The sequence below is a fragment of the Pseudomonas sp. App30 genome (assembly GCF_047947025.1).
Taxonomy (GTDB): domain Bacteria; phylum Pseudomonadota; class Gammaproteobacteria; order Pseudomonadales; family Pseudomonadaceae; genus Aquipseudomonas.
In genome coordinates this window covers 4790349-4844261 of the sequence record NZ_CP133165.1, presented here as the reverse complement: position 1 = coordinate 4844261, position 53913 = coordinate 4790349, and the positions used below count along the sequence as shown (strand labels likewise).

At 65.0% G+C, this 53913-nt stretch carries 60 protein-coding genes (2 of these 60 running past the window's edge); 35 read left to right on the top strand and 25 right to left on the bottom strand.

All coding sequences use genetic code 11. The features are described 5' to 3' along the window. The 14 genes from algK to RAM80_RS22360 all read left to right on the top strand — a co-directional run. Positions 1–801, top strand: the 3' portion of a protein-coding gene (gene algK, locus RAM80_RS22425; RefSeq protein ID WP_416422612.1) for an alginate biosynthesis TPR repeat lipoprotein AlgK. It extends 618 nt beyond the left edge of the window; only the last 801 of its 1419 coding nucleotides appear in the window; its start codon lies off the left edge, out of view; the stop codon is at positions 799–801. Beyond that, on the top strand, positions 798–2276 hold the full coding sequence (locus RAM80_RS22420; protein WP_416422611.1) for an alginate export family protein: 1479 nt from the start codon (positions 798–800) through the stop codon (positions 2274–2276). Before algK ends, RAM80_RS22420 begins: the two co-directional genes overlap by 4 nt. 26 nt (positions 2277–2302) lie before the next feature. Continuing rightward, on the top strand, positions 2303–3895 hold the full coding sequence (gene algG, locus RAM80_RS22415; RefSeq protein ID WP_416422610.1) for a mannuronan 5-epimerase AlgG: 1593 nt from the start codon (positions 2303–2305) through the stop codon (positions 3893–3895). 11 nt (positions 3896–3906) lie between these two features. Beyond that, positions 3907–5358 (top strand): alginate O-acetyltransferase, encoded by a 1452-nt coding sequence (locus tag RAM80_RS22410; RefSeq protein ID WP_416422609.1) that lies wholly within the window; start codon positions 3907–3909, stop codon positions 5356–5358. 8 nt (positions 5359–5366) lie between these two features. Further along, complete coding sequence (locus RAM80_RS22405) at positions 5367–6494, top strand: mannuronate-specific alginate lyase (protein ID WP_416422608.1); 1128 nt, start codon at positions 5367–5369, stop codon at positions 6492–6494. 198 nt (positions 6495–6692) lie between these two features. Continuing rightward, positions 6693–8243: an MBOAT family O-acyltransferase gene (locus tag RAM80_RS22400; protein ID WP_416422607.1), complete on the top strand. Its 1551-nt coding sequence runs from the start codon at positions 6693–6695 to the stop codon at positions 8241–8243. A gap of 11 nt (positions 8244–8254) precedes the next feature. Continuing rightward, a complete protein-coding gene (locus RAM80_RS22395) occupies positions 8255–9403 on the top strand; it encodes an alginate O-acetyltransferase (RefSeq protein WP_416422606.1) in 1149 nt (382 codons plus the stop codon). A gap of 43 nt (positions 9404–9446) precedes the next feature. Next, positions 9447–10097 (top strand): alginate O-acetyltransferase AlgF, encoded by a 651-nt coding sequence (locus tag RAM80_RS22390; protein ID WP_027979062.1) that lies wholly within the window; start codon positions 9447–9449, stop codon positions 10095–10097. Positions 10098–10203: 106 nt separating this feature from the next. Next, on the top strand, positions 10204–11655 hold the full coding sequence (locus tag RAM80_RS22385) for a mannose-1-phosphate guanylyltransferase/mannose-6-phosphate isomerase (protein ID WP_416422605.1): 1452 nt from the start codon (positions 10204–10206) through the stop codon (positions 11653–11655). A gap of 116 nt (positions 11656–11771) precedes the next feature. After that, complete coding sequence (locus RAM80_RS22380; protein ID WP_416422604.1) at positions 11772–12236, top strand: multidrug transporter; 465 nt, start codon at positions 11772–11774, stop codon at positions 12234–12236. An 87-nt stretch (positions 12237–12323) separates the two neighbouring features. After that, positions 12324–12821, top strand: coding sequence for a TlpA family protein disulfide reductase (locus RAM80_RS22375; RefSeq protein ID WP_416422603.1), 498 nt, complete (start codon positions 12324–12326; stop codon positions 12819–12821). Further along, entirely contained in the window at positions 12707–13519 is an 813-nt protein-coding gene (locus RAM80_RS22370; protein ID WP_416422602.1) for an SDR family oxidoreductase, read from the top strand. The genes RAM80_RS22375 and RAM80_RS22370 overlap by 115 nt, the downstream gene beginning before the upstream one ends. A gap of 96 nt (positions 13520–13615) precedes the next feature. Continuing rightward, positions 13616–13870, top strand: coding sequence for a type II toxin-antitoxin system HicA family toxin (locus RAM80_RS22365; RefSeq protein WP_416422601.1), 255 nt, complete (start codon positions 13616–13618; stop codon positions 13868–13870). After that, positions 13867–14208: a type II toxin-antitoxin system HicB family antitoxin gene (locus tag RAM80_RS22360; protein WP_416422600.1), complete on the top strand. Its 342-nt coding sequence runs from the start codon at positions 13867–13869 to the stop codon at positions 14206–14208. The genes RAM80_RS22365 and RAM80_RS22360 overlap by 4 nt, the downstream gene beginning before the upstream one ends. Before the next feature lie 262 nt (positions 14209–14470). Here RAM80_RS22360 and RAM80_RS22355 read toward each other — a convergent pair whose 3' ends face one another. From RAM80_RS22355 to RAM80_RS22335, 5 genes are all read right to left on the bottom strand, one after another. Then, positions 14471–14719: a hypothetical protein gene (locus RAM80_RS22355; protein WP_416422599.1), complete on the bottom strand. Its 249-nt coding sequence runs from the start codon at positions 14717–14719 to the stop codon at positions 14471–14473. A 320-nt stretch (positions 14720–15039) separates the two neighbouring features. After that, positions 15040–15909 carry an efflux RND transporter periplasmic adaptor subunit gene (locus tag RAM80_RS22350; protein ID WP_416422598.1) on the bottom strand — a complete coding sequence of 290 codons (870 nt, stop codon included), beginning with the start codon at positions 15907–15909 and terminating at the stop codon, positions 15040–15042. Positions 15910–15919: 10 nt separating this feature from the next. Next, positions 15920–16120 carry a DUF1656 domain-containing protein gene (locus RAM80_RS22345; protein ID WP_416422597.1) on the bottom strand — a complete coding sequence of 67 codons (201 nt, stop codon included), beginning with the start codon at positions 16118–16120 and terminating at the stop codon, positions 15920–15922. Positions 16121–16123: 3 nt separating this feature from the next. Further along, positions 16124–18304 (bottom strand): FUSC family protein, encoded by a 2181-nt coding sequence (locus RAM80_RS22340; protein ID WP_416422596.1) that lies wholly within the window; start codon positions 18302–18304, stop codon positions 16124–16126. A 10-nt stretch (positions 18305–18314) separates the two neighbouring features. After that, positions 18315–19826: an efflux transporter outer membrane subunit gene (locus tag RAM80_RS22335; protein WP_416422595.1), complete on the bottom strand. Its 1512-nt coding sequence runs from the start codon at positions 19824–19826 to the stop codon at positions 18315–18317. Positions 19827–20013: 187 nt separating this feature from the next. On the opposite strand from RAM80_RS22335, the gene RAM80_RS22330 reads away from it, so the two are divergent. From RAM80_RS22330 to RAM80_RS22320, 3 genes are all read left to right on the top strand, one after another. Further along, on the top strand, positions 20014–20961 hold the full coding sequence (locus RAM80_RS22330; RefSeq protein WP_416422594.1) for a LysR family transcriptional regulator: 948 nt from the start codon (positions 20014–20016) through the stop codon (positions 20959–20961). A 145-nt stretch (positions 20962–21106) separates the two neighbouring features. After that, complete coding sequence (locus RAM80_RS22325) at positions 21107–22081, top strand: 2-hydroxyacid dehydrogenase (protein WP_416422593.1); 975 nt, start codon at positions 21107–21109, stop codon at positions 22079–22081. Between the two features lie 101 nt (positions 22082–22182). Continuing rightward, positions 22183–22692, top strand: a complete 510-nt coding sequence (locus RAM80_RS22320; RefSeq protein WP_416422592.1) for a DUF2165 family protein — start codon at positions 22183–22185, stop codon at positions 22690–22692. Here RAM80_RS22320 and RAM80_RS22315 read toward each other — a convergent pair. Next, entirely contained in the window at positions 22670–23587 is a 918-nt protein-coding gene (locus tag RAM80_RS22315; protein WP_416422591.1) for a DMT family transporter, read from the bottom strand. The two genes, RAM80_RS22320 and RAM80_RS22315, sit on opposite strands and share 23 nt — an antisense overlap. A 131-nt stretch (positions 23588–23718) precedes the next feature. Between RAM80_RS22315 and RAM80_RS22310 the strand changes: the two genes are divergently transcribed. Continuing rightward, a complete protein-coding gene (locus RAM80_RS22310) occupies positions 23719–24594 on the top strand; it encodes a helix-turn-helix transcriptional regulator (RefSeq protein ID WP_416422590.1) in 876 nt (291 codons plus the stop codon). Here the strand turns inward: RAM80_RS22310 and RAM80_RS22305 are convergent. The 3 genes from RAM80_RS22305 to RAM80_RS22295 are packed head-to-tail and all read right to left on the bottom strand — an operon-like array spanning position 24591 to position 26772. Then, complete coding sequence (locus RAM80_RS22305; protein WP_416427538.1) at positions 24591–24917, bottom strand: DUF3325 domain-containing protein; 327 nt, start codon at positions 24915–24917, stop codon at positions 24591–24593. The genes RAM80_RS22310 and RAM80_RS22305 overlap by 4 nt on opposite strands. Beyond that, positions 24917–26470 (bottom strand): PepSY-associated TM helix domain-containing protein, encoded by a 1554-nt coding sequence (locus RAM80_RS22300; protein ID WP_416422589.1) that lies wholly within the window; start codon positions 26468–26470, stop codon positions 24917–24919. Before RAM80_RS22300 ends, RAM80_RS22305 begins: the two co-directional genes overlap by 1 nt. Further along, the gene (locus RAM80_RS22295; RefSeq protein WP_416422588.1) at positions 26467–26772 is read right to left on the bottom strand and encodes a DUF3649 domain-containing protein; all 306 of its coding nucleotides are present in this window, start codon (positions 26770–26772) and stop codon (positions 26467–26469) included. Before RAM80_RS22295 ends, RAM80_RS22300 begins: the two co-directional genes overlap by 4 nt. A 253-nt stretch (positions 26773–27025) precedes the next feature. Between RAM80_RS22295 and RAM80_RS22290 the strand changes: the two genes are divergently transcribed. From RAM80_RS22290 to RAM80_RS22270, 5 genes are all read left to right on the top strand, one after another. Next, entirely contained in the window at positions 27026–27430 is a 405-nt protein-coding gene (locus tag RAM80_RS22290; protein WP_416422587.1) for an HPF/RaiA family ribosome-associated protein, read from the top strand. 242 nt (positions 27431–27672) lie between these two features. Further along, positions 27673–28005, top strand: coding sequence for a DUF3509 domain-containing protein (locus RAM80_RS22285; protein WP_416422586.1), 333 nt, complete (start codon positions 27673–27675; stop codon positions 28003–28005). Between the two features lie 105 nt (positions 28006–28110). Next, positions 28111–28440, top strand: a complete 330-nt coding sequence (locus tag RAM80_RS22280) for a YXWGXW repeat-containing protein (RefSeq protein WP_416422585.1) — start codon at positions 28111–28113, stop codon at positions 28438–28440. Positions 28441–28527: 87 nt separating this feature from the next. Continuing rightward, positions 28528–29994, top strand: coding sequence for a polymorphic toxin type 46 domain-containing protein (locus RAM80_RS22275; protein ID WP_416422584.1), 1467 nt, complete (start codon positions 28528–28530; stop codon positions 29992–29994). Beyond that, positions 29991–30275 (top strand): immunity protein Tsi6 family protein, encoded by a 285-nt coding sequence (locus tag RAM80_RS22270; RefSeq protein ID WP_416422583.1) that lies wholly within the window; start codon positions 29991–29993, stop codon positions 30273–30275. The genes RAM80_RS22275 and RAM80_RS22270 overlap by 4 nt, the downstream gene beginning before the upstream one ends. Here RAM80_RS22270 and RAM80_RS22265 read toward each other — a convergent pair. After that, positions 30272–30760: a phosphate-starvation-inducible protein PsiE gene (locus RAM80_RS22265; protein WP_416422582.1), complete on the bottom strand. Its 489-nt coding sequence runs from the start codon at positions 30758–30760 to the stop codon at positions 30272–30274. The genes RAM80_RS22270 and RAM80_RS22265 overlap by 4 nt on opposite strands. A 205-nt stretch (positions 30761–30965) precedes the next feature. On the opposite strand from RAM80_RS22265, the gene RAM80_RS22260 reads away from it, so the two are divergent. Continuing rightward, complete coding sequence (locus tag RAM80_RS22260) at positions 30966–31229, top strand: YebG family protein (RefSeq protein WP_027979086.1); 264 nt, start codon at positions 30966–30968, stop codon at positions 31227–31229. 98 nt (positions 31230–31327) lie between these two features. On the opposite strand, the gene RAM80_RS22255 is transcribed toward RAM80_RS22260, so the two are convergent. The 4 genes from RAM80_RS22255 to RAM80_RS22240 form a co-directional block, all read right to left on the bottom strand. After that, entirely contained in the window at positions 31328–32431 is a 1104-nt protein-coding gene (locus RAM80_RS22255) for a dihydrolipoamide acetyltransferase family protein (protein WP_416422581.1), read from the bottom strand. Between the two features lie 10 nt (positions 32432–32441). Next, the gene (locus RAM80_RS22250) at positions 32442–33428 is read right to left on the bottom strand and encodes an alpha-ketoacid dehydrogenase subunit beta (protein ID WP_416422580.1); all 987 of its coding nucleotides are present in this window, start codon (positions 33426–33428) and stop codon (positions 32442–32444) included. Next, the gene (gene pdhA, locus RAM80_RS22245; RefSeq protein ID WP_416422579.1) at positions 33421–34518 is read right to left on the bottom strand and encodes a pyruvate dehydrogenase (acetyl-transferring) E1 component subunit alpha; all 1098 of its coding nucleotides are present in this window, start codon (positions 34516–34518) and stop codon (positions 33421–33423) included. Before pdhA ends, RAM80_RS22250 begins: the two co-directional genes overlap by 8 nt. Positions 34519–34624: 106 nt before the next feature. Then, entirely contained in the window at positions 34625–35644 is a 1020-nt protein-coding gene (locus RAM80_RS22240) for a Leu/Phe/Val dehydrogenase (protein ID WP_416422578.1), read from the bottom strand. 202 nt (positions 35645–35846) lie between these two features. Between RAM80_RS22240 and RAM80_RS22235 the strand changes: the two genes are divergently transcribed. After that, positions 35847–36668: a SirB1 family protein gene (locus tag RAM80_RS22235; protein WP_416422577.1), complete on the top strand. Its 822-nt coding sequence runs from the start codon at positions 35847–35849 to the stop codon at positions 36666–36668. On the opposite strand, the gene maiA is transcribed toward RAM80_RS22235, so the two are convergent. The 3 genes from maiA to hmgA are packed head-to-tail and all read right to left on the bottom strand — an operon-like array spanning position 36657 to position 39893. Next, a complete protein-coding gene (maiA, locus tag RAM80_RS22230) occupies positions 36657–37292 on the bottom strand; it encodes a maleylacetoacetate isomerase (RefSeq protein ID WP_416422576.1) in 636 nt (211 codons plus the stop codon). The genes RAM80_RS22235 and maiA overlap by 12 nt on opposite strands. 10 nt (positions 37293–37302) lie before the next feature. Further along, the gene (gene fahA / locus RAM80_RS22225) at positions 37303–38586 is read right to left on the bottom strand and encodes a fumarylacetoacetase (RefSeq protein WP_416422575.1); all 1284 of its coding nucleotides are present in this window, start codon (positions 38584–38586) and stop codon (positions 37303–37305) included. Then, positions 38583–39893, bottom strand: coding sequence for a homogentisate 1,2-dioxygenase (gene hmgA / locus RAM80_RS22220; RefSeq protein WP_416422574.1), 1311 nt, complete (start codon positions 39891–39893; stop codon positions 38583–38585). Before hmgA ends, fahA begins: the two co-directional genes overlap by 4 nt. 115 nt (positions 39894–40008) lie before the next feature. Here hmgA and RAM80_RS22215 point away from each other — a divergent pair, with 115 nt between their 5' ends. Then, entirely contained in the window at positions 40009–40788 is a 780-nt protein-coding gene (locus RAM80_RS22215) for an IclR family transcriptional regulator (RefSeq protein WP_416422573.1), read from the top strand. Positions 40789–40875: 87 nt separating this feature from the next. Here RAM80_RS22215 and RAM80_RS22210 read toward each other — a convergent pair whose 3' ends face one another. From RAM80_RS22210 to RAM80_RS22190, 5 genes are all read right to left on the bottom strand, one after another. Beyond that, positions 40876–41097 (bottom strand): hypothetical protein, encoded by a 222-nt coding sequence (locus RAM80_RS22210; RefSeq protein WP_416422572.1) that lies wholly within the window; start codon positions 41095–41097, stop codon positions 40876–40878. Positions 41098–41262: 165 nt separating this feature from the next. Beyond that, positions 41263–42942, bottom strand: coding sequence for a DUF1302 domain-containing protein (locus RAM80_RS22205; RefSeq protein WP_416422571.1), 1680 nt, complete (start codon positions 42940–42942; stop codon positions 41263–41265). A 369-nt stretch (positions 42943–43311) separates the two neighbouring features. Beyond that, positions 43312–44217 carry an SDR family oxidoreductase gene (locus tag RAM80_RS22200; RefSeq protein WP_416422570.1) on the bottom strand — a complete coding sequence of 302 codons (906 nt, stop codon included), beginning with the start codon at positions 44215–44217 and terminating at the stop codon, positions 43312–43314. A 129-nt stretch (positions 44218–44346) separates the two neighbouring features. Then, positions 44347–45255 carry an alpha/beta fold hydrolase gene (locus RAM80_RS22195; protein WP_416427537.1) on the bottom strand — a complete coding sequence of 303 codons (909 nt, stop codon included), beginning with the start codon at positions 45253–45255 and terminating at the stop codon, positions 44347–44349. Between the two features lie 284 nt (positions 45256–45539). Continuing rightward, complete coding sequence (locus RAM80_RS22190) at positions 45540–45998, bottom strand: flavodoxin (RefSeq protein WP_416422569.1); 459 nt, start codon at positions 45996–45998, stop codon at positions 45540–45542. Positions 45999–46140: 142 nt separating this feature from the next. On the opposite strand from RAM80_RS22190, the gene RAM80_RS22185 reads away from it, so the two are divergent. Together RAM80_RS22185 and RAM80_RS22180 are read left to right on the top strand one after the other, a co-directional pair. Beyond that, a complete protein-coding gene (locus RAM80_RS22185; RefSeq protein ID WP_416422568.1) occupies positions 46141–46599 on the top strand; it encodes a PAS domain-containing protein in 459 nt (152 codons plus the stop codon). 62 nt (positions 46600–46661) lie between these two features. Continuing rightward, positions 46662–47267: a PilZ domain-containing protein gene (locus RAM80_RS22180; protein WP_416422567.1), complete on the top strand. Its 606-nt coding sequence runs from the start codon at positions 46662–46664 to the stop codon at positions 47265–47267. Positions 47268–47273: 6 nt separating this feature from the next. On the opposite strand, the gene RAM80_RS22175 is transcribed toward RAM80_RS22180, so the two are convergent. Then, positions 47274–48227 carry a MerR family transcriptional regulator gene (locus tag RAM80_RS22175; RefSeq protein ID WP_416422566.1) on the bottom strand — a complete coding sequence of 318 codons (954 nt, stop codon included), beginning with the start codon at positions 48225–48227 and terminating at the stop codon, positions 47274–47276. 215 nt (positions 48228–48442) lie between these two features. Between RAM80_RS22175 and RAM80_RS22170 the strand changes: the two genes are divergently transcribed. The 6 genes from RAM80_RS22170 to RAM80_RS22145 all read left to right on the top strand — a co-directional run bounded on the left by RAM80_RS22170 (position 48443) and on the right by RAM80_RS22145 (position 51455). Continuing rightward, positions 48443–49003, top strand: a complete 561-nt coding sequence (locus tag RAM80_RS22170; RefSeq protein ID WP_416422565.1) for an antibiotic biosynthesis monooxygenase — start codon at positions 48443–48445, stop codon at positions 49001–49003. Positions 49004–49144: 141 nt separating this feature from the next. After that, positions 49145–49852, top strand: coding sequence for a dihydromonapterin reductase (folM, locus tag RAM80_RS22165; RefSeq protein WP_416422564.1), 708 nt, complete (start codon positions 49145–49147; stop codon positions 49850–49852). 26 nt (positions 49853–49878) lie between these two features. Next, positions 49879–50439: a GTP cyclohydrolase I FolE gene (gene folE, locus RAM80_RS22160; RefSeq protein ID WP_416422563.1), complete on the top strand. Its 561-nt coding sequence runs from the start codon at positions 49879–49881 to the stop codon at positions 50437–50439. Continuing rightward, positions 50439–50810: a dihydroneopterin triphosphate 2'-epimerase gene (folX, locus tag RAM80_RS22155; RefSeq protein ID WP_038336348.1), complete on the top strand. Its 372-nt coding sequence runs from the start codon at positions 50439–50441 to the stop codon at positions 50808–50810. Before folE ends, folX begins: the two co-directional genes overlap by 1 nt. Before the next feature lie 14 nt (positions 50811–50824). Beyond that, on the top strand, positions 50825–51121 hold the full coding sequence (locus tag RAM80_RS22150) for a DUF1244 domain-containing protein (protein ID WP_416422562.1): 297 nt from the start codon (positions 50825–50827) through the stop codon (positions 51119–51121). Then, entirely contained in the window at positions 51114–51455 is a 342-nt protein-coding gene (locus tag RAM80_RS22145; protein WP_416422561.1) for a HopJ type III effector protein, read from the top strand. Before RAM80_RS22150 ends, RAM80_RS22145 begins: the two co-directional genes overlap by 8 nt. 165 nt (positions 51456–51620) lie before the next feature. Here RAM80_RS22145 and trxB read toward each other — a convergent pair whose 3' ends face one another. Together trxB and RAM80_RS22135 are read right to left on the bottom strand one after the other, a co-directional pair. Beyond that, positions 51621–52583 (bottom strand): thioredoxin-disulfide reductase, encoded by a 963-nt coding sequence (gene trxB / locus RAM80_RS22140; protein ID WP_416422560.1) that lies wholly within the window; start codon positions 52581–52583, stop codon positions 51621–51623. Between the two features lie 122 nt (positions 52584–52705). Then, positions 52706–53305 (bottom strand): peroxiredoxin, encoded by a 600-nt coding sequence (locus tag RAM80_RS22135; protein WP_416422559.1) that lies wholly within the window; start codon positions 53303–53305, stop codon positions 52706–52708. Between the two features lie 225 nt (positions 53306–53530). Between RAM80_RS22135 and cysZ the strand changes: the two genes are divergently transcribed. Then, a protein-coding gene (gene cysZ / locus RAM80_RS22130; protein ID WP_416422558.1) for a sulfate transporter CysZ crosses the window boundary here: on the top strand, positions 53531–53913 show its 5' portion. 346 nt of this gene lie beyond the right edge of the window; 383 of the gene's 729 nt are visible here — the first part of the coding sequence; its start codon is at positions 53531–53533; its stop codon lies beyond the right edge, outside the window.

Sequence of the window (53913 nt, the reverse complement as noted above, 5' to 3'; positions counted from 1 at the left end):
GCCACCGTGTACCAGAAACGCCAGCAGACCGACCGTCAGCAGGCGTTGCTGGCCCAGCTGCAGGCCGCCTACGCCCGCGGCGCCGTGCCGGCCATGCGCGTGGACGCCGTGGCCCGCGTGCTGGGTGACGCCACCCTGGGCCAGACCGACGAGAAGACCGCCCAGGCCATGCTGGAAAAGATCGCCCCGGTGTACCCCGCCTCGTGGGTCAGCCTGGCGCAACTGCTCTACGACTTCCCGGAACTGGGCGACGTCGACAAGATGATGGAGTACCTGGACAAGGGCCGCAACGCCGACCAGCCGCGCGCCGAACTGCTGCTGGGCAAGGTGTACTACGAAGGCAAGCTGGTGATCCCGGACGCGAAGAAGGCCGAGCAGCACCTCAAGGCCGCCGCCCCTACCCAGATCAGCGCCCACTACTACCTGGGCCAGATCTACCGCCGTGGCTACCTGGGCGAGCCCGAGCCGCAGAAGGCCGTGGACAACCTGCTGATGGCCGCCCGCGGTGGCCAGGCCAGCGCCGACTTCGCCTTGGCACAGCTGTATTCGGGCGGCCGCGGCACCCAGCCCAACCCGGTGTACGCCTATATGTTCGTGCAACTGGCCAAGGCCCAGCCCGAACCGGCGCAGCCGGTGCTGGACCTGGCCACCCAGCTGGAAACCACCCTGACACCCGACCAACGCGCCCAGGCCCAGCAACTGCTGCAACAGGAGCAGCACGTGCGCGGTGCCATGAACCAGAACAGCAGCATTGCCCTGCAGACGCTGGAAGACGAAGACGCTGAGGACAAATCGCTATGAAACTGAACCAATGGATGAAAGCCGGCATTGGCCTGGGTTTCGCCGCGCTCTGGTCCTGCCCGACACTGGCGGCGCTGACCGCTGACCAGAACTTCGGCATCGAAGTCAAAGGCACGCTGCAGTCCGAGGACGACCGCGATCTGGGCACCCGCTCCGGCGGCGACGTCAACGGCCTGGGCCTGGACCTGCGTCCCTGGGCGTACGGCCAATGGGGCGACTGGAGCGCCTACGCCATGGGCCAGTTGGTGACCGCCACCGACACCATCCAGACCGACACCCTGCAAGAGTCCAACGTCAGCAGCGACAGCACTGCCAGCGGCCGCGAGCAGAAAAAGAACTACCTGGCCATGCGTGAATTCTGGGTCGGCTACAGCGGCTTCACGCCCTACCCCGGCGAGATCCTCAAGTTCGGCCGCCAGCGCCTGCGCAACGACGACGGCGAATGGAAAGACACCAACATCGAGGCCCTGAACTGGGACTTCGACACCACCCTGCTGCGCGCCCACGCCGGCGTCGCCGAGCGGTTCAGCGAATACCGCACCGACCTCACCGAACTGGCCGCCACCGACAAGGACGTGCTGCACGCCTACGGCGACGTCTCGTACCAGTGGACCCCGGGCCAGTGGGTTGGCGTGCGCGCCCACCACACCCATGACAGCGGCAGCCTGCCGAGCACCGGCCAGGCTATCGACGATTCGGACAAGAGCAGCACCGGCGACCTGACCTGGCTGGGCCTTGAGGCCGACAGCGACGCCTACAACCACGACAACCTGAACAACATCAACTACTGGGGCAGCCTGACGTTCATGTCCGGCAACCGCGACAGCATCGGCAGCAACGTGGTCGACGGCCAGACCGTGGCCGGCGACAAGACCAGTGGCCACGTCAACGGCTGGGCCACCGACCTGGGCCTGCGCGTGCACCTGACGCCCGAGTGGCAAGTGGGCGGCGCCTATTCGCGTGCCAGCCGCGACTACGAACAGAACGGCCTGCAGAGCAACCGCTCGACCTGGACCGGCACCCGTGCCCGCGTGGCGCGCTTCGGCGAGGCCTACCAGGCCGAGATGGCCAACGTGCAAAGCGCCTCGCTGTTCGCCAGCTGGCAGCTGCGCGACGAATACGACGCCAGCCTGATCTACCACAAGTTCTGGCGCGTGGACGGCAACCAGGGCATCGGCACCAGCACTCTGGACGCGGTGAACACCACCACCGACCCGGAAAACCCGACCGACATCACCTCCATCAGCTCGCTGCCGCTGGCTGACGGTGACAAGGACCTGGGCCAAGAGATGGACCTGGTGGTCAGCAAGTACTTCAAGCAAGGCCTGCTGCCTGCCGCCCTGAGCCAGTCCATCGACGAGCCCTCGGCGCTGGTGCGCCTGCGAGCGGGTGTGTTCAAGCCCGGCTCGGCCTATGGCAATCAAGTGGACAGCTACATGCACCGCGCCTTTATCGACGTGATCTGGCGCTTCTGATGCGACCGCGAAGGGAGTGCGAGGAAATGATGAATTCAGACAGATTGCCATGGCCCAGGGCCTTGCTGGCCACCGCCCTGCTGCTGGCCAGCGGCGCGGCCCTGGCTGCCGCGCCGGCGGCCCACCCGGCGCCGCCCCTGGGCGATGACGAGGCCAAGACCCTGCAGCAGGCCAAGACCTACACCATCACCACCGCGGCCCCCGAGTCGCTGGAGCTGGCCGCGCCGAAACTGCCCGACCTCAGCGGCTACACCGCCAAGGCCGTGGCCGCCAAGATCGACCGCCGCAAGGCCGGCAAGATCGTGGTCAAGCGCATGCTGCAGGAAGACGTGCTCAAGGAATTCATCGGCGGCGACAACAAGATGGCCGAGTGGGTGAACCGCCAGCACGGCATTCCCCAGGCCATCTTCGTCGAGGACGGCTACGTCAACCTCACCGAGCTGGTGCGCAAGCTGCCCAAGCAGTACATCCGCGAGACCGCCCCGGGCGTGTACCTGGCGCGCCTGCCGATCGTGGTCGGGCACAACGCGACCTTCGAGATCGACAAGCAGACCAAGGAACTGCGCCTGTCCCAGGAGGGCGGTGCGTTCATCGTCAACGACGGCAAGCTGTTCATCCGTGACACCCGGGTGCTGGGCTGGCGCGAGGCCGACAACGGCCCGTCGACCTTCCGCGACCCCAAGGATTTCCGCCCGTTCCTGCTGTCCTGGGGCGGCACCGAGACCTACATGGTCAACACCGTGATGGCGAGCATGGGCTACAACCAGTCCAAGTCGTACGGGGTGAGCATCTCGCAGTACACGCCGAACATGAGCGAACAGATGGGCCGTGCCCAGCCCACGGGCTGGATCATCGGCAGCACCTTCTCGGACATGTGGTACGGCTTCTACTGCTATGAGACCACCGACTTCGTGGTGAAGAGCAATACCTACCGCGACAACGTCATCTACGGCATCGACCCGCACGACCGCTCCCACGGCCTGATCATCGCCGACAACACCGTGTACGGGACCAAGAAGAAGCACGGCATCATCGTCTCCCGCGAGGTGAACGACAGCTTCATCATCAACAACCGCAGCTACGACAACCACCTGTCCGGCGTGGTGATCGACCGTAACAGCGTGGGCAACCTGGTGGCCTACAACAAGATCTACAAGAACCACACCGACGGCATCACCCTGTACGAAAGCGCCGACAACCTGCTGTGGGGCAACATGCTGCTGGGCAACAAGCGCCACGGCATCCGCGTGCGCAACAGCACCAACATCCGCCTCTACGAGAACAAGGCCCTGGGCAACGGCCTGACCGGCGTGTACGGGCACATCAAGGACCTGAGCAACACCGACCGCAACATCAAGCTCGACCCGTTCGACGCCCAGGTCTCGCTGATCCTGGTGGGTGGTGAACTGGCCGGCAACGGCACCGGGCCGCTGTCCATCGACTCGCCGCTGTCGCTTGAAATGTACCGCGTGTCGATGCTTGCCCCGACCAAATCCAGCGGCATCAGCTTCACCGGCATCCTGGGCGACCGCCAGGCCGAAATCATGGACCTGATGGTTCGCCAACAAAAAGCCGTGCTGATCGACCCTGTCGAACGCCAGACCGAAATGCAGGACTGAGGATGAATTTCATGCACCCCACCTTGATCAAGCTGCTCAGCCTGTCCGGCCTGGCCGCCGCCATGATGGCCGCGTCCAACGGCGCCAGCGCCCAGGACTTCGCCGCGCCCAAGTACCAGGCAGCGCCGTGCTGCAGCCTGTGCCCGGCCGCCCATGACGCGAAGAACTACGTCACCCGCTACCAGCAGAACTTCACCACCCTGGTACAGGCCCAGGGCGACTGGCTGTTCCGTACCCAGGAAGACCTGCGCACCGAATTCGACACCACGCCCGAAGGCTACCGCCGCCTGCAACAGCTGCACGACGCCTTCAAGAGCAAGGGCGTGGAGCTGGTGGTGGTGTACCAGCCCACCCGTGGCCTGGTGGACCGCAACAAGCTGTTCCCGGCCGACCGCGACAAGTTCCAGTACGACAAGGCGCTGCAGAACTACCAGGCCATGCTCAAGCGCTTCGCCAGCATGGGCTTCAACGTGCCGGACCTGTCGCCGCTGACCAACGAGCAGCAGGCCCACGACTTCTACTTCCGCGGTGACCAGCACTGGACCCCGTACGGCGCCCAGCGCACCGCCAAGATCGTCGCCGAGACCGTGAAGAAAATGCCGGCCTTCGCCGACATTCCCAAGCGCGAGTTCGAGACCCACCTGTCCGGCCGCATGGGCAAGACCGGTACCCTGCACAACATGGCCGGCCAGCTGTGCGGCACCAGCTACGCCATCCAGTACATGGACCAGTTCACCACCGAGCCCAAGGGCGAGGCCGCCGACGGCGACCTGTTCGGCGACGCCGGCACCCCGCAGATCACCCTGGTGGGCACCAGCCACAGCGGCAAGAACTACAACTTCTCGGGCTTCCTGGAGCAGGACATCGGTGCCGACATCCTCAACGTCGCCTTCCCCGGCGGCGGCCTGGAAGGCTCGATGCTGCAGTACCTGGGCAGCGACGACTTCCAGAAGCACCCGCCGAAAATCCTCATCTGGGAGTTCTCGCCGCTGTACCGCCTGGACCAGGAGACCATCTACCGGCAGATGATGTCGCTGCTGGACAACGGTTGCGACGGCAAGACCGCGGAGCTGTCGGCCAGCACCACGCTCAAGACCGGCAAGAACGAATTGCTGATCAACGGCCGCAACGGCATCAAGGACCTGCACAACGGCAACCACCAGATCGACATCAAGTTCGCCGACACCTCGGTCAAGACCCTGCACGCCACCCTGTGGTACCTGAACGGGCGGCATGAGGACCTGAAGATCGAAAAACCGACCACATCGGAAACCGACGGGCGCTTTGCCTTCGAGCTGCGCAACGACGAGGACTGGGCTTCGCAGAACCTGCTGGCCCTGGAAGTGGAAGGCCCCGAGGCTGGCCAACCTGCCCAGAAAGTCGAAGCCACCGTGTGCAAGCGCAACGTCTTCCCTGGCGTTCAGCAATCGCCGAAACAACAGAACGCCCAAGCCGGACTGTGAGGTTACCCATGAACCGCACCAACGCACTACGCCACCTGCTCGCCCCCACCCTGCTGGGCCTGGCCATCTTCGCCGGCCACGCCCAGGCCGCCGCGCCACTGCACCCGCCACAGGGTTACTTGGCGGCCGTGGACAAGTTCAAGACCAGCCCCAACGACCAGGGCTGCCCGGCCATGCCGCAGCCCTACACCCAGAGCCTGCAGTTCCGCAGCAAGTACGAAGGTTCGGACAAGACCCGTTCGACCTTCAACGCCACTTCTGACAAAGCCTTCCGCGATGCCACCAAGGACATCACCAGCATGGAGCGCGGCATCAGCAAGCAGGTGATGGTGTACATGCGCGACGGCAACCCGGCGCAACTGGATTGCGCGCTGAACTGGATGGTGACGTGGGCCCAGGCCGACGCGTTGATGTCCAAGGACTTCAACCACACCGGCAAGTCCATGCGCAAATGGGCACTGGGCAGCATGGCCTCGGCGTATGTGCGGCTGAAGTTCTCCGACTCGCACCCACTGGCCACCCACCAGCAGCAGACCCAGGTGATCGAAGCCTGGTTCGGGCGCCTGGCCGACCAGGTCGTGAGCGACTGGAACAACCTGCCGCTGGACCACACCAACAACCATTCGTACTGGGCGGCCTGGTCGGTGATGGCCGCATCCGTGGCCCTGGACCGTCGTGACCTGTTTGACTGGTCGGTGAAGGAATACAAGATCGGCGCCAGCCAGGTCGACGCCGATGGCTTCCTGCCCAACGAGCTCAAGCGCCAGCAGCGTGCCCTGGCCTACCACAACTACGCCCTGCCGCCGCTGGCCATGATCGCCAGCTTCGCCCAGGCCAACGGCGTGGACCTGCGCCAGGAAAACAACGGTGCCCTGAAACGCCTGGGCGACAAGGTGCTGGCCGGGGTGAAGGACCCGGACATCTTCGAAGCCAAGAACGGCAAGGACCAGGACATGACCGACCTCAAGGTGGACAGCAAATTCGCCTGGCTGGAGCCCTGGTGCAGCCTCTACAGCTGCCCGCCCGACGCGCTTGAACGCAAGCACGAAGGCCAGCCGTTCAAGACCTTCCGCCTGGGCGGCGACCTGACCAAGGTCTACGACCCCGAGCACGAAAAAGGCAACAAGGGTTCGTGAACGATTAAACGTTGGAACTGCTGAACCTGTGGGAGCTGGCTTGCCAGCGAGCTGTTGATGCCCTGAAAAGCTCGCTGGCAAGCCAGCTCCCACATTGATCAACGATCAGGCCAGCAGAATGTATTTACCCCCTGGAATAAATGGGGGGTTTGGGGGGGCTTTGGCCCTTGTGTATGGATCAAACAAGGAGAGATCGGGATGGTTTTCTCATCTAACGTGTTCCTGTTCCTGTTCTTGCCGGTCTTTCTCGGCTTGTACTACCTGTGCGGCAATCGTTACCGCAATCTGCTGTTGTTGGTCGCCAGCTACGTGTTCTACGCCTGGTGGCGGGTGGACTTCCTGGCGCTGTTCGCCGCGGTCACCCTGTGGAACTACTGGATCGGCCTGCGCGTAGGCGCCGCCGGCGTGCGCACCAAACCCGCACAGCGCTGGCTGCTGCTGGGCGTGGCCGTGGACCTGTGCGTGCTGGGCTACTTCAAGTACGCCAACTTCGGCGTGGAAAGCATCAACGCCATTATCAGCTCGTTCGGCATGCAGCCGTTCATCCTCACGCACGTGCTGTTGCCTATCGGCATCTCGTTCTACATCTTCGAATCGATCAGCTACATCATCGACGTGTACCGCGGCGACACCCCGGCCACGCGCAACCTGATCGACTTCGCCGCCTTCGTGGCCATCTTCCCGCACCTGATCGCCGGGCCGGTGCTGCGTTTCGCCGACCTGGTGGACCAGTTCAACAACCGCACCCACACCCTCGACAAGTTCAGCGAGGGCGCCACGCGGTTCATGCAGGGCTTCATCAAGAAGGTGTTCATCGCCGACACCCTGGCCACCGTCTCCGACCACTGCTTCGCCCTGGCCGCACCGACCACCGGCGACGCCTGGCTGGGCGCCCTGGCCTATACCGCGCAGCTGTACTTCGACTTCTCCGGCTACAGCGACATGGCCATCGGCCTGGGCCTGATGATGGGCTTCCGCTTCATGGAAAACTTCAAGCAGCCCTACATCAGCCAGTCGATCACCGAGTTCTGGCGCCGCTGGCACATCAGCCTGTCGACCTGGCTGCGCGACTATCTGTACATCACCCTGGGCGGCAACCGCAAAGGCACCCTGGCCACCTACCGCAACCTGTTCCTGACCATGCTGCTGGGCGGCCTGTGGCACGGCGCCAACTTCACCTACATCATCTGGGGCGCCTGGCACGGCGCGTGGCTGGCCATCGAGCGCCTGCTGGGCATCAACACCACGCCACGGGCGCTGAACCCGATTCGCTGGGCGCTGACCTTCCTGCTGGTGATCATGGGCTGGGTGATCTTCCGCGCCGAGAACCTGCACGTGGCCTACCGCATGTACGGCGCCATGTTCAGCTTCGGCGACTGGCACCTGTCCGAGCTCAACGCCGCCAGCCTCACCGGCCTGCAAGTGGCGACCCTGGTGATCGCCTACATCACCCTGGCGTTCTTCGGCCTGCGTGACCTGTACACCAACCAGCCCAAGCCAAAAGCCAAGGCCCCGGTGGCCGAAGCCAACGGCCCGGCCACCGCGCAACCTGGCCTGTACCGCGCCACCCCGGGCGATAACCCGGCCGCGCTGGCGGCCCACGCCCATGGTCATCAGGTGCAAGCCTCGTACTGGACCGTGGACTGGTCGCGCTACCTGATGCGCACCCTGGTGCTGGTGCTGTTCCTGGCCTCGATCCTGAAGCTGTCGGCGCAAAGTTTCTCGCCGTTCCTCTACTTCCAGTTCTGAGCGAGCCGACCATGACCCGATCATTACGCATCCTCTACATCCTGCTGTTCCTGGCCGTGCTGCTGGGCCTGGGCCTCTGGTCGCTGTGGAGCTTCGCCAGCTTCAACCGCACCCAACAGATGACCGTGCTCAACGGCAAGTTCACCAAGGCGGTGGAAACCCACTACGACGACCAGTTCCCGATCAAGCGCCTGGGCACCAACCTGTGGGCGGCGGTGGACTTCAAGCTGTTCCACGAAGGCCGCCCCGGCGTGGTGCTGGGCCGCGACCAGTGGCTGTACAGCGACGAGGAATTCGACCCCGTCGCCAACGGCGCCCAGGTGGAAGCCGACAATTTTGCCCTGATCAAGGGCGTGCAGGCCCAGCTCAAGCAGCACGGTGTGCAGCTAGTGCTGGCCATCGTCCCGGCCAAGGCCCGCCTGTACCCCGAGCACATCGGCGCCACCGCCCCGGCCGAGTTGCACAAGGACCTGTACCAGCAGTTCCACGCCCAGGCTGCGGCCGCCGGCATTTTCGCCCCCGACCTGCTGGCCCCGCTGCAGCAGGCCAAGGCCCAGGGCCAGGTGTTCCTGCGCACCGACACCCACTGGACGCCCATGGGCGCCGACGTGGTCGCCCACAACCTGGGCACCGCCATCAGCGCGCACATGCCGCTCAGCGGCCAGCCGCAGACCTTCGTCACTGCCAGCGACAGCAGCAAGCCCTACAAGGGCGACCTGACCAACTTCCTGCCCCTGGACCCGCTGTTCAGCAACCTGCTGCCCAAACCGGATGAGCTGGCCCAGCGCACCACCACCCAGGCAGGCGAGCAGGCCGACAGCGGCGACGCGCTGTTTGGCGGCAGCGAGATCCCGGTGGCCCTGGTGGGCACCAGCTACAGCGCCAACCCGCACTGGAACTTCCTGGGCGCGCTGAAGCAGTCGCTCAACAGCGACGTCGTCAACTACGCCGAAGACGGCCACGGCCCGATCCTGCCGATGCTCAAGTACCTGCAAACCGACGCCTTCAAGAACAGCCCGCCACAGGTGCTGATCTGGGAGTTCCCGGAACGTTATCTGCCAATGAAGAACGACCTCGGCGACTTCGACCCGAACTGGATCGCCGAACTGAAAAAAGACCCGAATACCAACCAGAACCTGGCTGTGGGCCAATCCAACTGAGCCGTTGAAAAGCTCGAACCTTACAAGCAAAGAGGAAATGCACATGACCGCACATACCACCAAGAACCGTCTGGCCGCTGCCCTGATTGCCGCCACCGGCCTGCTCTCCGCACACGCCTTCGCCGGTGGCGATGCCGCCCTCTACGGCCCTACCGCGCCAAAAGGCTCGGCGTTCGTGCGGGTCTACAACGCCGGCAACCAGGAAGTCAGCGCCAGCGTCGGCAACACCAACCTCAACGAGATCGCGCCGCTGGCCAGCAGCGACTTCAGCTTCATGCCCCAGGGCGACTACAGCGCCAAGGTCGGCAGCAAGACCCTGCCGGTGAAGCTGGCCTCGGACCACTACTACACCGTGGTCAACAACACCAACGGCAACCCGCAGCTGGTGGAAGAGCCACCGTTCAAGAACAAGCAGAAGTCGCTGGTACGCGTGCAGAACCTCAGTGACAAGCCGCTGACCCTGAAGACCGCCGACGGCAAGACCGACGTGGTCAAGGACGTGGCCGCCAAGGGCACCGGCGAGCGCGAGATCAACCCGGTGAAAGTCAGCCTGGCGCTGTACGAAGGCGACAAGAAGGTCAGCGACCTCAAGCCCGTGGCCCTGGAGCGTGGCGAGGCCGCCGTGCTCTACGTGACCGGCGAAGGCAGCAGCCTGTCGCCAGTCTGGGTACAGCGCCCGGTGTCCACCCGCTGAGAAGCATCGAGCCGGCCGCCCGCAGCAACGGGCGGCCAGCAGGGAACAACAACAAGACAGAAACGGCAACGCGTCTAACTAACCATTCGTTTTATGGAGAAACATTATGATTCCGGTGATCTTGTCAGGTGGTAGTGGCTCTCGTCTGTGGCCGCTTTCGCGCAAGCAATTCCCCAAGCAATTCCTGGCCCTGACCGGCGAGCACACGCTGTTCCAGCAAACCCTGGAGCGCCTGGTGTTCGAAGGCATGGACACCCCCATCGTGGTCTGCAACAAGGATCACCGCTTCATCGTCAACGAACAGTTGGCCAACCTGAAGCTGGAAACCCAGGGCATCCTGATGGAGCCCTTCGGCCGCAATACCGCGCCAGCCGTGGCCCTGACCGCCATGAAGCTGGTGAATGAAGGCCGCGACGAGCTGATGCTGGTGCTGCCCGCCGACCACGTGATCGACGACCAGAAAGCCCTGCAACGCGCCCTGGCCCTGGCCACCGTGGCCGCCGAGCGCGGCGAGATGGTGCTGTTCGGCGTGCCGGCCACCAAGCCGGAAACCGGTTATGGCTACATCAAGTCCACCAACGATGCGCTGCTGCCAGAAGGCGTGAGCCGCGTGGCCCAGTTCGTCGAGAAACCGGATGAAAAACGCGCCAGCGAATTCGTCGAGGCCGGTGGCTACTTCTGGAACAGCGGCATGTTCCTGTTCCGCGCCAGCCGCTTCCTGGAAGAGCTGAAAAAGCACGACCCGGACATCTACGACACCTGCATGCTCACCCTTGAGCGCAGCGTGAAGGACGGCGACAACATCGAGATCGACGAAGCCACCTTCGCCTGCTGCCCGGACAATTCCATCGACTACGCGGTGATGGAAAAGACCCAGCGCGCCTGCGTGGTGCCGCTGACCGCCGGCTGGAGCGATGTGGGCTGCTGGTCGTCGCTGTGGGACGTGCACGAGAAGGACGCCAACGGCAACGTCACCAAGGGCGACGTGGTGGTGCAGGACAGCCGCAACTGCATGATCCATGGCAACGGCAAGCTGGTGTCGGTGATCGGCCTGGAAAACATCGTGGTGGTGGAAACCAAGGACGCGATGATGATTGCCCACAAGGACAAGGTCCAGGGCGTGAAGCAGATGGTCGCCACCCTCAACGAGCAGGGCCGCAGCGAAACCCAGAACCACTGCGAAGTGTACCGCCCCTGGGGCTCGTACGACTCGGTGGACATGGGCGGCCGCTTCCAGGTCAAGCACATCTCGGTGAAACCGGGCGCCTGCCTGAGCCTGCAGATGCACCACCACCGCGCCGAGCACTGGATCGTGGTGTCGGGCACCGCCGAGGTGACCTGCGACGAGAACGTGTTCCTGCTGTGCGAGAACCAGTCCACCTACATCCCGATCGCCTCGGTGCACCGCCTGCGCAACCCGGGCAAGATCCCGCTGGAAATCATCGAAGTGCAGTCGGGCAGCTACCTGGGTGAAGACGACATCGAGCGCTTCGAGGATATCTACGGCCGTTCCACCCCGATCGAGCGCGGCGTGTCGGTGAAAACCATCGCCCAGTAAGCTCGCCCCGAAAGCCCCTGCCTCATCCGCTGCGTCCCCTATCCGCAGCCGGTGAGGCAGGGGCTTTTTTATTGGGTTACGATGGCAGGCCTGTCCCACAACACGCGATCAAAGCCATGCTCATCGGCACTCTCCTCATCATCTCCTGGCTGTTCCTGCTCATTCGCTACCCGAAGAAAGCCCTGCCGATTTCCCTGGTGGCGGTAGTTGGCCTGGCCATGGTCGGCCTCAGCGTGCTGTGGCAGGACAACCGCGAACTGGCACAACTGGCGCGCATGGGCCTGCACTTCAAGTACGAGGCCGAGCAGTGCCCCGCCGACAAGCCGCTGCAAGTGAGCATGAAGAACGGCAACAGCGTGCCCATGGTGGAGCTGCAATGGCGCCTGGCCGCCTTCGCGCCGGGTGACACCGTGAACCTGGTGCAGGACGACTACGACGCCCCGCGCTACCGCGGCCCGGGCCAGTTGCAGCCCGGCGCCAGCTGGAGCGACTGCCTGCCGCTGCCGCCGCTGCGCCCCGGCTACCGCGCGCAGACCCTGGAATGGCGGGCCGAGCGGGTGCAAGGGCGCTTCGCCAACTGACGGGGTACCTGTCAGTTCTTACAGTTTCGCGCTGTGCCCCATAGGCGTTGAATACGTGATCACGTTATTCATCATGGGGACAGCGACATGAATGCCATCAAACCGCTCGAAAACGCTGCCGCCTTCGTCGAACATTTCGGCGAAGGCAAGCAGACCGGCGCCAATGAATATGCCTTTGCCCCGGCACGCCGGGGGCGGCTTTTGTTATTGCACTCGGCTGGGTGCCCTAGCTGCAGCATGCGCCTGCAGCACCTCACGGCCATCGCCAGCCAGCACCCGGGCGTCGACATCTTCAGCATGCCCACCGAAGGCAACGGCGCCCTGTGGCAGCCCCTGGGCGTGACCGGGGTGCCGGCGCAGTTCGTGGTGCACGCTGATGGCCATGGATTATTGATCACGGGGGGCAAGGATGAGCAGCTAGACTGCGCCTTGATCGACCTCATACCCGACTCGCCGAACAAGGACCCCGTATGCCCGTCACCCTCATCACCGGCTGCTCGAGCGGCATCGGCCTCGCCCTCGCGCGCAGCTTCCAGCAGGCAGGCCACAGCGTCTGGGCAACGGCACGACGACCCGCGGACGTAGAGCGCCTGGCGGCCGAAGGCTTCCAGGCGCGCCAGCTCGATGTCAACGACGAGGCCGCGCTGGCGGCCCTGGCCGCCGAGCTGCCGCAGCTGGATATCCTCATCAACAACGCCGGCTACGGCGCCATGGGCCCGCTGCTGGACGGCGGCGTGGCCGGCATGCGCCAGCAGTTCGAGACCAACGTCTTCGCCATCGTCGGCGTCACCCGCGCGCTGTTCCCGTTGCTGCGTGCCAGCCGCGGGCTGGTGGTGAACATCGGCAGCGTCTCCGGCGTGCTGGTAACGCCGTTCGCCGGCGCCTACTGCGCCTCCAAGGCCGCCGTGCATGGCTTGAGCGATGCGTTGCGCATGGAACTGGCGCCGTTCGGCATTCGCGTGATGGAAGTACAGCCGGGCGCCATCGACACCCAGTTCGCCAACAACGCCAGCCGCGAAGCCGAACAGGTGCTGGCCGAGGGTTCGCCGTGGTGGCCGTTGCAGGCGCAGATCCGCGCGCGGGCCCGGGCGTCGCAGGACCGGCCCACCCCAGCCGACGCGTTCGCCAGCCGCCTGCTGGCCGCCGTGCAGAAGCCGGTGCCGCCGCGCCTGGTGCGCATCGGCAACGGCAGCCGGGCGTTGCCGTGGCTGGAGAGGTGGGTGCCGAAGGGCATCGTCGAAGGGATTTTAAAGCGCAAGTTCGGGTTGCATAAAAACCTGTAGGCGCTGCGGCCTACAACCTACGTTTCAGAGGTTTCCCACAACATGCAGAGGATGGCTCCGATAGACCATCCCTGCTCGGTATCATAATTTGATACCATGAATACTCGACAGCTCCACACTCTGAAAGTCGTCTTCAGCAAACCAGTACCCGTGACGCTCGAATGGCACCGTATCGAGGCCCTCTTCATCGCCTGCGGGGCCCGGGTAGTGGAAGGCAATGGCTCACGGGTCCGGTTCGAACTCAACGGCGCGGTGGGCACCTTCCATCGACCTCACCCCGACAAAGAGGCCAAGGCCTACCAAGTCAAGGATGCCCGGGTGTTTCTCGAACAAGCAGGAGTTACACCATGAACGTGATGAGTTACATGGGCTATACCGCCCGCATCGAATACAGCGACGAAGATGGCCTGCTGATTGGCCACCTGGCTGGCATCAAGGATGTGGTCGGGTTTCATGGCGAATCGGTGTCCGAATTGCGCGCCGCCTTCGAGGAGGCCGTAGTGGACTATCTCGATACGTGCCGGAAACTGGGAAAGGAGCCGCAAAAAGCCTATTCCGGCAAATTGAGCCTGCGCCTGGAACCCAGCCTTCACGCAACCGTTGCGGTGAAAGCCGAGCTGGCGCACAAAAGCATCAACCAGTGGGTAACCGAAGTCCTGGCGAAAGAGGCACGGTTTTCACTGGGCTAGATGCTTTGAAACGGCGTCGTCTGCATCGCGACTAAAGTCGGCTCCTACGCCGTGCGTGGTAGGAGCCGTCCTTGGCCGCGCGCCGAGGTACACGGCCCCCCCGTAGCAGCGGCCGTAGGCCGCGTCCGCAGGCGCCGCGCATGGCGGGCAGACCGCGCAGAGGCCTGACGCAGCCTGGCGGCAGCTGCTACGCGGGTTCGGTTTAGCCGCTGCTGCCAGGCTGTGCTGGGCCGGCCGATGGACCGCGTCGGCGGCTACATCTTCACGCGAAGGCGCCGCGCGCCTCGATCACGTCCAGCACCGCACAGCCTTCCTCCAGCAACAGATTTGCCGTGTTGACCACCGCTTTCAGGTCCTGATCATCACTGTTGCTCAGCGTCAGGCTGCTCAGTGATTGCATCAATTCACGGGCGGTACCAATGCGGTGCATGGCCAGGGCGTAGAGGGTTGCTACGGGAGCCTGAGTGTCGAGGAAGATTGCGGGGGAATGGGGAAGCGGAATTAAAGACATAGGTCACTCCATTGAGAAAACAGAGCTGCCTGCATCGTCGCCAAACGATGGGTGGCAGCTGTACGCAGGTTGGCGAACCGGTGTTTTCTCAATCCCGGCAGACCCGGAGGTCTCCCGCGCACAGCTGCCATAACGCAACATCGCGGGTACGAGAATACCCACGATGATCGTGCTGCGCTGGTGCGCTGAAAAAACAAGCGGGTCGCCAAACCCGGTCGCAGGGTGCTGCGACGGGGGGCAGGTTAGCGTTGCGGTTAGGATGGTGCAAGACGATCCGAGAATTTCGGAAAGGTCTTACAGGTGCTGCTCCCCAGCAAAAATCATTCAGCCCCCGCCGAGCCTTCCTTCACAACTACCGTACACGTAGTACCCGCCGCCAGCAAAAACCCCTCCGGCACTTCATCAATATGAATCCGCACCGGCACCCGCTGGGCCAACCGCACCCAGTTGAACGTCGGGTTCACATCGGCCACCAGCTCGCGGCTCTCGGGGTTGTCGCGGTCGTAGATGCCGCGCGAGATGCTCTCGACGTGGCCCTTGAGCACTTCGCCGCTCATCATCTGCAGGTCAGCCTTGTCGCCCACCTTCACGTGGGGCAGCTTGGTTTCCTCGAAGAAGCCGTACACCCAGAACGAATTCTTGTCGACCACGGCCATTTTCGCCTCGCCGGTGCGGGCGTAGTCGCCCACGTGCACGTTGAGGTTGGTGACGTAGCCGTCCACCGTGGCCAGCACCTTGGTGCGGGCCAGGTTCAGCTGGGCGGCGTCCAGCGCGGCCACGGCCTGCTGGTAGTCGGCCTCGGCGGAGCTGGCGACGTTGCCGGCGTCTTCGCGGCTTTCCTTGGACACCACCAGGTTGTCCATGTCGGCGCGGCGCTTGGCGTTCACCTGGCGCATTTCCCACGTGGCCTTGCGCGAGGCAACCAGCGCCTGGGCCTGCTTGACGGCGATCTGGTAGTGCTCGGGGTCGATCTGCAGCAGCACGTCGCCCTTCTTCACCAGTTGGTTGTCACGCACCGGCACCGCCACCACGTAGCCGGACACGTCCGGGGCGACGTTGATGATGTCGGCGCGCACGCGGCCGTCGCGGGTCCAGGGGGTTTCCATGTAGTGCACCCACAGCTCGCGGCCGATGAACACGGCCAGGGCCAGTATCAGCAGGGTGGCAATCAGGCTGAAAAACTTTTTCATCAGGTCGGTCTCAACGGTAAACGGTTAGCGCCATGGCGCCGAACAGGCAGACGAACAGGCTCAGGCGCAGCAGCGCCGGGTGCCAGAAGAAGCGGTACAGGTCCAGGCCGCTGATCAGGCGGTCCAGCACCCAACCCACGCCCAGGGCAATCAGGAACATCAGGGTCATGGTCGGCATGTACACGCCATGAAAGGCTATTTCGCGAGGCATGGGTCAGTCCTTGGGCGGGCGCGGCGGCGCCAGCTCGGCAAGCGGTGATTGCGGGTCCAGCAGGGAGCTGCGGATGAAGTGCAGGTAGCTCTGCACCCGGCGCAGCGCCGAGGTGTCGAAGTGCCGGGCGAACGGCTCGTCGGTGTCGCGCACGCAGTAGATGGCCTGGTCCACTGCCGCCAGGCTGCGCTCCAGGTTGGCGCGGCTGGGCTGGATGAACAGGCGGATCAACGAACGGCCCATGGCGCGGATGGCCTGGCGCCACGGCTGCGACTCGGCGTAGGCCGGGTGCACCGGCAGCACCGCCTGCTCGCGGCGCAGCTCGATGATGGCGTGGCCGATCTCCAGCACCACGAACATCCAGCGCAGCAGGTTGCGCTGCACCTCGGGCTTGCCGGCGGCCAGGCCGTAAGCCTGGTTGAGCACGTCGCGGGTACGGCTTTCGAACGCCGAGCCCAGGCCGCGCAGCTTGCCGCTGATGGCGAACACCACCTGCTCGCGCAGGTTGTGCTCCAGGCGCTGCCACAGCCAGCGGCTGTTGGGCGGCAGGATGATGGCGCCGGCGGCGGCACAGGCGAGCATGCCCAGGATCATGCCGATGTAGTCGTTGATGAAGCCGTAGGCGTTGTACACCGTGAGGTTGTCGGGCACCGAGCCGATCGAGAAGAAAATCAGCAGGCCCAGCCCGTACCCCGCCCACTGCGGGCGCGAAGCCAGGAAGGCGCCGAACACCAGCACCGGCGCCAGCACCATGCACAGCAGCGGGAAGCCGTCGATCCAGGGGAACACGAAGAAGGTTTCGGCAAAGCCCACCACCGCGCCCAGCATGGTCCCGCAGGCCATCTGGAACGACATGCGCTTGGGGTTCGGCGCCGCTGCCGACAGGCCCACGGTGGCCGCGGCCACCAGGGTCATGGTGGCGCCGCTGGGCCAGGCCGTGGCCACCCAGTAGCTGCCCAGCAGGCCCAGCACCGACATGGCTCGCACTGCCGCGGCGGCCGAAACCCACCAGCTGGTCTGGGGCATGAACGGCTCGTCCCAGCTTTCGCGCGCATGGCTGTGGTCAGCCAGCGAGGCGTGGGTCTGGGCGTAGCTGTGCAGCTCATCGACGAAGCGGTACAGCAGCTCGTAGGCGGTGTGGAAGTCCAGCAAATCATGCTCGCTGGGCGCGCTTTCAACGAAGATGGCCCGCAGGCGGCGCACGTGGGACGGCAGCTCGGCCTTGTAGATGGACAGCTGTTCAGTGAGGCGCTTGGCGTCGTCCACGGTCAGCGCGCGGCCGGCGAAACCGTCCAGCAGTTGCGCCAGGGCCTGCAGGCCGGGCTCTATGGCCGTGACTACCTCGGCATGGCCGCGTCCACGAATGCGTTCCAGCAACTGGTGCAGGGCGTTGAAGCGCGTGGTGATGGCCATGAACTCGCTGTTCAGGCGGCTGACCCGGCCACTGCGACGGCGCATGTGTGGGTCTTCGAAGGCCACCACGCCGCGCAGGCTCTCCAGGCCCACGGCCTCGGAGATGAAGCGCACGTTGGTGCTCTCGAAAGTGGCGCGCTGGCTGGCACCGCGCAGGCCCTCGGCGACGAAGCCGGCGAACACGCCAAAGCGCTGGTACATGGCGTTGCGCATGGAGGCGCTGGCCGACTGCGGCAGAATCGCCGCGCTGACCGCCGTGGAGACAATCAGCCCCAGGGAGATTTCCAGCACCCGCCACATGGCCGCCATGAACGCCCCTTCCGGGTGCGCCAGGGCCGGCAGGCCGATGAACGCCGCGGTGTAGCCGGCCAGCACGAAGCCGTAGCCCTTGAAGTTGCGGTGGCGCACGGCGCCCGCCGAACAGATGCCGAACCAGATCACCAGGCTGGGCAGGAACAGTTCGGTGTTCTGCGCGAACAGCGCAATCAGCAGCACCGTAACCACCGACCCGGCGATGGTGCCGAGGAAACGGTAGAAGCTCTTGGCGAACACGTGGCCGCTTTGCAGCTGCATGACGATGAACACAGTGATCATCGCCGTGCGCGGCTGCGGCAGTTCCAGGCGCATGGCCAGCCACAGGGTCAGGAACGCCGCCAGCAGGGTCTTGAAGATATACACCCAGGTGACGCCGTCGCTGCGCGCCCACTCGAAGAAGCCACGGCGCCACTGCAGCGACCCGAGCCGGCGCAGCGGTGCAGACAGAGAAGTCATGATCGGTCCGTCAGTGGTTAAGGATGGCCAGGGCCGCCGGGGTTTTCGGCGCCGCGGTCTTGTCGTCGCCCGGCACGTCGTTGCCGGCCTGCAGGCCACCGCCCAACGCCGTCACCAGCTCGGCCTGGGCGGTGAGGCGCGCGGCCTGCACCTGCTGCTGCACCGTCTGCTGGTGGAACAGCTGGGTCTGGGCGTTCAGCACGTTGAGGAAATCGGTCAGGCCGCGCTGGAACGCGACCTGGGCGATGTCGTAGGTCTTCTGCGCCGAGGCCACCGATTGGGCGGCGAAGGCCTGCTGCTTGTCCATGGACTCGCGGCGGATCAGCTGGTCGGAGATGTTCTTCAGGGCCTCGACCAGGGTCTGATTATAGTGCGCCACGGCCATGTCGTAGCCGGCCGAGGCCTCGCCCAGTTGCGAGCGCAGGCGGCCGCCGTCGAAGATCGGCAGGGTCACGGCCGGGCCCACGGTGTAGCTGAGCTTGGAAGCCGTCAGGAAGCCCAGCATGCCGCCACCGGTGGCCATGTAGCCAAGGCTGGCGGTGAGGTCAACGTTGGGGTAGAAGCCGGCGTGCGCCACGTCGATGCCGCGGGCTTGCGCCGCGACCTGCCAGCGGCTGGCGACCACGTCGGGGCGCTGGCCGAGCAGTTCGGCCGGCAGCGCCGACGGCAGTTTCAGCGGCGCGCCCAGGGCCAGGGTCGGCCGTTGCAGGCGTGCGCCCTCACCCGGGCCTTTGCCGGCCAGGGCCGCCAGCTGGTTGCGGCTCAGGTCGATTTCTTCGTCCAGGGCGTCGATCTGGCGCTGGGTTTCAGGCAGCGGCGTCTGCGCCTGGCTGACCTCGAATTGGGTGCCGATGCCATGGTCGAGGCGTTTTTGCGCCAGCTGCAAGATTTGCTGCTGTTGCGCCAGGGTGGCCTGGACGATGTCGCGCTGGGCGAACTGCAGCGACAGCTGGATGTACGCCTTGACGATGTTGTTGGTCAGTTCCAGCTGCGCCTGGCGGGCCTGGGCCACGCTCATGTGGGCCATGTCCACGGCCTGCTCGGTGGCGTTGCGGTCGCGGCCCCACAGGTCCAGGTCGTAGCTCAGGCCCAGGCCGGCGGTGTTGTCCCAGTCAGTGACACCGGCCAGTTCGCCGGGGCCATAGAAGTTGTCCGTCGGCCATTTGTGCCGGGTCATCGACGCCTTGCCATTGATTTGCACCGACTCGGCCGACTCGGCCACGCCGGCCATGGCCTTGGCCTGGCGCACGCGGGCGGCGGCCATGGCCAGGGTCGGGCTGCCTTGCAGCGCGGTGTCCACCCACTGGTCCAGCTGCGCGTCGCCATAGCCACGCCACCATTGGCTGGCTGGCCAATGGGCGTCCTTGGCGGCGGCCTGGATGGCTTCGTCGGTGGCCAGGGTGTTGGCGGACAGGGCCTTGCCTTGCGGGGCGATGCCTCCTGTGCCGATGCAGCCGCTGATGGTCAAAGTTAAGGCCAAAACGCTGAAAGCATTCAGCTTTCCAAATATGCGACGCGGCACAGCTGCTAATTCCTGACTGAAAGAGAGGGGATTGCCTTGAGACGCCGATTCTAGGGGGTGAAACGGGCGCCGATAAGCAGGTGTTCGTGTGAATCTTTGTTACGGAAAAAGCGATAATCGGTATAAAGCAGCGAGACGACAATTGTTACTTCATGCGACAATTTGCCGTCTATTTAGAGAGTGACCCATGGACACCCTGCAAAACATGCGTGCTTTCAGTTGCGTGGCCGAAGCGGGCAGTTTCACTGCCGCCGCCGTGCAGCTCGATACAACCACCGCCAACGTGTCGCGGGCGGTCTCCAACCTCGAAGCGCATCTGCAAACCCGCCTGCTCAACCGCACCACGCGCCGCATTGCCCTGACCGAAGCGGGCAAGCGCTACCTGCTGCGTTGCGAGCAGATCCTGGCCTACGTCGAAGAAGCCGAGGCGGAGGCCAGCGACGCCCACGCCCGGCCAGCCGGCCAGCTGAAAGTGCACACCATGACCGGCATCGGCATGCACTTCGTGATCGACGCCATTGCCCGGTACCGCAAGACCCACCCGGACGTGACCTTCGACCTCACCCTTGCAAACCGCGTACCGGACCTGCTGGACGAGGGCTACGACGTGTCCATCGTGCTGGCCAGCGAGCTGCCGGACTCGGGCTTCGTGTCCCAGCGCCTGGGCATCACCTACAGCATCGTCTGCGCCTCGCCCGAGTACGTGAAGGCCCACGGCGCCGCGCGCAAGCCTAGCGACCTGATGTCCCACGCCTGCCTGCGGCTGATCAGCCCGGTGGTGCAGTTGGAGAAGTGGCTGTTCGACGGCCCCGAGGGGCAGGAGATGGTCAACATCAGTAATGCACCATTCCAGGTCAATTCCGCCGACGCGATGAAAAGCGCGATCATCAGCGGCATGGGCGTGGGCGTGCTGCCGATCTATGCGGCTATCGACGGCCTGCGCAACGGCACCCTGGTGCGCATGCTGCCCGACTACCGCCTGCAGGAGCTGAACCTGTACGCCATCTACCCGTCGCGCCAGTACCTGGACGCGAAGATCAAGACCTGGGTGGAGTACCTGCGCGGCTCGTTGCCGGACATTCTGGCGGCGCATGAGGCGGACCTGAAGACCCATGAGTTGAACATGGCGATTTGAGTGAAACCTGTGGGAGCTGGCTTGCCAGCGAGCTTTTCAAAACGCAAAAGCTCGCTGGCAAGCCAGCTCCCACAAGGTTTGTGTCGACAAGGGCGGGAATGTTAGCGTGCTCACATTCTTCACCCGACTGTCGAGAACAAGCCCAATGAAAAAGACCGTACTTGCCTTCAGCCGCATCACCCCGCCCATGGTCGAGCGCCTGCAGCAAGACTTCGACGTGATTGTGCCCAACCCCAAGCAGGGTGACATTGCCGCGCAATTCGACGAAGCCCTGCCCCACGCCCATGGCCTGATCGGCGCCGGTCGCCCGCTGGGCGCCAAGCAGCTGGCCAGCGCCAGCAAGCTGGAAGTGGTGTCGAGCGTCTCGGTGGGCTACGACAACTACGACGTCGCCTACTTCAACGAGCGCGGCATCATGCTCACCAACACCCCCGACGTGCTCACCGAAAGCACCGCCGACCTGGGCTTTTCGCTGATCATGAGCAGCGCCCGCCGCGTCGCCGAGCTGGACGCCTGGACCAAGGCCGGTGAATGGAAAGCCACCGTCGGCCCCAACCTGTTCGGCACCGACGTGTACGGCAAGACCCTGGGCATCGTCGGCATGGGCAACATTGGCGCAGCCATCGCCCGCCGTGGCCGCCTGGGCTTCAACATGCCCATCCTGTACAGCGGCAACAGCCGCAAGACCGCCATCGAGCAAGAGCTGGGCGCGCAGTTCCGCAGCCTCGAGCAGCTGCTGGCTGAGGCCGACTTCGTCTGCCTGGTGGTACCGCTGAGCGAGAAAACCAAGCACCTGATCAGCCACCGCGAGCTGGCGCTGATGAAGCCATCCGCCATTCTGGTGAACATCGCCCGTGGGCCGATCGTCGACGAACCGGCGCTGATCGAAGCGTTGCAGAAGGGCACCATCCGCGGCGCCGGCCTGGACGTGTACGAGAAAGAGCCGCTGGCCGAATCGCCGCTGTTCCAGCTGAAGAACGCCGTGACCCTGCCGCACATCGGCTCGGCCACCTCGGAAACCCGCGAGGCCATGGCCAACCGCGCCATGGATAACCTGACCGCGGCGCTGAAAGGACAGCGCCCGCAGGACCTGGTGAACCCGCAGGTGTTCAAGGGCTGATCAGCTCGCACAAAATGAAACGAAATGGGGCGTGATCGGCGCGCTCCAATCGTCTCATAATCCCCCGGGCGGCACGGTCCGAATACCGGGGGAATATCGAAATGAATGGAATCACCACCCACCAGCTCATCCGCTGGTCGAAGGTACTGATGGTCTTGTTCGCCGGCCTTTTCGGCGCCATGGTCGTACTGGGAAATATCAGCGACTACGCCACCAACTTCGAGTTCGTGCGCCATACGCTGTTGATGGATTCCTTGTCTTCGGGTAGCTCACTGGCGTGGCGTGCATTGGAACCCACTTGGGTACACCATGGCGTCTACGTGCTGATCATTTGCCTACAGGCCACGTTCACGGCCCTATGCCTGCTGGGCGCCTGGCACTTGAAACGGGAAGTTGCCAGTTCCTCGCAGTGTTTCAATCACGCCAAGCGCTACGCAATTGCCGGCCTGATGGTAGGAGTGTTCCTCTGGTACCTGTGTTTCCAGGTAATCGCCGGAGAATGGTTTGCCATGTGGCAATCCGAGGAATGGAACGCACTCGATACTTCGGATCGTTTCATGAACTATATCCTGGCGGCACTGATTTTCGTCAGCCTGCGGGCTCATGACTAGTAGTTGCCCCCCCGGCAGGCCGCGCAAGCCGAGGCTTGCGAAACACCAGCACATTCCCCGCCATCACCAGCACCAGCCCCGCCAGGGCCGGCGCCGTCCATTGATACCCTTCGGCAACCGCCGACACGTTCAACGCCACCAGCGGGAACAGCACCGTGCAGTATGCCGCCCGTTCCGGCCCCATGCGTCCCACCAGGGTGAGGTAGGCGGTAAAGCCGATCACCGAGCCCGGTATCACCAGGTACAGCAGCGAGCCGATGTACTGCAGGCTCCAGTCGACACTGAACGGCACGCCACGCACCAGGCAATAGCCCGCCAACATCACCGAGCCATAGAGCATGCCCCAGGCGTTGGTGGTCAGTGGCCTCAGCCCGGCTTTCTGTTGCAGGCTGGACAGCATGTTGCCTGCCGAGAAGCAAAGCGTACCCAGCAACGCCAGGCCCAAGCCAATCAGAGTCTCACGGCTGGCCGAGTGCCCGGCCAGCTCTGGCCAGAACAGCAGGCCCAGCCCCGCCAGCCCCAAGGCGCCACCGCCCAAGACGTTGGCGGCGATACGCTGGCCGAAGAACACCCGGGCATTGAGCGCGTTCCACAGCGTGGCAGTAGAGAACACCACGGCCACCAGGCCGCTGGGCACCCACTGGCTGGCCGTCAGGAAGCACATGAAGTTGATGCAGAACAGGCACAGCCCCTGGGCCAGGCAGATCAGGTGGCCGCGCCGGCTCATGGGTTGCAGGCGCCGGCTGAGTAACAGGATGGCGAACAGCACCAGCGCCGCCAGGGCAAAGCGGTAGACGATGGACACCGGGATGGCCACCACCCCCAGTTGCAGCTTGAGGGCGAGCCAGGTGGTGCCCCAGATGAGGACGGTGAGCAGGTAGAGAAACAGGTTCATGGCAGCGCTCCTTGTGGCGGCCCAGTGTCCCCCTGCCCTGCCCCGCGCACTTGCCAATTCTTGCGCTTTTCATCGGCCAGCCACTGCCACGGGGGGTGCCAACCGGTACGATGCGCACAGAGGAGTCGACCATGCCCCCAACCCCTGCCATCCAGGTATTCCAATGCCTGCAACGCTCGTCCCACGCACGCCTGGAGCAGAGTGCTGCATTGGGTGATGGCCTGACGGCGGCGCTGTGGAACAACCGCCACGATTCGCAGCACTACCAGGCGCCCAGCCACCACACGCTGTCCTGCTACGTGGGCGGCGGCACCGGTACGTTTCGCACCGACGCGCCCGGGCGCAAAGGCGCGCCGGACAAGCTGTGCACGCTGCCGGCCGGGCAGGATTCGGCGTGGGTGGTGAACGGCGAGCTGCGCCTGGCGCATCTATATTTCAGCGAGCAGCAGTTCGCCCTGGGCTGCGTGACGCTGCTGGACCGCGAGCCGCGGGAGATGCAGCTGCGCGAGGTGACGTTTCTCGACGAGCCCCGCCAGGCTGCACGTTTTCGCCAGCTGATCGCCCTGGATTGGCAGGAGCCGGCCGAACGCCTGCTGGGCACCAGCCTGGCCCATGAGCTGCTCAGCCATACGCTGCTGCACCAGGCGGGCTTGCGCGACGGCGTGCGGGTAAACGGTGGTTTGGCTGGCCACCACCGGCGTCGGCTGGTGTCGCATGTAGACAGTGCGCTGGACCAGCCCCTGACCCTGGGCGAGCTGGCGGCCCTGTGCAACCTGTCCGAATACCATTTCGCGCGGATGTTCCGCGCCAGTTTCGGCCTGCCACCGCACCAGTACGTGCTGGCGCGGCGCATGGCGCGGGCGTGCGCGTTGCTGCGCGGCAGCCGCCTGGCCGTGGGGGACATTGCCCTGGCGTGCGGATTCGCCAGCGCCAGCCATTTCAGCAATCGCTTCAGGCAGGCCTTGGGTGCCTCCCCCATCAGCTACCGGGCGGCTTTCCTGGGTTAAAGCGCAAGGCCCAGCAGCGGCGCCAGCGGCAACCCCGCAGCCGCCAGGCCCAGGGCCAGGCGCGGCCGGTATGGCAGCAGGAACACCAGCAGCATGGCGCTGCCCATCAGCCCCGCGCACCAGTGCACCAGGCCCATGCTCCAGCCGCCGTCGGCCTGCACCGCCACGGCCAGGGCGGCGGCTAGCAGCAGCGCCCCGCCCACACGCAGGAACAGGCCTACCCGCGCCTGCAACGCACGCCCCGTGAGGTCACGGTAATGGCGGTCCATGGCCAGGCACAGGCCGGTGAAGCCCGAATAACACAGCAGCGCGACCACCGGCATCATGACGGTTCGCCCTCGGCCTGCAGCGCAAGCTTGCGGGCCTGCTTGACCGGCGCATGACGCCACAGCTTGCGCACCGCCCAGGCCATCAGCAGGCCCCAGGCCAGCGCGCCGAGGTCGACCCCGGCCATGGCCCAGTCGCCACTGGCCAGTGAATGATTCAAGCCATGGGCGGTGGTCAGCGCATTCAGCAGCGGCAGCCCGGCGAACAGCAGCGCTCCCAGCCCCAGTTGCTCCAGCCAGGCCTGGCGCGCCGGGCGCAGCGCTGCATGCAGCGCCGACAGCCCCCAGACCCAGAAGAACAGCCGCACCTCCAGGTCGCTGCGCGCCGCCAGGTCCACCGGCAACAGGCGGTTGGCCCAGAAGAAGCCGGCCACGGCCAGCAGCAGGCCGGCCATGCTCATGGTGTTGAGCACCGCCACCAGGCGCAGGTGCAACGGCGGCCGCGCACTCTTGGTGTGCTTGAGCTGGCGCTTGCCCAGCCACATCACCAGCCCGGTGCCGATCATGGCGGTGCCGCCGACGCCAGCGAGGAAGTACAGCCAGCGCAGGCCCGCACCGGCGAAGTGGCCCATGTGCAAGCCGTACAGGCCACCGGCAATCACCAGTGGCAGGCTGCTGACCTGGCTGTCGGCGCGCAGCGCACCGCTAACGCCGTCGAACACCAGGCCCTGGCCGATCTGGTGGACGATGCGATCGGCGCCGTGGCGGCCGAAGATCACCGAGGCGTTGGCATCGCCAGGGTGATCGACTTCTACCAGGCCCAGGTGGCTGCCGGGGGCGTGCTCGCGGAACTGCGCGTACAAATCGGCCAAGGGCACCAATGGGGCCGGTTGGTTGGCGGCGGCCGGCACGTTCGAGGTGGGCATCAGCTCGGCGAACACCGCCGCGGTCTGCGAGCCGTACTGGGCCAGGATGTTGGCCGGCAGCAGCATGGTCATGAAGATCACCAGGCTGCTGTAGGTGATCATCAAGTGGAACGGCAACACCAGCACGCCCACGGCGTTGTGCCCGTCCAGCCAGGAGCGCTGGCCCTTGCGCGGGCGGAAGGTGAAGAACTCCTTGAAGATCTTCTTGTGGGTGATGATGCCGCTGACCAGCGTGGCCAGCATCACCAGCGCGCACAGGCTGGCCAGCCACCGCCCCCAGGGGTACGGCAGTTGCAGCTGGAAGTGGAAACGGTAGAAGAACTCGCCGCCCATCGATTCGCGGGCGGTGACCGCCTGGCCGCTGTGGGCATCGAGGCTGACCTGCTGGAACGTCCCCGTGGCGTCCGGGTACATCAAGCCGATCTCCGGCTGGCGGGCGTCGGGCACAGTGATGTACCACACCGATGCCTGCGGCGCATGGGCTTGCAGGTAGGCCTGGGCATGGCCCAGGCTGGCGGCGGCATCCAGCGGGTAGGCGGCGATTTCAGGGTGCGCCCAGTGGCTGATCTCATCCTTGAAGTACGACAGCGTGCCGGTCAGGAAAATCGCGAACAGCAGCCAGCCGAACACCAACCCCGCCCAGGTGTGCAGCCAGGCCATGGCCTGGCGAAAGCCTTCCTTCATGAGTGTTGCATCCAGTAAACCAGCCCATTGATCGCCAGCAGCACCAGGCTTGGCGCCAGCAAGCCCAGCCAGGCGCGGGTGGCGGTACGGCAGGCGAAGCACCAGAGTACTGCCACCACGTACACCAGGAACGACAGCATCATGCCGCTGACCATCGCCTCGGCCCGCGCCAGCGGCAGCAGCGCCGCCAGGCTGATGCCCACCAGCGCGGCCAGCACATAACCGCCCATGGCCGCCGCGACGATGCGCGAGCAGACACCCAGGCGGTAGGCAACCGGCAGGCCGGCAGAAGGGCTTTTCATGGCAGTGGCGGGCTCAAGGTAACAAGACGGTCAAACTTCGATATTAATGATAAATATTCTCATGCGCAAAGGAATCCTGACGCAGTGACGCAGCCTTCGGCAGCTGCTACAGGTCAAGGGGAATGCAGTTACTGAATATTTATCTTCGTTGGGGGGTTGAATTGTTCGGCCAAGTGCCCGACCTTGTAATCAAGAGGCGCTGATTTCCACCCTCGGCGCATCTCTTGCGAGCTAGCTGAATAAGGGATGAACTATGCAAATCCAAGTCAATAGCGACAACCATATTCAAAGCAGCATCCGACTGGAGGAGTGGGTACGCAGTACCGTCGAAAGCACGCTCGACCGCTACGAAGAGGACCTCACCCGCATCGAGGTTCACCTGGCCGATGAGAACGGCGACAAGCCCGGCCCGCACGACAAGCGCTGCCAGATGGAAGCGCGGCCAAAAGGCCACCAACCGATTTCCGTGACCCACAAGGCCGCCACGCTGGATCAGGCAGTGGATGGCGCCGCCATCAAGCTCACCCACGCCCTGGAACACCTGTTCGGCAAGCTGCGCAGCAAACGCGCGGTGAATAGCCAGAATGGTGCAGGCAGCCAGGCGGATGCCCTGTTGCAGGAAGAATTCCTCGAGAACGAACAGGTGCTCAACAGCTAGACACAACCTGTAACGAAGAAAGGCGAGCCACCATGGCTCGCCTTTTTTGTGCCTGCAACCCTGTGGGAGCTGGCTTGCCAGCGAGTTTTTCGGCGCCTGGACAGCTCGCTGGCAAGCCAGCACCCACACCCTGCCGGTGTTCGCGGCATGGCCCTTGCTTCGTACTCAATGGACTGGAGGTTCGAACTAACGCGAAAACCCCCAGTCAATTGATGCACGTCTTACATCTCAGGTGACGCACCATGGATAACCCCTTTCAAGCGATCAGCGATGCCTTCCAGCCCGAGTACCGGGTCAACCTCAGCATCGAACGCCTAGACGGCAGCATCATGCTGACCCTGTCCAACGAAACCGGGGTAGTGGCCAAGCGAATGATCAGCGCCGCCCAGCGCAATGACCCCAAGCGCGTGCAACGCCTGATCGAAAGCATCAAGTTCGGCATCGCCATCGAGCGCGGCCACAGCGCCATGGAAATCCTCGCGGCCATGACCGACGGCGACGCCCTGAACCTGCCTACGCCGGCCGCCAGGCCAGCCCAGATTTTGCACGTGCCAGCGTTTCGCCCTGTTGCCTGAACCTTGCCTGTCGCGATAACAGGCACCCGGTAAAGTCGCTGTGCGGGCCGTCGTCGCTGCTGTAGTTTTCCAGCTTGTTACAGAAAACTACAAGAGGTAGACACTATGCTGATGCGAAGCATCGCCCTGCTGGCCATCGTCGCCGCCACCGCTGGCTGCGTCGAGGAGCGCGTGGTCCACGACCGCCGCCCCGTACACCGTGAATACGTCGAAGTGGTGGCGCCCCAGGCGCCACCGGTGCAGGTCATCGAAGAGGAGCCAGGGCCACGGCCCGGCTATGTGTGGGCTCGTGGCTACTGGGCCTGGGAAGGCGGCCGCTACGTACCGGTGCGCGGCCACTGGGAGCCGATGCGCCCGGGCTACCGCTACGTGCACCCGCACTGGGTGCAGACTCGCGACGGCTGGCACTGGCGCCAGGGTGGCTGGGCGAACTGATCGCAATTTTTGCAGCCGCTCGTTGCAACTGCCCACAGTTCATGATGAGGTTCACCCTGCAACTTCATCATGGACAGCCACCTCGCAATGGATTTTGCCCCCCACATTCCCAGCTGGGCGGAAATCGAACGCAACCTCAACCACAGGTTCAGCGACTTCCACCACACGCTCAACCATGGCCTGAGCAGTGCCAGCAGCGGCCTGCATGCCAGCTGGAACGGCGTCAGCCAGCGCCTGGAACAAGGCGCCAGTCACGTTTATGCCGAACTGGGCGGCCAGCGCATCGACGCCGTGCGGCAAGCCGTGCATCTTTCCTACCCCATCATCCGCCACGACCTGCGCCAACGTTGGGCAAGCCTTCATATCGACGATATTCTCGAGGTACTGCTGCACTTGGTGAAGCAGGTGACACTCGTCCTGGGCGGTAGCGTTACCCTCGGCAGCATCGCTGGCGGGGTGGCCGGCGGCGTGCTGGGCGCAGGGGTTGGCGCGGCCCCAGGCGCCGTGGCCGGCGCTGGCATCGGGCTGGAGGTGGGCAACCTGATTCTGCTGGGCCTGGGGCTCTCGGCCATTGCCGAGTATTTCTACAAGGGCCTGCCGGCCTGTTTGGAAACCCTGCAGAACGGCATCGTCAGCGCCTGGCGCATAGACAACAAGGCCAGCGGCAGCCGCCTCGAGGCCGGGGGTGGCCACGCCACTTCGCGCCAGGCGCGTATCGAGCAGGCGGCCAGGGAACTGGCCCGCGGGCAGGAACAATTGGTGCTGTTGCTGCTGACAGCCATCGTTACCTACCTGACACGCGGGCAGGTCAAGGGCGCGCTCGCCCGCAGTGCCGAAGGCCTCGCCGCACGCTCGGCGCTGTTGCAGGAGCAGATAAGCGAACGGCGCCTGGCCGAGTGGCTGGCCCGCAATGAACCCCAGCTGTTGGCCGACGGTGCCCTGCAGCCACGTAACCGCGCGCCGGTGCAACAGGCCGAGGAGCCGATTCGACTGCAGCCCAAGGCGGCGCCCCCCGCCAAGGCCTCCGAGCCGACCGCGCCCCAGGCCGCCAAGCCAGCGCTGTCGCGCCGTGAGCTGCTCAACCAACAGTATGGCCGCAGCGGTGACCTGAACCACGACATCAACGTGCGTGGCAATCGCGAAATCGCGGAGAACTTCTTCAAGTCCCAGGGCTATAGCCAGGCCGACTCGGCGTCGTACATGAACGGCCTGGACTTCAACCAGCCCGTACAGGTACAGACCCTCAATGGCGGCAAAAACCTGTGGCAATATCAGTCCCCCGGCGCCCCCCAGGGCAACTGGTATACCCTGAGCCCGGACGTGCAGCCCACGCAGCTGGGCATCAACCCCATGGGTACCAACCGCGCCCTGAATACCATCGAACCCAAAGTGCTGGGCAACTACCAGACGGCCGGCAAGGTGCAGGTGTTGCGCAGCACCGCGGCGCCAGTGGACGACTTCTGGTCGGTGAAGGGACAATCCTTCCCGGCAGAAGGCGGCGCACAGCAGCTGTTCTCCAATCAGAAAGACCTGTTCAACCTGGGAAGCCCATGACACCCGTAGATTTCATCGACAAGGCCATCGTCACCACGCAGGACCGCTCTCGCAAGACGCCAGGCTTCGAGGTATATGCGTCCGTGCTCAACCAGCTCGCGTACATCAAGGCCGTGCTGGAAGGCCGCGAGCGCGACAAGTCGAAGCTGCACCGGTTGACCCTGGGCAGCATCGCCGTGAAGGAGTTCGAGGAAAGTGACCCCGACCTGTCGCGGGCGCTGAAGGATGCCTTCTACATTGCCTCGCAACTGGGCCGGGGGTTGAAGATCCAGCTGCCTTAAGTCTCGCCTTTCTCTTCGGTGAGCGCCCCTTTGACCATGGCATCCGGGTCCGGGACCTTGGCCGAGGGGAAGCGCGAGGAGGCAAAGCGCACCACCAGGATGGCGAACGCCAGCAGCAGGATGGCGCCCGACAGGTAGACCACGCCCAGGTCGGCGGGGCCGTGGTGCGACACGTCGGAGATCAGCAGGCGCGTCAGCGCGGTGATGGCCACGTAGATCAGGAAGCGCACGGGCATGTGGTTGGTCTTGAAGTAGATGCCGACCATGGCCCCCAGCTCCAGGTAGATGAACAGCAGCAGGATGTCATCGACCATGATGTTGCCCTTCTCCACCATGCCCAGGAACGCCACCACGGCCGCCCAGGCGGTGATGGCGCCGATGGCGAACAGCGCCAGGTAGTGGAAGGTCTCGACCAGCAGGTTGCCCAGCGAGCCTGCCAGGTGGTGGACATTCTTGCGCATGGCATCAGCCCAGTTGATTTTCACGATGCGGTTTCCTTGACTCGTGGGGTGCGGATGCTTTCATTGTGCATCAGCAGCCGGGCCTTGCGGTGAAGGCATTTTGTCTCACCCTGCGACAATGCTGATTAAATTGCCACTATCCAGCGGCAGCAAAATCCCTTATCCTTTTACTGTATAAACAACCAGTGGTCGAAATCGACAACTTTCGTAAAGGCATGTGAGGTGGTGAATGGCCGTCGAAGTGGTATACCGCAGCAGCCGAGATCTGGAGCGTCTGTTCATGGATAAAGCCGAAGCTGACCGTCATGACAAAATGCTCGAGCTCGCTGAGCTGCTCGCAGAAGTCCTGAAAAAGGCAGTCCCGTCCCTGACCGAGCAACAGGTTGAAGACGCGGGCATCTACATGGCCAAGAACCGCGACGTGTTCGCCAAGGCGTTCAAGAGCCAGCCCGACGCGCTGAACGAATTGATCAGCGGCGAAGGCGCCGAATAAACCCGTAGCAGCTGCCGCAGGCTGCGTCATGGGCCCCGCCTGGCATCAGGTATATAGCGGGGGCCAGGACGCAGCCTTCGGCAGCTGCTACGGGGGTTTCAGGGTTTTTCCAGTTCTTCTACCAACGCCCGCAGGAACCGCGCGGCCTCCCCGCCCGTCACCGCCCGGTGGTCGAAGGTCAGCGACAGCGGCAGTATCGGGTGCACCACGACCTGCCCCTCCACTGCCACCGGCTCTTCGCGAATGCCCCCTGCGCCGATGATCGCTACCTGCGGCGGTACCACCACGGGGTTGGCGTAGCGCCCGAACAGGGTGCCGAAGTTCGACAGCGTGATAGTGGCGCCCATCATCTCCTTCGCTGGAATCGAGCGTGCCTTGACGTCCGCGCGCAGCCGGCTCATGCCCTCCTTCAGGTCCTCGGCGCTGCGGTTGCCGACATCGCGCAGCACCGGCACGAACAGCCCGTCGGGGGTGTCCACGGCAATACCCAGGTCAAGCTGGGCATGGGTGCGGATGGACAGGCTGCGGCCATCGAACCAGCTGTTGAGCACCGGTTCCACCTTGCAGGCGGCGGCCATGGCCTTGCCCAGGCGAATCAGCGGGTCGCGGGCCTGGCCCCAGCGGTGCAGGTCGGCGTCGCCGAAGATGGTCACCGGCACCACTTCAGCGTGGGACTTGGCCATGTTCAACGCCATGCTGCGGCGCACGCCGCGCAGCTTTTCGCCGCCGAAACGGTCCTGGGCGCCTTGCGCCGCGGCTTCGACGTCGGCGCGGGTAACCAGGCCGTCGCTGCCCGAGCCGCTGAGCGCGGTCAGGTCGACGCCCAGTTGCCGCGCCAGTTGCCGTACCGCCGGGGTGGCCCGGGTGCCCAGGTGCTCACGGGTGGACGGCGCAGCGCCGACGAAGAACTGGTCGGCACTGGCGCCGCCACCGCCTTCCAGGCGGCCGACCACGGTGCCGGCGTCGGCCTCGCCTTCGTAGCCCAGCAGCGGCTCGCCCACATGCAGGATGTCGCCTTCGCCGCCAAAGGTCTTGGCCACCACGCCGTCATAAGGCGCGGGAATGTCCACCAGCGCCTTGGCGGTCTCCACCGACACCAGCAGCTGGTCGGCCTTGACGCTGTCGCCCGCCTTGACGTGCCATTGCACGATTTCCGCCTCTTGCAGGCCTTCGCCCAGGTCGGGCAGTTTGAAATATTTCATCGCAGCCTCCTCAGGCGAAATTCAGCACGGTGTCGCAGGCGTCAAGAATGTCCGGCACCGCCGGGATGTACAGCTGCTCGAGCTTGTACAGCGGCGGCGGGATGTCCGGGGCGGTGACACGCTGGATGGGCGCCTGCAGGTCGAGCAAGGCGCGCTCGTAGAGGCTGGCGGCGATCTCTGCGCCCACGCCGCAGGAGCGCGGTGCCTCGTGGACGATCACGCAGCGGCCGGTCTTGCGCACCGAGGCCTCCAGGGTGTCCAGGTCCAGCGGCTTGACGCAGGCCACGTCGATGACCTCCGCCGACACGCCGCGCTCGGCCAGGGCATCGGCGGCCTGCAGGGTTTCATGCACGCTGGCGCCCCAGCTGATCAGCGTCAGGTCGCTGCCTTCGCGCAGGGTGAAACAGCTGTCCAGCGGCAGGCGCTTGCCGTCGTCGGCCAGGGGTTGCGGGTTCATGCGGTACAGGCGCGTGGGCTCCAGGAACAGCACCGGGTCCGGGTCGTCGATGGCCGCCAGCAACAAGCCGTAGGCGCGCGCCGGCGACGAAGGGATGACCACCCGCAGGCCGGGAATGTGGGCGAAAAGCGCCTCGGTGCTTTCGCTGTGGTGCTCGGGCGCGCGAATGCCGGCACCCATGGGCGTGCGCAGCACCATCGGGCAGCTCAGGCGCCCGCGGGTGCGGTTGCGCAGGCGGCTGGCGTGGGACACCAGGTGTTCCATGGTGGCGTAGATGAAGCCCATGAACTGGATCTCGACGATGGGCTTGAGGCCTTGGGCGGCCATGCCGATGACCAGGCCGCCGAGCATGGTTTCCGCCAGCGGCGAGTCGATCACGCGCTTGAAGCCGAAGCTCTCGCGCAGGCCCTGGGTGGCGCGGAACACGCCGCCGTTGACGCCCACGTCCTCGCCCAGCACCACCACGTTCTCGTCCTCGGCCATGGCCCGGTGCATGGCCAGGTTCACTGCCTCCAGCAGGCTGATCTTGTCGTTACTCATGGTCGGCCCCTCCCTGGCGGCGTGCCACCCGTTCGAGGAAGTCCGCGCGCTGGTCAGCCAGCACCGCCGGCCACTTGGCGTAGACGTAGTCCATCACCGACTCGGGCGCCTGGGTGCCGGCGGCCTCGAAGTTGGCCACCGACTGTTGCACCAGGCCCTGGCATTCGGCGATCAGCGCCTGCTCGCGGCCCTCGTCCCACACGCCCTGCCCGGCCATGAACGATTGCAGGCGTTTGATCGGCTCTTCCTGCCAGGCCTGCTTGACCTCATCGGCGCTGCGGTAGCGGGTAGCGTCGTCGGCGGTGGTGTGGTCGCCCAGGCGGTAGCTCAGGCATTCCAGCAACACCGGGCCCTTGCCGTGACGGGCGCGCTCCAGCGCCACCTGCATGCGGTCGTAGACGGCGAGGATGTCGTTGCCGTCCACCTGTTCGCCATGGAAACCGGCGCCGATGGCCTTCTGTGCCAGGGTCGGCGCCCCGCACTGGATGCGCCGCGGCACCGAGATGGCCCACTGGTTGTTGTTGATCACGAACACCACCGGCAGCTGCCAGGCACCGGCGACGTTGAGCGCTTCGAGGAAGTCGCCCTTGCTGGTGGCGCCGTCGCCGCAGGTGGTGACGGCCACCCGGTGCTCGCCACGAATCTTGAACGCGCTGGCCACGCCGCAGGCGTGCAGGGCCTGGGTGGCGATGGGTACGCACAGCGGGAAGTCCTGGGCCACCGCAGGCTCGGCGTAGTCGCTGCCGCGCTCGTCACCGCCCCAGTACAGCAGGATTTCTTCCATGCGCACGCCGCGCATCAGTTGCACGGCGGTGTCGCGGTAATAGGGAATCAGCACGTCTTCGGCGTGCATCAGGCTGCCGATGGCCACGCCGATGGCTTCCTGCCCCAGGGTAGGCGCGTAGGTGCCGATGCGCCCGGTGCGTTGCAGGGCCACGGCCTTCTGGTCGAACAGGCGCGTCAGCACCATTTGCCGGTACAGGCGGGTCAGCAGGTTGAAATCATCGGCCCAGGCGGGCAAGGCGCCCAGCAGGCGGCCGTCGGGGGATAGGTAACGGGTATAGGGAAGCTTGATCTTGTTGGAGGTCATTGCACAACTCCTGGTCCACACGGGGTACGTGTAGCGGTCATGACCCGCCGCTTGTGGCCGCAGGTCGTTCAAGGAGCTGGCGCCGGTAAGGCGCCGGCTCGCCAAATCAGGCGTAGATCAGTTTCTCCGCCAGGGCCTCGGCCACCCGCGCCGGTGAGCGCTTCTCGGCCTGGGCATGGGCAAACACTTCGGTGAGGCGCGTGGCGATGCGCGCCAGGTGCGCGGTGATGGTGCCGACCTCCTCGCCCTGGTGCTTGAGCGCCACGTAGATCAAGCCGCCGGAATTGATCACGTAGTCGGGGGCATAGAGGATGCCGCGCTTTTCCAGCTGGTCGGCGGCCTGCAGGCTGGTGAGCTGGTTGTTGGCAGCGCCAGCCACGGCGGCGCAGCGCAGTTGCGAGACGCTTTGGCCGTTGAGGATGGAACCCAGGCCACACGGCGAGAAAATATCGCAGGGGGTGCTGAGCAGCGCCTCCGCCGCCACCGGGTGGGCGTTCAATTGCTCCATGGCCAGTTGCACCTTGCCGGCGTCCAGGTCGCTGACCAGTAGCTCGGCGCCGGCCGCGTGCAGCTGTTCAGCCACCGCGTAGCCGACGTTGCCCAAGCCCTGCACTGCAATGCGCAGACCCTCCAGGTTATCGGTGCCCAGGCGCGCCATGGCGGTGGCGCGGATGCCGGCGAACACGCCCATGGCCGCGTGCGGTGCCGGGTCGCCGGCGGCGGTGGTGCTGGTGACGTGGCGGGTGTGCTGGGCCACGCAGTCCATGTCGGCGGTGGAGGTGCCGCTGTCGATGGCGGTGATGAAGCGCCCGTCCAGGGTCTCGATGAAGCGGCCAAACGCCTCGAACAGGCCGGCGCGGTTTTCCACGTGGGGGCTGCGGATGATCACCGCCTTGCCGCCCCCGAACGGCAGGCCGGCCAGCGCGGCCTTGAAGCTCATGCCCTGGGCCAGACGAATGGCATCGACCATGGCGCTTTCGTCATCGGGGTAGGCCAGGTAACGGCAGCCGCCAATCGCGGGGCCCGCGCGGCAGTCGTGAATGGCAACCACGGCGCGCAGGCCCGTGGCCGGGTCGACGGCCAGGTGCAGCGCGTGGGTGCGGGTGCTTTGCATGAGAGCGAACATCGAACGGCTCCCGATCTTGTTGTGTTAACCAGTGTAGCTGCTGCCCGCCACCCCGTAGCAGCTGCCGCCAGGCTGCGTCAGGTCTCGCTGCGGTGTTGGTGGAAAAACGCGGCGCCTGGGGACGCGGCCTGCGGCCGCTGCTACGGGTTGGCGTGCATGGGCGTACTGGACGAAAGCGCGCCGCAGGGCTACAAGTGGAAAGATGAAACCCGTTCTCGACGCCGCCCGCCAGGCTTGCCTGGAGTGCCTTGCGCAAAGCCCGCCCGCGACCTTCGAGGCCGCGTTGTGGCTGGCTGCCGAACATGATCCGGGGTTCGACCCCCGGCAGTGCGACGAAGCGCTGCGCGAGCTGCAACTGCAGATCAGCATCGGCCTGCCCATGCTGCCGGTCGCCGAGCTGGCCCAGCCGCTGTTGCGCCGGCTCAATGCCCTGGGCTTCGTGCAGGACGACTTCCACCCGCTACGCCCCCAGGCGGCGCTGCTGAACAAGGTGCTGGAACGCAAGCGCGGCCAACCGTTGGCCCTGGCGCTGTTGGCCCTGGAAATGGCCCGGCGCCTGGACATCCCGCTGATGGGGGTGAATTTTCCCGGGCACTTCCTGCTGCGGGTGCCTGGCGCCGATCACCAGCTGGACCCCTGCGGTGGCCGCCGCCTGTACCCAGCCGACACCCGTGAACTGCTGGGCCGCCAGTTCGGCCCGCAGGTGCCGCTGGTGGCCGAGCACCTGGCCCAGGCCGACCCGCGGCAGATGCTGCAACGCCTGTCACGCAACCTGCGGCAGCTGCACAGCACTCATGACGACTACGTCGCCGCCCTCAAGGACGCCGAGCGGGTGCTGGTGTTGGGTTCGCCTACCGCCGCCGACTACATTGCCCGCGCCGGTATCTACCAGCACCTGGACTGCCCGCGCGGCGAGCGCTTTGACCTGGAGTACGCGCTGCTGCTCAGCGAAGACCCGATCCAGCGCCTGCGCCTGACCGCCCGCCTGGGCGAGCTGCCGCCGGCGCCTTCGTCACTGCACTGACGGCGCGTCGGCCTGGGCCGCCGGGTGCGCCTGGGCGAACGCCGGGTGCCCGGCCGCCAGCGCCGCCACCCGCTGAATACGCGGCCAGGCCGCCAGCGCCACGCTGAACCGCTCGGCCGCGTACAGCTGGGGAATCAGGTAGACGTCCGCCAGGCCTGGCTGCGGCCCCAGGCACCAGCCACTGTCCTCCAGCAACTGCTCCACCGCCGCCAGGCCATCGCTGATCCAGGCGCGAATCCAGTCCTGTACCTGCGCCTCATCCTGCCCCAACCCGCGCAGCCGGTTGAGCACGCTGACGTTGTGCAGCGGGTGCACGTCGCAGCCAATCAGCGCCGCGATGCCGCGCGCACGGGCCCGCGCCAGCGCATCGCCCGGCAGCAGCGGCACCTGGGGATAGCGCTCCTCCAGGTACTCGATGATCGCCCCGGACTGGATCAGCACCTGCCCGCCCTCGACCCGCAGCGCCGGCACTCGGCCCTGTGGGTCGACGGCGAGGTAAGCGGGTGCACGCTGTTCGCCGGCCAATAGGTTGACCGCCAGCGACTGGTACGCCAGCCCCTTGAGTGCCAGGGCGATCCGCACCCGGTACGAGGAAGTCGAGCGGTAGTAGGTATACAGTTGCATGGCCCAGCCCTCACGCCGCCGCGATGATTCGCCCACGGCACTCGCCGAAGCCGATGGACACCTGCCCCGGCGCCACGCAACGCGCGCGCAGGATCACCTCGTCACCGTCTTCCAGGAAGCGCCGGCTTTCCCCCGACGCCAGGGCCAGCGCCTCCTTGCCGCCGTGGGTGATCTCCAGCAGGCTGCCGTGCTGCCCCGGCTGCGCGCCCGAGAGCGTGCCGGAACCGAACAGGTCGCCGGGCTGCAACTGGCAGCCGTTGACGCTGTGGTGGGTGACCAGCTGGGCCACGGTCCAGTACATGCTGCGGGTGTTGCTCAGGGCGATGCGTTCGGCAGGCAGGCCCTGCTCGCGCATACGTTCGGTGAGCAGCAGCACTTCCAGCTCGATGTCCAGTGCGCCACTTTTCTGGTCGCGCGCGTCCCACAGGTACGGCAGCGGCTGCGGGTCGCCCTCGGGGCGCGGCGCCTGGGCGCAACGGAAGGGTTCCAGGGCCTCGGCCGTCACCACCCACGGCGACAGGCTGGTGATGAAGCTCTTGGACAGGAACGGCCCCAGTGGCTGGTATTCCCAAGCCTGGATGTCGCGCGCCGACCAGTCGTTGAGCAGGCAGTAGCCGGCCACGTGCTCGTCGGCACGGTCGATGGCGATGCCCTCGCCCATGGCGTTGCCCGGGCCGATCCAGATGCCCAGCTCCAGCTCGAAGTCCAACCGCGCGCAGGGGCCGAAATTGGGTTCCTTGTGCCCGGCCGGCATGGTCTGGCCTTTCGGCCGCCGCACCGGCGTGCCCGACGGCCGCAGGGTGGACGCGCGGCCGTGGTAGCCGATGGGCACGTACTTGTAGTTGGGCAGCAGCGGGTTGTCGGGGCGGAACAGCTTGCCAACGTTTTTCGCGTGCTCGATGCCTACGTAGAAGTCGGTGTAGTCCCCCACCCGGGCCGGCAGGTGCAGCTCGCAGTCGCTGGCCAGGTGCAGGCAGTCGCGCACCACGCCGACGTTATCACTGCCCTGGGCCAGCAGCTGGGTCAGGCGCTCGCGCAGCACCACCCGCGCCTGGCGGCCAAGGGCGAAGAAGCCATTGAGCTGGCCGCCTTCGCAGGCCAGCGCCGCCGTGGCGGCCTCGCCCTGCAACAGGCCGGTGGCCAGCAGCACCTCAAGGTCCAGGATCGAATCACCGATCGCCACCCCGGCACGCGGGCGCCCGCCCTGGGGGCTGAACACGCCCAGGGGCAGGTTCTGCAGGGGGAAATCGGCGTGGTCGTTGGCGCTGGCCAGCCAGCTGTGGTGCGGGTTCATGCGTCTCTCCGGTTCGGGTTGAAGGTGCTGGGCAAGCTCGCCCAGCAGGCGTCATAACGCTGCTGCAATTGCTCGCAGGCCAGCGCATGGCGGCTGGGGCGCAGCACCTGGCTGGTCTCGAACATGAACGCCATGGTCTGTTCGATGCGCACCGGCGCCAGCTCGGCCGCCACCGCCCTGGCGCAGGTCTCGGCGTCCGGGCCGTGGGCGCTCATGCAGCTGTGCAACGAAGCGCCGCCGGGCACGAAGCCTTCGGCCTTGGCGTCGTAGGCGCCCTGGATCAGGCCCATGTATTCGTTCATCAGGTTGCGGTGGAACCAGGGCGGCCTGAAGGTGTTGTCCGCCACCATCCAGCGCGGCGGGAAAATAACGAAGTCCATGTTGGCCATACCGTGCACGCTGCTGGGCGAGGTCAATACGGTAAAGATAGACGGGTCCGGGTGGTCGTAGCTGACCGTGCCCAGGGTGTTGAACAGCCGCAGGTCGTATTTGTACGGCACGTTGTTGCCGTGCCAGGCGACCACGTCCAGGGGCGAGTGCTGCAGCTCGCAGCCCCACAGGCGGCCGAGGAATTTCTGCACCAGGGCCACCGGGGCGCTGCTGTCCTGGTAATGCGCCACTGGCGCCAGGAAGTCACGCGGGTTGGCCAGGCCGTTGCTGCCGATGGGCCCCAGGTCGGGCAGGCGCAGCGGCGCGCCATGGTTTTCTGCCAGGTAGCCACGGGCGTTGCCGTCGGGCAGCGCCACGCTGAACTTCAGTCCGCGGGGAATCACGGCGATTTCCAGCGGCTCGATGTCCAGCACCCCCAGCTCGGTCAGCAGCCGCAGCCGGCCCTGCTCGGGCACCAGCAGCAGCTCGCCGTCGGCGTTGTAGAACACGCGGGTCATGTCGCGGTTGGCCGCGTAGTGGTACAGGCTGGTGCCGCTGGGCGCGTCCGCCGGGGCGTTGGCGGCCATGACCACCCAACCATCAAGGAAGTCCGTGGGCGCAGTGGACATGGGCAGCGGGTCCCAGCGCAAGCGGTTGGGCGTGGGCTCGGCCAGCGGCCCGCCCTGCACTTGGCGCGCCAACGGTTCGAAACGTGGGTGCAGCGCCGAGGGGCGGATGCGGTACAACCAGGTGCGCCGGGCTTCGCTGCGCGGGACGGTAAAGGCGGTGCCGGAGAACTGCTCGGCGTACAGGCCGTAGGGGGCCTTTTGCGGGGAGTTGCGGCCGGCCGGCAAGGCGCCGGGCAGCGCCTCGCTGCTGAACTCATTGCCGAAACCGCTCTGGTAGCGGGGCGCGGCAGTGCCAGGATCCAGGTCCATGAAACCTCCGGGGCGATTGTTATTTTTATCGTAATCAGATTACGAATAACGTAATTTGATTGCCAGGGAGCGTCAAGCTATAAAGACGCCCACTTGCCCACGGACCGCCCAGACCATGCCCACGCCGACCCCGCCCGCCACCGAGAGCAACAACAAGCAGAAAGTCCGTTCGGCCGAAGTGGGCACTGACATTCTCAAGGCCCTGGCCGAACTGTCGCCGTCCACCTCGCTGTCGCGCCTGGCCGAACACGTGCAGATGCCTGCCAGCAAAGTGCACCGCTATCTGCAGGCGCTGATCGCCAGTGGCTTCGCCGAGCAGAACCCCGCCACCAACCACTATGGCCTGGGCCGCGAAGCGCTGCGGGTGGGGTTGGCGGCGCTGGGCAGCCTGGACGTGCTGAAACTGGCGGCGCTGCCACTGTCCGAGCTGCGCGACGAACTGAACCAGACCTGTTTCCTGGCAGTGTGGGGCAACCGTGGCGCCACCGTGGTGCAGGTGGAAGCGGCGGTGCGTGCGGTGACGGTAGTGACGCAGGTGGGTTCGGTGCTGCCGCTGCTCGGCTCATCCACGGGGCTGGTGTTTGGTGCGTACCTGCCAGCGCGCGAGACGCTGGACCTGATGCACGCCGAAGGCAAGGCCAGCCAGGAACTGCAAGCCACCTTCGCGGCAATCCGCGAAAATGGCCTGCACCATGTGCATGGCTTGCTGCTGCCGGGCGTGGACGCGTTGTCAGCTCCGGTGTTCGACGCCCTGGGGCGCATCAGCGCGGTGCTGACAGTGGTCGGCCCTACGTCCATGTTCCATGCCGATGAACACGGCCCGGCGGCGCAGCGGCTGCTGGCTGCCAGCCAGGCAGTGAGTTGGCGGCTGGGCTACCAGCCCAGCGGCACCTGATTGTCGAACGGCTTGAGGGGTTCTGACTCGGGCAGGGTGCTGTCTTTCAGAAAGTCGAGCAGCTCGCTGGCGTACCGCTCCGAGGTGTTATAAGGATGCCGATCCCGTGCAGTCATCGACATGAATATCGCGGATATCCAGATACGCCAACAACTTCGGCCAGTGCGACGAGAGTAAGGCCTGGGCGACGGTTTGCAGGGTGGGGGCTCTTTGCACCAACGCCTTGATTTTCAATAGCGCCTGGTTGCACGCCAGCAAATGTGGATCCTCGGGATATACCTGCGCAGCAGACTTCGGTGTTGCGTCCATATGTCGTTCCTTGTGAAATTAGCCACTGACTGATCAAAAAATAAGTCCGTCTTGATCGAGCTAATTAGAAACGACACCTGAAGCCCAGCAGCAATAAATATTGCTCAAACCCGAGGGGTAATACTGCCGGCAGGCGCCTGGGTAATACCCATTGGATGAACCTCGTTAAAACTTCAAACCCACGCCCATGCTCAAGTAATCCCGATCGGTGAGCACGTTGTAATGCCCGCCAAAAAATTGCGTGTAGGCAACAGTCGCGGTGTAGGTGTGCTGATAGTCTGCCAACACGCCCAGGGTGACGGCCTTCGCCCCTTCATTGAACAGGCCATTGGGACCGTAGCCGTTGACGTCGTGGGACCAGGCCACGCTGGGGGTCAGGCTGACGCCCTGAAACACATCCGGGTATTGCAGCTCTGCCTTGGCCCGGTACCCCCAGGCATTGCTGGTCACAAACCCATGGTTGCCCGCCGTGCCATACACCGCATCACGCCCCAGGCGGTCGCTGCTCGATACATTGTCCACGTGCACCCAGCCCGCCTCGCCTACCAGCGAAAGGCGCTGGGCACCCAGCACTTCGTCGAAGTCCTGGCTCAGGCTGCTCTGCAACTGGGTAATGGCCTTGCGTTCGTAACCGCTGTTGACCTGCTCGGCCGGCCCGTACAGCGCCTGGGTCAGGTCAGCCAGGTTGCGCTGCACCGGCGCGTTGGGGCGGTAGCTGAGCTCGCCACGCCACTTGCTGCCGCCGGCCAGCAACGTCGAGAAGCTGGCGCCGTACAGCTGGATGTCCTGCGGGTACTGCAGGTTGTAGCTGCCACCGAGCAGCGCGGCATCGGCGGCCTGGCTGTTGGTCAGCGTGCCCAGGCCCGCGGGGATTGCGCCGCTGCCATTGCGCGTCTCGATGAACGCCTGGCGGCTGTGGTAGTTCATGAAGTAGAAACCGTAGTCCACGGTGCCCACCTGCCAGTGCAGCGCCGTGCCCCACTGGCCGCCGTCGCGGGCGCGCTGGTCGTGGCCGCGTGGCACCACCACGCCTTCGCTGGTCACTTCATAGCCCTGGCCTTGCTGCGCCGGCAGTGAAGAGGCGACGGTGAAACCACGGCTGCAGCCGCGGGCGGTGATGTCGTCGGCAAAGTAGGTGCCACAGTTCTCCGCCTGGGAGGCATCCCATTGCAGCTGATAGAACGCGTCCAGGGTCAGGGCGTCGGTGAGGCTCTGGGACACGTAGAGCAAATTGGTGGGCAACAGGCTGTCGCTGACGGTTTCGCCGGGCTGGTGCAAGGTGGACAGGTCCACCGGGTTGATGCTGTTGATGGAGTTGCCGATGAACTCGCTCTCGCCCCAGTTGACGATCTGCCGCCCCACGCGCACGGTGCCCGGTTGGTCGCCGATGCTGTAGTGGTGGTACACGTAGGCGTCCAGCCACTGGCCGCCGGCGGCACGGGCACCTTCCTCGCGGCCACGGTCGCTGATGGACTTGAAGTCCTGGCTGCCGTCCTGCTGGGCGAAGTCGTACCAGTAGCGACCGCGCACGTACACGCCGCTGTCACCGTACTGCAGGGTCAGGGCGTGCTCCACCTGCAGGCGGTTGGAAAATGCCTGGCCGCGGTTGAAGTTCAGGCGGCCGTCGTCGCCCAGGCTGGAATGCCCCGTGCCACCGTTGCTGGCGCCGACCAGGTGGTGATCGGCGTTGCGCAGGCCCCAGTCGCTGGTAAAGCTCAGGTTGGTGTCGATCTGCCCTTCCACGTCACCGACGTTGAACGGCAGCGCCAACGCCGTGCCCGGCACCGCGGCGGCAACGCTGACTGCGAGGAAAAGCACTTTGAACGGCGTGTGTTTTGGCGACATGACGGGACTATTACAGTGGCGGTAACAGTCATTGTCGCAAACTGCTATTTTTCAATCCACAACTAACGCTTAGTATTTCTTCAGTCGCCAAGGGAACTAACCCGAACCCCAAGGGTTAATGATGAATTAATCTTCATTGTGTATTGTCCGATGCTGATCCCCGGCCTGCCTGGCTTTGGCGACACCTTGTTCACCGACGTTGATTTGAAGCTCCTTGATCTAACGTCTTATTTGGCCGCTGTGTTACAGCGGCCTTTTTTATTTCCGCGTTTTACTGCCAGCCTGTAGCCGCTGCCGCAGGCTGCGCTGGCCCTGTGCCACACCGAAGCAGCCTGGGGGCAGCGGCTACAGTATTCTGGTACGCAAGTTTTAATACTGCTGGAGATGCGCCATCATTTCCCGCAGCGCTTCAATGTTATCCGCGGGGTGCACGGCATTGTCAAAGTTGCCGATATTCGCCCACTCTTTTGCAATATCCTCCACGCTCATGCCCTGTTGTGGGTCGAAGCCCACGCCCAGGCTGCGTTCCCAACGCACTTTGCCGACCCAGCCTCCCCCCACTTCATATAAACCACCCGTGTCCTGGCATTGCTCGCTGCCCAGGTAAACCACCAACGGGCTGACCAGTTCAGGCTTGAGCAAGGCGAACACTTCAGGCGGCATCAGCCCTTCGGTCATGCGCGTGCCGCCGGTGGGCGCAATGGCGTTGACGAGGATATTGTTGCGGCGCCCTTCCAGCGCCAGGGTGCGGGTCAGGCCGTACAGGCCCAGCTTGGCCATGGCGTAGTTGGCCTGGCCGAAGTTGCCGTAGATGCCCGAGGTGGACGAGGTGAAAATCACCCGGCCGAAGTTCTGCTCGCGCAGGTGCGGCCAGGCGGCGTGGGTGAGTTTGTAGGCGCCCTGCACGTGCACCTGGTACACCTGGTCCCAGTCGCTGTCGTCCATTTTGTGGAAACTCTTGTCGCGCAGGATGCCGGCGTTGTTCACCAGCACGTCGACGCGGCCAAAGCTGTCCAGCGCCTGCTGGACGATCTTGTCACCGTCGGTGACCGACTCGTGGCTGGCAATGGCGGTGCCGCCAGCCTCGCGTATCTGCGCCACCACGCGGTCGGCGGCGGAGGCATTGGCACCTTCGCCGTGGGTGGAGCCACCCAAGTCATTGACCACCACCCGCGCGCCATGGCGGGCGAACAGCAAGGCGTGGGCACGCCCCAGGCCGCCGCCGGCGCCAGTGACAATCACCACTTTATCTTCGAAACGGACCGCGTCGCTCATGGCACTACTCCTGGCAGCACAAAAGGGGGGCATGGCGGCAGTGTCGTGCACGAGCGTTCCAGTCACAATAAAGACGCCCCTACCTGAATACGCCACGATAAGGCTGGGGGATGATCCCCCGCCCCGGCTTCAGGAATAGAGCCGCCGGCGTTCACTTGCAGCGGCTTGCGCCTGCAACTGGTCACGGAACGCCAGGTAGTGCTTGAGCACCTGTACCGGTGCTTCGGTGTGTGGGTAATGGCCGATGCCGGGCAGGGAAACCGTGTCGGCGCGATGGATCAGCTCGCGGTAGCGGGTCACCATGGGCCTGCCGCACACCGGGTCGAGCACGCCATTGATGAAGCGCAGCGGCACGCCGGCGTGTTGCATGGCCGTCACCCAGCGGTCACGGCGCAGGCGCCGCTCCACCAGGTAGCCACACAACCGGTGCAGCACGCGTGTGCCCTGGTTGGCGCGAATCAGGCTCCACCAGTCGTCCATGGCGCTTTCGCTGGGGCGGGTATCAGGGCCGTAGATCTGGCGCACGTTGTTGACCAGGGTCTCGCGGCTGAAGCTGCGGCTCACCAGCCAGCCCAGGGGGCTGATCAGCAGTTTCTGGATCAACAGGGCGCGGTGGGCCTCGGGAAACAGGCCGCCATTGAGGAATACGCAGCTGGCGATGCGCGCCAGGCCATGTTGGTGCCGGGCCAGCAGTTCCTGGGCGACGCTGTCCCCATAGTCATGGGCCAGCAGGTGCACCGGTTGCTGCACGTTCAGGTGCGCCAGCAGGGCCTGTTGCAGGTCAGCCTGCTCGATCAGGCTATAGGCGTGGTCCACGGGCTTGCTGGAGTCGCCGAACCCCAGCATGTCGCAGGCGATCAGGCGGTAGCGGCTGGCCAACGGTTGCCACAGGTAGTGCCAGTCCCAGCTGGCGGTAGGAAAGCCGTGCAGCAGCAACAGCGGCTCGCCGCGCCCCGCTACCCAGTAGCGAATGGCGTGGCCGCGAAAATCGAAGGTCTGCCCGCGGGTGCGCCATACCGTCAAGGGTATCTCGGCCAGTGGCGTGGCTGCGCGTGCCTGCCCGAGTGCCGCCTGGGCTGCCGGCGAAGGCGCTGGCGGCTCGCGATGCGCCCGGTCGCGGGCAATCGAAGTCGAGGGAACATGAGCTGTGGTCACGGACATTACCTCGGCACTTTCTGTGCTCTCCTGGCAGGAGTTTAACCAGCCCTCCCGCCGGGGGTAATTGCGTTGGCAGCCAGCTTATTGGCCTTGTGAGTCACCAGCAAAATCAAGCAGATAATGGATCCCATACGCGCTGAAACTAATCGTTTCAGCGACCAGGGTCAGGCGGCGCGCAGGCGCTCGATCAGCTGCGCCACCCACGGCTCGGCATCGGTCTCCGGGGTCACCGATTCACTGGCATCAAGGCGCAGCATGTCCTGCACCTCCTGCACGCCCAGCTCGGCGAACAGTTCACGCAGTTGCTCGCCGCCGCCGCAGAAGGTGTCGCCATAGCTGGCGTCGCCCAGGCCGATCACCGCGCCCGGCAGGCCGCGCAGGGTGGCAGGCAGTTGATCGCGCAGCTGCGAATACAGCGGTTGCAGGTTGTCCGGCAACTCGCCCATGCCCGTGGTCGACGTCACCGCCAGCAAGGCCTGGGGCGCGGCGCCCAGCAGCTCCTCGAGGCTGGCGCGGGGATTGTAGAAGGTCTCGAAACCGGCGGCGTCGAGCAGCGACTTCACGTGACGGGCCACTTCTTCAGCAGTGCCGTATACGGAGCCGGACAGGATGGCGACTTTCATTGCGTGGGTCCTGGGCAGGGTCAAAACCGCGATAGTAACAGGCCAGGGCCCTGGGACGCAGTGTGGCCATCTGCCAGACGCAGGGTGTATCCACGCCCCGGTTGCTCTAGAATGGCCCGTGAACTGTCGTGGAATGCCTGAAATGATCAACGCCAAGCTGCTGCAACGGATGATGGACGCGTCCAATGACGGGATCGTCGTGGCCGAACAGGAGGGCGACGACAACATCCTCATCTACGTCAACCCGGCCTTCGAACGATTGACCGGCTACAGTTCCAATGAAATTCTCTACCGCGATTGCCGTTTCCTGCAGAATGGCGAACGCGATGAAGCCGCGCTGGCGTTGATCCGCCAGGCCATCGACCATGGCCAACCGTGCCGCCAGCGCCTGCGCAACTATCGCAAGGACGGCTCGGCGTTCTGGAACGAGCTGTCGATTACCCCGGTGTACAACGAAAGCGACAAGCTCACCTACTTCATCGGCATCCAGAAGGATGTGACCGAGCAGGTGGAAGCCCAGGAGCGTGTGGCGCAGCTGCAACGCGAACTGGATGAAGCACGGGCGCGGATCATGGCCCTGGAAAACGACCAACGGCGCTAACTAATGCCCGAGGGTGCTGTCTACTGACCGAACAACCGCCTTATTCGCCTTCGAGCTCGATCATGCCAGTTGACGCCCTCCTTACCCAGGATGAGCTGGATTTCATTCGAACCATGCAGCACAACCCGCAGCTCAACGTGCGTGATACCACGGCGAGCCTGCTGGTCAATGGCGGCACGCAGATCCGTGACCTGCTGGCGCGCCTGGTGGCCAACGAACAGGTGACCATCCAGGCCCAGTTCGAAAACCAGCAGATGAGTTTCCCGCTGCAACTGGTGGAAGACGAATTCCACGCCGTGCACCTGAAGCTGGGCGCGCCCAGCATCTACGAGGACGGCCCCATGGTGCGGCCGTGGCGCATGGCGCTGAACCAGCCGGTGGTGCTGGAAGACGAAAAGGGCCGCATCACCGATTACCAGGTGCTGGAAATTTCCTTCGAAGGCGTGCTGCTGGAAATGCGCAACGGGCGCAACCCGCCGCGCCGCTTCTCACTGTGGTTCAACCCCGAAGGCCACGAGCCGATGCCCCTGCGCGGCACCCTGCGGCGCAAGACCGAACATGGCCACTACGCCTACCGCCTGAGCCAGGACAACCCGCAGGACACCGAGCGCCTGCGCCAGTACATCCTCGCCCAGCACCGCCGCGCCCACCCGCAACTGCACGCGTAGGCCACCTCAGGTATCCAGGTGCCCTGCCAGGTATTGCTGCAGGCGGCGCTGCATCAGGCGCCCGTCGCTGCCCAGGCACGCCACCTCGGTATTCACCAACGCGTCCTGCATCAGGTCGCTAGCCTCGCCGGCCAACATCAGCGGGCAGTCCAGGGCCAGGCCCACCTTGCGCAGGCGCTTGGGCGTGTCCGGGGCTGGCGGGTGGTTGGAGAACAGCACCATGGCCTGGGGCGCCAGTTTCTCGCACACCAGGCTCAACTCCTCCAGTGGCTGCCCCGGCGCCAGCACCTGCACCGCCACGTCGCTGCTGGCCAGCATCAGCCCGGCCACCAGCAGCTCCAGTTCGTGGCACTGGCCCGGAATGGCCGCCAGCAGCACGGTGCTTTCCTGCTGCTGATGACGCAACATTTGCAAGCGCTGCAAGGTGCGCCCACGCAGGAAGCTGTCCAGCAGCAACCATTCGCTGGCCTGCCCGAACGCGTCCTGGCGCAGCAGCAACGCCTGCCAGACGGGCATCAAGACGTCCTGGAACGCCACCACCACGGGGTAGCTGGCGAATATCTGGCCGTAGACCTGTTCCAGCCGGCGCTCGTCGAAGGCGTGTACGGCCTGGCGTACCTGCGCCTGCCATTCGCCCCACTCGCTGCTGGCCAGCGGCCGTTCCAGCGGCTCCGGCTGCGCCTTGGACGAGTGGCTGCGCGCGAGGATCTTGCCGACCTTGCTCACCGCCACGCCGCGCTCGATCCAGCCGAGGATGCTGCGCACCTCGTCGATGTCAGCCTGGGAGTAAAGGCGGTGCCCGCTTTCGGTGCGCGTGGGCCGAATCAGCCCATAACGGCGCTCCCAGGCGCGCAGGGTCACCGGGTTGATGCCGGTCAGGCGCGCTACCTCGCGGATGGGAAACAGCTCCTGGCGCGACGTTTGGGCGGCGGCAGAAGTGGCTGGAACGAAATCTGACATCGGTACGGGCGCCAAGGCGTGGGGTCAGCGGGCATTGTACCTTGGTTGGCACGATCTACCCAATTGCACGGATATCTGGCGTCAGCGAAACAGCACTGGCGCGTTTTCGCCGTTCAGGAATAATCCTTGCTTGAATTTGCATGCAGGCCACCACCCCGGCCCTGCAGCGAGAGGCGCGCCCTACCCGGGAGGCCCGTACTGAACGGAGATACACAATGTCTACCCCCGTCACCCTGATGGTTGCGCGTCGCGTCGCCAATGGCCGCTACCACGACCTGATCGCCTGGCTGCGCGAAGGCGAACAACTGGCCACCGACTTCCCCGGCTACCTGGGCTCCGGCGTGCTGGCCCCGCCCCCCGATGACGACGAATTCCAGATCATCTTCCGCTTCGCCGACGAAACCACCCTGCACGCCTGGGAACACTCGGCCTCGCGCAGCGCCTGGCTGGCCCGTGGCAGCGGCCTGTTCGCCCAGCCCCACGAACACCGGGTCAGCGGCATCGACGGCTGGTTCGGCGACACTGGCCACATACGGCCGCCGCGCTGGAAGCAGGCGGTAGCCATCTGGCTGGCGTTTTTCCCGGTGTCGCTGCTGTTCAACTTCGTCCTGGGCCCGCTGCTGGGCGAGCTGAGCCTGGTGCCGCGCATCATGGTCAGCACCCTGGCCCTGACGCCAATCATGGTGTACTTCTTCATTCCGCTGTCCACGCGGTTGCTACATAACTGGTTGCACGCAGTGCCACAGCGCCCCGCCGCCGTCCACCAACCTTCGTAGCAGCTGCCGCAGGCTGCGTCAGCGCGCGCCCGGTGTACCCCGGTGCCTGGGACGCGGCCTGGCGGCCGCTGCTACGGGGCGGTTGTGCACTGGCCCGCCAGTGGTATAAGTTCCCGGTAGACACCTGCCGCGAGCTTATGCATGCCCCGCCCCGCCCCTATTCTCATCACCGGCGCCAGCCAGCGCGTCGGCCTGCACTGCGCCGAGCGCCTGCTGGACGACGGCCAGCCGGTTATCGTCAGCTACCGCAGCGAGCGCGACAGCCTGGCGCGCCTGCGCGAGCGCGGCGCGGTGACGTTGTTCGGGGATTTCAGCAACGAAGCGGGCATCCTCGCGTTCATCGCCTTGCTGAAGAAACACACCAGCGGGCTGCGTGCCATCGTTCATAATGCATCGGCCTGGCAGGCAGAAACGCCGGGCGAGGAAGCCCAGGCCTTCGCACAGATGGTCAGCGTGCACATGCTCGCGCCCTACCTGATCAACCTGCATTGCGCCGACCTGCTGCATGCCAGTGAAGTGGCGGACATCGTGCACATCAGCGATGACGTGACCCGCAAGGGCAGCAGCAAGCACATCGCCTACTGCGCCAGCAAGGCCGGCCTGGACAGCCTGACCCTGTCGTTCGCCGCCAAGTACGCGCCACGCATCAAGGTCAACGGCATCGCCCCGGCGCTGCTGATGTTCAATGAAGACGACGACGCGGCGTACCGCGCCAAGACCCTGGCCAAGTCGGCCATGGGCATCGAGCCAGGGCCGCAGGTGGTGTACCAGAGCCTGCGCTACCTGCTCGACAACCCCTATGTCACCGGCACTACCTTGACCGTCAACGGCGGCCGGCACGTAAAATAAGCGCCCCGCGCGAGGAAGTAGCTTCCATGAACCCCAGCCTGCCGCAACACTACCGCGCGATCCTCCAGGACCTGGGTGAAGACCCGGACCGCGAGGGCCTGCTCGACACCCCCAAGCGCGCGGCCAAGGCCATGCAGTACCTGTGTCACGGCTACGGCCAGACCCTGGAGGAAATCGTCAACGGTGCGCTGTTCGCCTCCGACAACGACGAGATGGTGATCGTCCAGGACATCGAGCTGTACTCGCTGTGCGAGCACCACCTGCTGCCCTTCATCGGCAAGGCCCACGTGGCCTACATCCCCACCGGCAAGGTGCTGGGGCTGTCGAAGATCGCGCGCATCGTCGACATGTTCGCCCGGCGCCTGCAGATCCAGGAGAACCTCACCCGCCAGATCGCCGAGGCGGTGCGTGACGTGACCGGCGCCGCCGGCGTGGCCGTGGTGATCGAGGCCAAGCACATGTGCATGATGATGCGCGGCGTGGAAAAACAGAATTCGGTGATGAACACCTCGGTGATGCTCGGCGCCTTCCGCGACTCGAGCACCACCCGCCAGGAATTCCTGCAATTGATTGGACGGAGCAAGTAATGCCACAACTGGAGCCAGGAATGGCGCGCATCCGGGTCAAGGACCTGCGCCTGCGCACCTTCATCGGAATCAACGAGGACGAGATCCTCAACAAGCAGGATGTGCTGATCAACCTGACCATCCTGTATGCGGCCCAGGAAGCGGTGCGTGACAACGACATCGACCACGCGCTGAACTACCGCACCATCACCAAGGCGGTGATCCAGCATGTGGAGGGCAACCGCTTTGCCCTGCTGGAACGTCTTACCCAGGAACTGCTGGACCTGGTGATGGCCAACCAGGCCGTGCTGTACGCCGAAGTCGAAGTCGACAAACCCCATGCCCTGCGCTTTGCCGAGTCGGTGTCGATCACCCTCGCGGCACGCCGCTGAACGGAAACCGCACCATGAACGATCAACAACGCCTGGAACTTGAAGCCGCGGCCTTCCGCCGCCTGGTGGAGCACCTGGGCAAGCGCACCGACGTGCAGAACATCGACCTGATGAACCTGGCCGGTTTCTGCCGCAACTGCCTGTCCAAGTGGTACAAGGCCGAGGCCGACGAGCGTCACATCGAGGTCAGCCTGGATGACGCCCGTGAAGTCGTGTACGGCATGCCGTACAACCAGTGGAAGACTCTTTATCAGCAAGAAGCCAGCGCCGAACAGCAAGCGGCGTTCGCCAAAGGAAAACAGCATGACTGACTTGAATACCCTGCGCGCCAGCCTCGCCACCGGCGAACACGTCTTCGCCGACACCCTGGCGTACGTGACCGCGCATTACGACTACCAGCCGCAGGCCTTCACCAACGGTGCGCTGGAAAACGCCGCCGGCCAGAACGAAGGCTCGTGCAAGACCCTGGGCCTGGCCGTGCTGGAAGGCCTGAGCGACCAGGAAGCGCTGCTGGCGTTCGGCGAGCACTACCGTTCGGTAGTGGCCACGCCTGAGGGCAGCGACCACGGCAACATCCGCAACCTGATCGCCCACGGCCTGGCCGGGGTGAAGTTTGCCGCGCAGCCGCTGGCGCGCAAGGGCTGATACCCGCCCACAAAAAAACCGGCCTTGATGGCCGGTTTTTTTATGCCTGGCTGCAGGCAAGGCAGTTTGCAATTGTGGGAGCTGGCTTGCCAGCGAGCTTTTCAATGCTCAAAAACTCGCTGGCAAGCCAGCTCCCACATCAAGCCCGCCCCGCCCCTGGCTTGATTAGAACGAAGCGTTCTGCAGGCCGTCCAGGTAGCGTTCCACGTCCAGCGCAGCCATGCAGCCGGCGCCGGCCGAGGTGATGGCCTGGCGGTACACGTGGTCGGCCACGTCGCCGGCGGCGAACACGCCCTCGACGCTGGTGGCGGTGGCGTTGCCTTCACGGCCGCCGCTGACCACCATGTAGCCGTCCTTCAGGGCCAGCTGGCCTTCGAACAGCGAGGTGTTCGGGGTGTGGCCGATGGCAATGAACACGCCGTCGACTTTCAGCTCGTCGAAGCTGCCGTCGTTGTTCTTCAGGCGCGCACCGGTCACGCCCATGTTGTCACCCAGCACTTCGTCCAGGGTGGCGTTGAGCTTGAGCTCGATCTTGCCTTCGGCCACGCGGGCGTGCAGCTTGTCGATCAGGATCTTCTCGGCGCGGAAAGTCTCGCGGCGGTGCACCAGGGTGACCTTGCTGGCGATGTTGGCCAGGTACAGCGCTTCTTCCACGGCCGTGTTGCCACCGCCCACCACGGCGACCGGCTTGTTGCGGTAGAAGAAACCGTCGCAGGTGGCGCAGGCCGAAACGCCCTTGCCCATGAACGTTTCTTCCGACGGCAGGCCCAGGTAGCGGGCGCTCGCGCCAGTGGCGATGATCAGCGCGTCGCAGGTGTAGCTGGTGCCTTGGCCGGTCAGGGTGAACGGGCGCTTGGCCAGGTCAACGCCTTCGATGTGGTCGAAGATGATCTCGGTCTCGAAACGCTCGGCGTGCTCGCGCATGCGCTCCATCAGCGCCGGGCCGGTCAGGCCGTGGACGTCGCCCGGCCAGTTGTCGACTTCGGTGGTGGTGGTCAGTTGACCGCCGGCCTGCATGCCGGTGATCAGCAGCGGCTTGAGGTTGGCGCGGGCTGCGTAGACGGCAGCGCTGTAACCGGCAGGGCCGGAACCGAGGATGATCACTCGGGAATGACGTGCTTCAGACATGGCTGACTCCTATGGACCCCGACATTGTACGCCGGGGGCCCGAGGCCGGCGAACCGGCTGGAATTAAAAAAGGACGGCTGAAACCTTGGGGAAGGCTATTGCTCACCCGTCCTGGAAACCGCTTACAGGCTGGTGGCGTTCTCGGCCAGGTAGTCGGCCACGCCCTGGGCGTCGGCCTTCATGCCTTTCTGGCCTGGACGCCAGCCGGCTGGGCAGACTTCGCCATACTGTTCGGTGAATTGCAGGGCTTCGACCAGGCGCACCATTTCGTCGACTTCACGGCCCAGCGGCAGGTTGTTCACCACCTGGTGCTGTACCACGCCTTTCTGGTCGATCAGGAACGAAGCGCGCAGGGCCACGCCGTCTTCGTGCTCGATGCCGTAGGCACGGGTGATCTCGTGCTTGACGTCGGCCACCATGGTGAACTCGACTTCGCCGATGCCACCCTTCTCGACCGGGGTGCTGCGCCAGGCGTAGTGGGTGAACTGCGAATCGATGGACACGCCAACCACTTCAACACCCAGCTCGCGGAATTTGGCGATGCGGTTGTTGTGGGCAATGATTTCCGATGGGCAGACGAAGGTGAAGTCCAGCGGCCAGAAGAACAGCACGATGTACTTGCCGTGCAGCGAGGACAGCTTGAAGCTGTCGACGATCGAACCGTCGCCCAGTACGGCCGGGGCGTCGAAGTCAGGGGCCTGCTTGTTGACGAGAATGGTCATGGAAACTCCTTGAAATGCAAAATTGAGGAAAAGGGTTAAGAAATTTGATGTGCGCACTGTAGCGAGGGGGCCAAGGGTAAGGAAATATCGATTCACAATCCACCTCATAGCCCCGCTCTATCCGATAGGACCTGGCACTCGAAGGCTTTGTTACAGCACATTGCTTCACTTTCCCACGGGGCGCAAAGCCGGTAATGTCGGCCCGTTTTCAACTCGGAGCACACCATGCACGCGCCTGTCCTGTCCGGCCCGCAATACCTGCGCGAAGGCCTGAAACTGGTCCTCAGCCCCGGCCTGCGGCTCTTTGTCCTGCTGCCGCTGGCCATCAACCTGGTGCTGTTCGCCGGGCTTATCTATTTCGCCGGCCATGAATTCCGCCAATGGGTCGACCACCTGATGCCCACGCTGCCGTCGTGGCTGGGCTTCCTCAGCTATATCCTCTGGCCGCTGTTCGTGGCGCTGGTGGTGCTGATGGTGTTCTTCTGCTTCACCCTGGTGGCCAACATTGTCGCCGCGCCGTTCAACAGCTTCCTGGCGGAAAAAGTGGAAGTGGTGGTGCGTGGGCAGGACGATTTCCCGCCGTTCAAATGGGCCGAGCTGGCCCGCGA

What these genes read in the sequence shown, in the direction of transcription:
- RAM80_RS22400 (WP_416422607.1), top strand. Translation starts at nt 6,693, where the DNA reads ATGGTTTTCTCATCTAACGTGTTCCTGTTCCTGTTCTTGCCGGTCTTT.
- RAM80_RS22420 (WP_416422611.1), top strand. Translation starts at nt 798, where the DNA reads ATGAAACTGAACCAATGGATGAAAGCCGGCATTGGCCTGGGTTTCGCC.
- RAM80_RS22240 (WP_416422578.1), bottom strand. Translation starts at nt 35,644, where the DNA reads ATGTTCGCTCTCATGCAAAGCACCCGCACCCACGCGCTGCACCTGGCC.
- RAM80_RS22205 (WP_416422571.1), bottom strand. Translation starts at nt 42,942, where the DNA reads ATGTCGCCAAAACACACGCCGTTCAAAGTGCTTTTCCTCGCAGTCAGC.
- RAM80_RS22285 (WP_416422586.1), top strand. Translation starts at nt 27,673, where the DNA reads ATGGATAACCCCTTTCAAGCGATCAGCGATGCCTTCCAGCCCGAGTAC.
- RAM80_RS22190 (WP_416422569.1), bottom strand. Translation starts at nt 45,998, where the DNA reads ATGAAAGTCGCCATCCTGTCCGGCTCCGTATACGGCACTGCTGAAGAA.
- RAM80_RS22290 (WP_416422587.1), top strand. Translation starts at nt 27,026, where the DNA reads ATGCAAATCCAAGTCAATAGCGACAACCATATTCAAAGCAGCATCCGA.
- RAM80_RS22325 (WP_416422593.1), top strand. Translation starts at nt 21,107, where the DNA reads ATGAAAAAGACCGTACTTGCCTTCAGCCGCATCACCCCGCCCATGGTC.
- RAM80_RS22305 (WP_416427538.1), bottom strand. Translation starts at nt 24,917, where the DNA reads ATGCCGGTGGTCGCGCTGCTGTGTTATTCGGGCTTCACCGGCCTGTGC.
- RAM80_RS22185 (WP_416422568.1), top strand. Translation starts at nt 46,141, where the DNA reads ATGATCAACGCCAAGCTGCTGCAACGGATGATGGACGCGTCCAATGAC.
- RAM80_RS22210 (WP_416422572.1), bottom strand. Translation starts at nt 41,097, where the DNA reads ATGGACGCAACACCGAAGTCTGCTGCGCAGGTATATCCCGAGGATCCA.
- fahA (WP_416422575.1), bottom strand. Translation starts at nt 38,586, where the DNA reads ATGAACCCGCACCACAGCTGGCTGGCCAGCGCCAACGACCACGCCGAT.
- RAM80_RS22250 (WP_416422580.1), bottom strand. Translation starts at nt 33,428, where the DNA reads ATGAGTAACGACAAGATCAGCCTGCTGGAGGCAGTGAACCTGGCCATG.
- RAM80_RS22280 (WP_416422585.1), top strand. Translation starts at nt 28,111, where the DNA reads ATGCTGATGCGAAGCATCGCCCTGCTGGCCATCGTCGCCGCCACCGCT.
- RAM80_RS22395 (WP_416422606.1), top strand. Translation starts at nt 8,255, where the DNA reads ATGACCCGATCATTACGCATCCTCTACATCCTGCTGTTCCTGGCCGTG.
- hmgA (WP_416422574.1), bottom strand. Translation starts at nt 39,893, where the DNA reads ATGGACCTGGATCCTGGCACTGCCGCGCCCCGCTACCAGAGCGGTTTC.
- RAM80_RS22200 (WP_416422570.1), bottom strand. Translation starts at nt 44,217, where the DNA reads ATGAGCGACGCGGTCCGTTTCGAAGATAAAGTGGTGATTGTCACTGGC.
- RAM80_RS22145 (WP_416422561.1), top strand. Translation starts at nt 51,114, where the DNA reads ATGACTGACTTGAATACCCTGCGCGCCAGCCTCGCCACCGGCGAACAC.
- RAM80_RS22295 (WP_416422588.1), bottom strand. Translation starts at nt 26,772, where the DNA reads ATGAAAAGCCCTTCTGCCGGCCTGCCGGTTGCCTACCGCCTGGGTGTC.
- RAM80_RS22255 (WP_416422581.1), bottom strand. Translation starts at nt 32,431, where the DNA reads ATGAAATATTTCAAACTGCCCGACCTGGGCGAAGGCCTGCAAGAGGCG.
- RAM80_RS22275 (WP_416422584.1), top strand. Translation starts at nt 28,528, where the DNA reads ATGGATTTTGCCCCCCACATTCCCAGCTGGGCGGAAATCGAACGCAAC.
- pdhA (WP_416422579.1), bottom strand. Translation starts at nt 34,518, where the DNA reads ATGACCTCCAACAAGATCAAGCTTCCCTATACCCGTTACCTATCCCCC.
- RAM80_RS22260 (WP_027979086.1), top strand. Translation starts at nt 30,966, where the DNA reads ATGGCCGTCGAAGTGGTATACCGCAGCAGCCGAGATCTGGAGCGTCTG.
- RAM80_RS22385 (WP_416422605.1), top strand. Translation starts at nt 10,204, where the DNA reads ATGATTCCGGTGATCTTGTCAGGTGGTAGTGGCTCTCGTCTGTGGCCG.
- RAM80_RS22345 (WP_416422597.1), bottom strand. Translation starts at nt 16,120, where the DNA reads ATGCCTCGCGAAATAGCCTTTCATGGCGTGTACATGCCGACCATGACC.
- algG (WP_416422610.1), top strand. Translation starts at nt 2,303, where the DNA reads ATGATGAATTCAGACAGATTGCCATGGCCCAGGGCCTTGCTGGCCACC.
- RAM80_RS22270 (WP_416422583.1), top strand. Translation starts at nt 29,991, where the DNA reads ATGACACCCGTAGATTTCATCGACAAGGCCATCGTCACCACGCAGGAC.
- RAM80_RS22355 (WP_416422599.1), bottom strand. Translation starts at nt 14,719, where the DNA reads ATGTCTTTAATTCCGCTTCCCCATTCCCCCGCAATCTTCCTCGACACT.
- RAM80_RS22150 (WP_416422562.1), top strand. Translation starts at nt 50,825, where the DNA reads ATGAACGATCAACAACGCCTGGAACTTGAAGCCGCGGCCTTCCGCCGC.
- RAM80_RS22390 (WP_027979062.1), top strand. Translation starts at nt 9,447, where the DNA reads ATGACCGCACATACCACCAAGAACCGTCTGGCCGCTGCCCTGATTGCC.
- RAM80_RS22365 (WP_416422601.1), top strand. Translation starts at nt 13,616, where the DNA reads ATGAATACTCGACAGCTCCACACTCTGAAAGTCGTCTTCAGCAAACCA.
- maiA (WP_416422576.1), bottom strand. Translation starts at nt 37,292, where the DNA reads ATGCAACTGTATACCTACTACCGCTCGACTTCCTCGTACCGGGTGCGG.
- RAM80_RS22135 (WP_416422559.1), bottom strand. Translation starts at nt 53,305, where the DNA reads ATGACCATTCTCGTCAACAAGCAGGCCCCTGACTTCGACGCCCCGGCC.
- RAM80_RS22410 (WP_416422609.1), top strand. Translation starts at nt 3,907, where the DNA reads ATGCACCCCACCTTGATCAAGCTGCTCAGCCTGTCCGGCCTGGCCGCC.
- RAM80_RS22310 (WP_416422590.1), top strand. Translation starts at nt 23,719, where the DNA reads ATGCCCCCAACCCCTGCCATCCAGGTATTCCAATGCCTGCAACGCTCG.
- RAM80_RS22170 (WP_416422565.1), top strand. Translation starts at nt 48,443, where the DNA reads ATGTCTACCCCCGTCACCCTGATGGTTGCGCGTCGCGTCGCCAATGGC.
- RAM80_RS22380 (WP_416422604.1), top strand. Translation starts at nt 11,772, where the DNA reads ATGCTCATCGGCACTCTCCTCATCATCTCCTGGCTGTTCCTGCTCATT.
- RAM80_RS22300 (WP_416422589.1), bottom strand. Translation starts at nt 26,470, where the DNA reads ATGAAGGAAGGCTTTCGCCAGGCCATGGCCTGGCTGCACACCTGGGCG.
- RAM80_RS22350 (WP_416422598.1), bottom strand. Translation starts at nt 15,909, where the DNA reads ATGAAAAAGTTTTTCAGCCTGATTGCCACCCTGCTGATACTGGCCCTG.
- RAM80_RS22405 (WP_416422608.1), top strand. Translation starts at nt 5,367, where the DNA reads ATGAACCGCACCAACGCACTACGCCACCTGCTCGCCCCCACCCTGCTG.
- RAM80_RS22320 (WP_416422592.1), top strand. Translation starts at nt 22,183, where the DNA reads ATGAATGGAATCACCACCCACCAGCTCATCCGCTGGTCGAAGGTACTG.
- folE (WP_416422563.1), top strand. Translation starts at nt 49,879, where the DNA reads ATGAACCCCAGCCTGCCGCAACACTACCGCGCGATCCTCCAGGACCTG.
- RAM80_RS22340 (WP_416422596.1), bottom strand. Translation starts at nt 18,304, where the DNA reads ATGACTTCTCTGTCTGCACCGCTGCGCCGGCTCGGGTCGCTGCAGTGG.
- RAM80_RS22360 (WP_416422600.1), top strand. Translation starts at nt 13,867, where the DNA reads ATGAACGTGATGAGTTACATGGGCTATACCGCCCGCATCGAATACAGC.
- trxB (WP_416422560.1), bottom strand. Translation starts at nt 52,583, where the DNA reads ATGTCTGAAGCACGTCATTCCCGAGTGATCATCCTCGGTTCCGGCCCT.
- RAM80_RS22375 (WP_416422603.1), top strand. Translation starts at nt 12,324, where the DNA reads ATGAATGCCATCAAACCGCTCGAAAACGCTGCCGCCTTCGTCGAACAT.
- RAM80_RS22330 (WP_416422594.1), top strand. Translation starts at nt 20,014, where the DNA reads ATGGACACCCTGCAAAACATGCGTGCTTTCAGTTGCGTGGCCGAAGCG.
- RAM80_RS22235 (WP_416422577.1), top strand. Translation starts at nt 35,847, where the DNA reads ATGAAACCCGTTCTCGACGCCGCCCGCCAGGCTTGCCTGGAGTGCCTT.
- RAM80_RS22175 (WP_416422566.1), bottom strand. Translation starts at nt 48,227, where the DNA reads ATGTCAGATTTCGTTCCAGCCACTTCTGCCGCCGCCCAAACGTCGCGC.
- RAM80_RS22370 (WP_416422602.1), top strand. Translation starts at nt 12,707, where the DNA reads ATGCCCGTCACCCTCATCACCGGCTGCTCGAGCGGCATCGGCCTCGCC.
- RAM80_RS22315 (WP_416422591.1), bottom strand. Translation starts at nt 23,587, where the DNA reads ATGAACCTGTTTCTCTACCTGCTCACCGTCCTCATCTGGGGCACCACC.
- folM (WP_416422564.1), top strand. Translation starts at nt 49,145, where the DNA reads ATGCCCCGCCCCGCCCCTATTCTCATCACCGGCGCCAGCCAGCGCGTC.
- RAM80_RS22215 (WP_416422573.1), top strand. Translation starts at nt 40,009, where the DNA reads ATGCCCACGCCGACCCCGCCCGCCACCGAGAGCAACAACAAGCAGAAA.
- RAM80_RS22180 (WP_416422567.1), top strand. Translation starts at nt 46,662, where the DNA reads ATGCCAGTTGACGCCCTCCTTACCCAGGATGAGCTGGATTTCATTCGA.
- folX (WP_038336348.1), top strand. Translation starts at nt 50,439, where the DNA reads ATGCCACAACTGGAGCCAGGAATGGCGCGCATCCGGGTCAAGGACCTG.